Genomic DNA, 57,671 nt, shown 5'->3' with positions numbered 1-57,671 from the left:
CAGGCAAGAAAATCCTGCTCGCTGAGCCCCGTGGCTACTGTGCGGGCGTCGATCGCGCTGTCGAGACAGTGGAGAAAGCGCTCGAAAAGCACGGCGCCCCGGTGTATGTGCGTAAGGAGATCGTCCACAACCGGCATGTGGTGGAGACACTGACAGACCGCGGCGCGGTCTTCGTTGACGAGACCGACGAGGTGCCCGAGGGTGCTCTCGTGGTGTTCTCGGCGCACGGGGTTTCGCCTGCGGTCCACGAATCGGCGGCCGACCGCAACCTGCGCACCATCGATGCCACGTGCCCGCTGGTGACCAAGGTCCACCAGGAAGCCAAGCGCTTCGCCCGCGACGACTACGACATCCTGCTGATCGGTCACGAAGGTCACGAAGAGGTCGAGGGCACCGCCGGTGAGGCACCCGAACATGTGCAGCTCGTCGACGGGCCGGACAGCGTCGATCGCGTCACCGTCCGCGACGAGTCCAAGGTGATCTGGCTGTCGCAGACCACATTGTCGGTCGACGAGACCATGCAGACCGTGTCGCGGTTGCGGGAGAAATTCCCGCTTCTCAACGATCCGCCGAGCGACGACATCTGTTACGCCACCCAGAACCGGCAGGTTGCCGTCAAGGCCATGGCCCCCCGCTGTGACCTGGTGATCGTGGTCGGTTCACAGAACTCATCGAACTCGGTTCGCCTCGTCGAGGTGGCTCTCCAGGCAGGCGCGAGCGCGTCGTACCTGGTCGACTACGCGCGCGACATCGACCCGGCATGGCTCGAAGGTGTGCAGACCGTCGGCATCACCTCCGGTGCCTCGGTCCCCGAGATCCTGGTCACCGGCGTGATGGATCTCCTCAAAGAGCACGGCTTCGGCGATGTGGAATCGGTGACGACCGCGCAGGAGACCCTGACCTTCGCGTTGCCGCGCGAGCTCCGTCCCGCCCGCGCACCGTAGGGCGTCCCGCCCGCGCAAAATAACGACATAACGCCCGGCGCGCCCGGTTCGGGAAGAACCGGCGCCCCGGGCATTGTTGTGATGTTCATGACATCTACGACAGTGCAACTGACAGAGCGCCAACGTGACCGCCTGAACGCCGAGCACGTCATCTGGTTGACCACCGTGAAGCCCTCCGGAACACCGGTGCCGACCCCTGTGTGGTTCTTGTGGTCGTCGGACGAATTCCTGATATTCAGCGAGCCGGACAAGCCCAAGCTGGCCAACATCTCCGCGAACTCCTCGGTGGCACTGAACTTCAACAGCTCCACCGAGGGCGGCGATGTCGCGGTGTTCACCGCGCAGGCGTCCGTGGACGACACCGGACCGACCCCCGCCGAATGGGATGCGTATGTCTCCAAATACGGCGCGTCGATCCAGGGTCTGGAGATGACCCTCGACGCGTTCCGGGCCGACTATTCGGTACTCATCCGCGTCACACCGCAGCGGGTCCGCGGCTGGTGATCGGTTCCGGCCGATCCGGAGGCGGTATATCAGTACTCGTCGGGTTCCAGCTTGCGCAACCGGCGCGCCGGCATCGAGACCGCCCAGCCGGCGATCAGGACCAGTGCGCACAGGCCGATTCCGATGAGTGCCGCCGTGCGAGCCCCGGTATCGGCAGGGGGATCCTGAATCGGTGCTGAGATCGCCTGCGGCACAGCCCAATTCGTCTTGACATCCGGGATCTCGAACGTAAGCGCGGCAACCGGGTCGATCACGCCGTGGCCGACGGTGTTGTCGTGGCCGGTTCCGGGCGCGTGGGCGGTCCGGGTGATCCGCTCCATCACCGAGGCGGCGTCGAGTTCCGGAAACTTTGCCCGGACGAGCGCCACCACGCCGGCAACATACGGTGCGGCGAAACTGGTGCCGTCGATACCGGTGAGCCCTTTGTCGCCGTCGTGGGCGTTGACCAGTTTGTTCGATCCGCGGACATTGTCCAGGCTCAATATGCCGGTGCCCGGCGCGGCGACACCCACCCAGGGGCCCGACAGGCTGAAGCCGGCCGGTGACCCGGATTCCGAGTCGACGGCGGCCACACTCAACACATACGGCGCGTACCAGGCCGGACTGGCGATGGTGGTGACCGTGTCCCAACCGTCGAGTTCGGGGTTGGCGGGGTTCGGTGATGGATTCTGGGTCGAGCACGCCGAGCCCTGGGTGAGATTGCCTGCCGCAGCCACCACGACCACGTTGCGGTCGAAGGCATACTTCACCGCCGCGCCCAATTGTTTGTCATGGAGGTCGGTGCCTGCCGAACCGCAGGCCACCTCGGAGATGTTGATGACCGTGGCACCGAGGTCGACGGCCCGGACCACTGCGTTGGCCAATGTCTGCACGGTGCCGAAACCGGATCCCACCGTCGGATCGGGGGATGTGTTCTGGCGCCGGTCCTTGGCTTCGAAGGCGCCACTCGACTGCCGGATCGCGATGATGGAGGCCTCGGGTGCGACGCCGGCGAACGCGTCGGTCAACGACGGCTGTGCGGCAATGATTCCGGCGACCAGGGTGCCATGCCCGTCGCAGTCGTCGGTACCGTCGGTGCGCGAAACGTAGTCTCCGCCTGCCTGGACTCGGGGCAAACGCGGATGCCGGGTGACCCCGGTGTCGATCACTGCCACCCGCTGGCCCGAACCCCGGCTGAATCGCCAGGCCTCGGGCAGGCGCATCATCGTCTGCGCAGCCGACGGGACGGCGATGTCCGTGCCGGGTGACAGAACCGGCTTGGCGCACAACATCTTCTGTTCGGTGGCTTCCGGCGGCGTCACCGGTGCACCCCTCACCAGCGCTCCGGGCTCGATGACCGGCGGGGATATCGCCCCGGCGGTTGGCGCCGGAAACACAGTCAGCACCGCCAGGACTCCGGCCACTGCGGCAAGGCGGACGGTTCGGTTGCGGAGCTTCGGTGGGTGCGTATTCCGGGTGCCGACCGGATCGATCACAGGTCGCGCACCGCGGCGTAGAGGTTCATGATCCAGAACATCAGTGGCACGATCATGGCGATCAACAGGTATTCGGCGATCTCGACCATGCGGCGCATCACCGGCGAGAACGACGACTGAGGGGCCACGACCCCGCAGAGCAGGGCCGCGGTCGCGACCGCGGCGATGGCGGTCATGGCCACGGCAGCGTGATCGTCCGGACCGAAGACCACCAGGGCTGCGGTCACGCCGAATCCGATGGCACCGGCGGCGATGAGGATCGATGCCTGTGCGAGGTCGGCGTAGGAACGTCCACGCAGGCACAGCAGAGTGGCGATGATCAACGCGTACACCGTGCAACGCCAACTGAAATCATCGACGGGGTAAGCCACCATCGCGATGCCGGCCACCGCGGCCACCGAGGTACCGGCGATGATGCCGGTGAGGTACCGCGCTGCCGTCCTGGCCCGGAGTTCGAGTGCTGCGGCCGACGGTAGTGCCATGGCGCCGATCGCCCCGATGCCCTCGATGGCGGGGCGGGGGGCCGAGTCGACGGGATCGATGGCCGCGCCTGCAGTCGGTACCGGGGGTAGCGGCAACCTCGCGAGCAGGATCGTGATGCGCGGGGCCATCGAGATCGCCAGGATCGCGACAGCGCACAGTCCCGCGCCGAGTTTGACGGCGCCTGGTGAGAAGGCAAGCTGCACAAGCGATGTGAAGGTCCCGAAGATCGCGGCAGTGCCGACGGCCGAATGGATAAGCGGACCCGCAGTGGATATGCGATAGGACAGGGCGGCCAACACCGTGACCATCGCACAACCGAGTGTGAGGTGCGCTGCCCCAAAAGATCCCGGTGGCAACATCATTCCGGTGGCACACGCCGGCGCCATCGAGCACAACGATGCGAAGGCCGCCGTGGCCGGATCGTCGTAGTAGCGGCCGACAACCGCGCCTGTCACCACGAACGCGAGACAGACGATCGCGGCGATGAGTATCGGCCACAGCAGATCACGGTCACCGCGCTCGTGGAGCAGCGAGAGCGACAACAACGTCGAGGCTCCCACCGCGACCGCATATCCCATCACCCGGGCTGCGGTGGCATTCCAACTGGAGAACTGCGCTTCGCCGAGGCGGGCGACCGCATCGATGACGTCGTCGAAGAGCACCGCACTCTCGCGGGCAGGCACTGCCCGCAGGATCAGCAGGTCACCGTCGCGGACCCCCGCCTCGCTCAGGCTGCGGTTGGGCGCGATGGGGCCGTGGCCGACGCGGGACAGCGTCCAGTGATCGCGGATCGGCCCGGGTCGGGACTCGTTCTCGTCGTCGTCGACGGGGGCTCGGGTGCTGATCAGCGCGACCAGGTCGGGGATCAGCGCGGCCACCGCAACAGCGGCGGGCAGGCCCACGTCGAACTGCGTCGTCCCACCGATCACCGATACCCGTGCCAGCGCCGGTTCTGCACCGGCCGCGGCATCCAGCTCCGCCAAAAGGTCAGCAGCGGTCATGATTCCCCCCAAGAGATCCCCACCAAGTACCGATGACCATAGCGAACAGCTGCGACATCTGACGCCCGGCACCGGGGTTCGATGTGGATGAATTGGGCCCTTCGTGGTGCCGCCGGGACCGGCATGGGGAATGATGTGCGGCCAGGGGAGCAAGTTTGATGTTCAGGGGTGGGGTTTTGAAATCCATGATGTCGCGATGACTGCGGGCACAACCGAGGGTTTTGTCCGTCGAGCGCGGGTGCCGGCACCGCGGACGCCGGGCGGTGAGGTCAATCTTCAGGTGCCGCCGGATGTACCGCGGGTGGTGCCGGGCAATCTCCTGATGAAGATGATGCCCGTGGTGATGGTGTTCGCCGTGGTGGGCATGATCGCGATGATGTTCGTGACCGGCGGGCGCAACATGTTGTCGAACCCGCTCTTCATGATGTTCCCGATGATGATGCTGATGTCGATGTTCGGCATGTACGCAGGTGGGGGCAACCGCGGCGGCAAACGGGCTGCTGAACTCAACGAAGAGCGCAAAGACTACTTCCGGTACCTGTGCCAGGTCCGCGACGAGGTCCACGAGACCGGCGCCGCGCAACGCGACGCACTCGAATGGAGTCATCCCGAACCCGCGGCCCTGCTCGGTGTTGTCGGCGGCAGGCGAATGTGGGAACGCCGCCGCGGCGACAACGATTTCGGCCACGTGCGGGTCGGCGTCGGATCGCAGCGCCTCGCGACCCGCCTGATGCCGCCCGAGACCGGACCCCTCGAAGACGTCGAGCCGGTGTCGGCGGTGGCCCTGCGGCGCTTCGTTCGCACGCATTCCGTGGTGCACGGCCTGCCGACCGCCGTCTCGCTGCGCGGATTCCCGGCCATCAACATCGAAGGGGCCAGACAGGAGACCCGGCAGCTGGCTCGGTCGATGATGCTGGAACTGTGCGCTTTCCACGGTCCCGACCAGCTCATGGTCGCGGTGGTCACCGCCGACCCGGCCGCCGAGTCGTGGGATTGGTGCAAGTGGCTGCCGCACGTCCAGCATCCGTACGAACGTGACGGTGTCGGTTCGGTACGGATGATCTACCGGTCTCTGGCAGATCTCGAGGACGACCTCGCCACGGATCTCCTCGAACGTGGCCGATTCTCACGGTCGGCGCCACCGGCCGCGGGCCGGGCCCAACTCGTCGTGATCATCGACGACGGTCATGTGACCGGCGACGAACGGATCGTCGGGGACGCCGGCATGGAGGCGGTCTCGGTCCTCGACCTGTCCGCGCCACCGGACGGCCTGGCGGTACGCCGCGGTCTGCAGTTGGTGGTCCGGGACGGAAAAGTGGGTGCGCGCAGTGCATTCGGTGTCGAAGAGTTCGCCGACATGGACTCGTTGAGCGTCCCGGAGGCAGAGGCCTTCGCCCGCACGATGGCCCGCTACCGCCTGGCCACCGCCGCGCAGATGGTCAGCCTGGAGCAGGAGGTGTCGCCGACCGATCCCGGACTGATGAACCTGCTCGGCATCGGTGATGCGACCCGCCTTGACCTGCGCAGTGTGTGGGCACCGCGCACCGCCCGCAGTCGCCTGCGGGTTCCGATCGGCTACTCGGTCAACGGGACACCGGTCGAGATCGACATCAAAGAGGCAGCCGAGGGCGGCATGGGCCCACACGGGCTGTGCATCGGTGCCACCGGTTCGGGCAAATCGGAATTCTTGCGCACGCTGGTCCTGTCGATGGTGGCCTCGCATTCACCCGAGGCGCTCAACCTCGTTCTGGTCGACTTCAAAGGCGGCGCAACATTTTTGGGTCTCGACGCCGCCCCCCACGTGGCGGCGGTGATCACGAACCTCGAAGAAGAACTGTCGATGGTCGACCGGATGCGCGATGCACTCTCCGGTGAGATGAATCGGCGCCAGGAGCTCTTGCGATCGGCGGGCAACTTCGCGAATGTCGGTGACTACGAACGGGCCCGGGCCGCAGGCGCCGCCCTGGAGCCGATGCCCGCACTGTTCATCGTGGTGGACGAGTTCTCCGAACTGCTGGCGCAAAAACCGGACTTCGCCGACCTGTTCGTCGCGATCGGTCGGTTGGGCCGTTCGCTGCACATCCATCTCCTGTTGGCGTCGCAGCGGCTCGAAGAGGGCAAGATGCGGGGCCTGGACAGTCACCTGTCGTACCGAATCGGTTTGAAAACGTTCTCTGCCAACGAATCACGATCAGTACTGGGTGTACCCGATGCCTACCACCTGCCGAATGTGCCGGGTTCGGGATATCTGAAATGCGATTCGGCCGAACCGATCCGCTTCAACACCTGCTATGTCTCGGGTCCGTACACGCCGCCGGTGTCGGCGATCGATGCGGTGTATTCACCGACCTCGGGCGGTAGTGGCCGGCTCAAGATGTTCACCGCAGGCCGGGTTCCGCTCGACCCGGTGACAGTGCCCGAACCGGTTCTGCCGGAGGAGGTTCCAGAACCCGTGAGCGCCGCACCGAAGCGGACGTTGCTGGAGACCGTGGTCGGTCAGATCGAGGGGCAAGGCCTGGCCGCGCACGAGGTGTGGCTGCCGCCGCTGGATGAGTCACCGACGATGGACGCGCTCGCCCCGCACTGGCAGACGCCACAGACCGGCAGGCTCGAGTTCCCGTTGGGCATCGTCGACCGTCCCTATGATCAGCGTCGCGATGTCCTGACCATCGACGTCTCGGGTTCGCGCGGCAACGTGGCGATCGTCGGTGGTCCGCAGTCGGGCAAGTCGAATGCGGTGCGCGCCTTGATCCTTGCCGCTGCCGTCACCCACAGTCCCGAACAGGTGCAGTTCTACTGCCTGGACTTCGGTGGCGGATCGCTGGCCGGGATCGCCGGGTTGCCGCACGTGGGTTCGGTGGCCGGACGTGCCGACATGGACGCGGTCCGCCGGACGGTCGCCGAGGTCGCAGCCCTGGTCCGGCAACGCGAACTGCGGTTCGCGGCGCTCGGGATCGAGTCGATGCGGGACTTCCGGAACCGGCGCAACGCCGGAGATCAGTCGCTGTCCGAGGACGTCTTCGGTGATGTGTTCCTCGTCGTCGACGGCTATGCCGTGATCCGCGGGGAGTTCGATTTCCTGGAAGAGCAGATCAACAGCATCGTTGCGCAGGGTTTGTCCTATGGCGTCCATGTGATCGTGACCGCGGCCCGGTGGGCCGAGGTCCGGCCCGCCATCAAAGACCTGATCGGCAGCCGCCTCGAACTCCGCCTCGGCGACCCACTCGATTCGGAGATGGGACGCAAGGTCGCCGGGCTCGTCCCCGAGGGCAGGCCCGGGCGTGGCCTGACACCGGAACAGCTGCACATGTTGGTCGCGTTGCCTCGCACCGACTCCGAGACCGGCATCGAGTCGCTCAGCGGTGCACTGGCCGACACCGTCGCGAAACTGTGTGCGGTCTATCCCGGCCGCAAGGCCATGGTGGTCCGCAAGCTCGCATCTCACCTCGATCGGGCGGACATGCTCGAGCGTGTGCGTGAGCGCGGGATCACGCTGACGCCGAAACAGGTCGCCATCGGTGTCGGTGAGGCCGAATTGGCCCCGGTCATCCTCGATTTCGGTGCGCAGCCACATTTCATGGCGTTTGCAGACGTCGAGCACGGGAAGACGACGTTGCTGCGGAACATCGTTGCCGGTCTCGTCGAAAACGGCACCGCGGAGGAGACCAAGATCGTCCTCGTCGACTACCGGCGGACCATGCTCGGTGTCATCGAGTCGGATCACCTGGCCGGATATGCGAGTTCCGCGCAGACCCTGGCACCGATGGTGAACGAGTTGGTGGCCTTCTTCACCGCCCGGATACCCGGTGAGGACGTGACGCAACAGCAGCTGCGCGAGGGCAACTGGTGGTCCGGCCCGGATGTCTACATCGTGGTCGACGACTACGACATGGTGGCGACAGGGAGCGGGAACCCGTTGATGCCGTTGGTTGACCTTCTGTCCTCTGCCCGCGACATCGGATTGCATCTGATCGTCACCCGCCGGTCGGGCGGTGCGGGGCGGGCTCTGTTCGACACGATCATCGGGCGCCTCAAAGATCTGTCGACCGACGGTTTGCTGATGAGTGGTGACCGGGATGAGGGGTACCTGCTTGGCCGGGTCCGACTGCAGAAGTTGGTACCCGGTCGCGGCGAACTCGTCTCGCGGTCGCGTCCGCAGGAAATGATCCAAGTCGCCTATCTGCCACCGCTGTGAACGAGGACGTGGTGAACAGGAACCTCGGAGATACCGGCGTCGGTATCCGGGCGACCGTGGCCGACATCGCCTACGACGAGTTCGCGGTCGGTACGGGCGGCAGCGCCACCCCCATCGCTTCGATGGTCGCCGGCATCGACGGCGCGGGTGTCACGATCGAGGGTCGGCGGGTGCACACCACCGAGGCGTGGTCGCGGTTGTTCGCCGAGTTGGACGGGATCGGGCCGGTGACGCTGACGTACCCGAGCACGTGGGGCCACCGGCGAACCGAGATCCTGCGCAACGCGGCACTCGCGCACTGCAGTCAATTGGAACTCGTACCGCGCGCGGTGGCGATCGTCCGTTCCCATCTCGACTCGGCGGCCCAGTGTGTGGTGGTGATCGAGGTCCACGGGCGCAACGGGTCCGGGAGGCGGATCGATGTTCATGAGCTGTGGTCGTCGGCGGCCGGGCCGCAGATCTCATCGACCCGGGTACTCACCGATCCCGATGGACTACCCGAACTGCTGGCCGATGTCGTTGACAACCGCGTCGAGGCGATTCTGGTCGACGGCCGCGAGCAGGCTGCGGTGGCCGCGGTCTGTCGTAGCGCCGAAGCATCGACCATCGTCGGCAGGGTTCTGACGGTCGACCGGTCACTGTTGCGCCGATTCGGTGGCGCCGAACTGCCTCCCGCACCCATCGACGACGGCCCGCCACCGGTCAGAGCGCGGAGCCGGCGCCGCGTCGTCGCCGCCGTCGTGGCCCTGCTGGTGGTTGTGGCGGCGGCCGTTGGCGTCGGTATCGCGGTGATGAGGGACGGTGCGTCGGCGGCGCCGGTGGCCGAGGCCGATCACACGGTCCAGCTCGGTCGCGTGAGTCTGACGGTTCCTGGTGGGTGGCGGAGCAGCAGTGAACCGCCGGTCGAAGGCGTTCTCTCGCGGACGACATTCGCCGCGGCGGAGAACGACAGCCGTCTGATCGTCCTGCAGAACACGGTGCGCGACACCTCTACACTGGCCTCGGTCGCGGTGAGCCTGCGCAACCGCATCGATCAGCGCGGTGACGCGGTGGTGCAGGAATTCTCCGCGAGCACGCAGTTCGCAGGCCGCGAGGTGATCGGTTATCGCGAGGTCCCGGTATCGGGTGGGGCCATCCGCTGGTATCTGACGGTGGAACGGGGACTGCAGGTCAGCATCGGTTGTCAGACCGGATCGGCGGGCGAATCCATCGACGCGCAGTGCCGCACGGCGGTCGGATCGGTACGGATCGCGCCACGCTGAGCCGAACCGGACTCGACCGCTGGTCGGAGGCGTTTTGACCATGATGACGCCCGAGCGGTACTGTTGTTCGTTGGTGCGCGGCCGCCTGGTTTACCGGGCGAGTCGAGGCCTGGGTCCCCACTGGTCGCCAGGGCAACCTCTGCAACGCACCTGACCAGCTCCATTTCACCGAAACGACAGGACTTTCTGTGCCTACGTACACCCCGAAGGCGAGTGACATCACGCATGCGTGGCTTGTCATCGACGCCACCGACGTGGTGCTCGGTCGCCTTGCCGTGCAGAGCGCCAATCTGCTCCGCGGCAAGCACAAGCCGACCTACGCCCCCCACATGGATGGTGGCGACTTCGTCATCATCATCAACGCCGAGAAGGTTGCCATCAGCGGCAACAAGCTCGACGACAAACTGCTCTACCGCCACTCGGGTCACCCGGGCGGCCTGAAGTCCCGCACCGTCGGTGAGACCCTGGCCACCCGTCCAGAGCGCCTCGTCGAAAAGGCGATCATCGGGATGCTCCCGAAGACCAAGCTCGGTAACGCCATGGCTTCCAAGCTGAAGGTGTACGCCGGACCCAACCATCCCCACGCGGCTCAGCAGCCCGTGCCCTTCGAGATCACCCAGGTTGCCCAGTGACGGCGCCGGAGGAGCAAAACGTGTCCGATCAGACCGAAGCCGAAGTTGTGGCTGCTGAAGTCGTCGAGGCCGAGGTCGGCGCCGATGACTACACCGTGGACGAGGCTGTTGCCGAAGAGGTCGTCGCCGCCCGTGCGCCGATCGAGTTCGATCGCCCGGTCCAGACCGTTGGTCGCCGTAAGGAAGCTGTCGTTCGCGTCCGCATGAGCCCCGGCACCGGCGAGTTCAAGCTCAACGGCCGCAGCCTGGAGGAGTACTTCCCCAACAAGGTGCACCAGCAGCTGATCAAGGCCCCGTTTGTCACCGTGGAGCGCAACGATGCATTCGACATCTTCGCGAACCTGCATGGTGGCGGCCCGTCGGGACAGGCAGGCGCGCTGCGTCTGGCCATCGCCCGCGCACTGATCGAGGTCACTCCGGACGATCGCCCGGCCCTGAAAAAGGCCGGCTTCCTCACCCGTGACCCGCGTGCAGTGGAGCGCAAGAAGTACGGCCTGAAGAAGGCCCGTAAGGCTTCGCAGTACAGCAAGCGCTGATCTCTTTTCAGTCGCGAGAATTATCGAGCTCGTCTTGACCACAGGCAGGCGTTCAGAAATCTCTGGACGCCTGCCTGTGTGCATGGAACCAAAGGAACGTAATGGGGCACCTGTTCGGCACGGATGGTGTTCGGGGACTGGCCAACGCCGACCTGACTCCGGAACTGGCACTGTCGCTGGCACAAGCCGGAGCGCGAGTACTCGCGAATGGATCCACATCGACCGGACGCCCGGTTGCGATTGTCGGCCGTGACACCCGGGCATCGGGAGAGATGCTCGAGGCAGCGGTGTGTGCCGGGTTGACCGCAGCAGGTGTTGATGCCCTGCGCGTCGGTGTCGTGCCCACACCGGCCGTTGCATACCTCACCGATCACTACGACGCCGCATTCGGCGTCATGATCTCGGCTTCCCACAATCCGATGCCCGACAACGGGATCAAGTTCTTCGGCCCTGGTGGCCACAAGCTGGCCGATGCGGCCGAGGACGCCATCGAAACAGCGCTCGACGCTGCCGTGCCGCGTCCGACAGGGGTGGATGTTGGGCGTGTTCGCGACGCCGACGACGCCCTGGATGTCTACCTACGGCACCTTTCCGGGATGGTCGAGTCGAACCTGAAGCCGGTGACAGTGGTGGTCGATTGCGCTCACGGTGCCGCGTATCTGGCCGCCCCGCGCGCGTACCGCGCCGCCGGTGCCACGGTGATCGCGATCAGTGCCGATCCAGACGGTAACAACATCAATGATGGTTGCGGTTCAACGCATCTGGACCAGGTTCAGGCAGCGGTCCGCGAATACGGTGCCGATCTCGGACTGGCTCACGACGGCGACGCCGATCGGTGCCTGGCAGTGGACGCCGCCGGTGAGATCGTCGACGGCGATGCCATCATGGCGGTGCTCGCGACATCCATGAAGGACGCAGGCACCCTCAAGGACAACACTCTCGTCGCGACCGTGATGAGCAACCTCGGGTTGCACCAGGCCATGACGGCGGCCGGAATCGCAGTGCGCACCACCGGTGTTGGTGACCGATACGTACTCGAAGAACTCCGCGCCGGTGGGTATTCCCTCGGTGGCGAACAGTCCGGCCACGTGGTGATCCCTTCGCACGGCACCACCGGTGACGGCATCTTGACCGGTCTGGCGCTGATGGACCGCATGGCGTCCACCGGCAAGTCGCTGGCAGAGCTGGCGTCGATCATGCACGCGCTGCCGCAGGTGCTGATCAATGTCCGCGTGGCCGACAAGAACGTTGTGGCACAGGCCGCGTCGGTGAAACAAGCTGTTGCACTGGCCGAAGGCGAACTCGGGACCACCGGACGCGTGCTCCTACGTCCGTCAGGGACGGAGCAGCTGGTTCGGGTGATGGTCGAGGCCGCCACCGCCGAGCAGGCCCGGTCTGTTGCCGAGCGGATCGCCGCGGCGGTCGGGGCGGCCTGATCGTCCGAAGCCTTCGGTGCTGGCTCGATGCGGTGCACATGCAACTGCTCGACGCGCCCGCAGGCATCTGACAACAGGTGTGACTTGAATCACTGTTTTTTGAATCGCGCTACTTGTCTAATCCCCATGTGAATTCTTTGAGAAGTATTTCTGGCGTCGCGGGGTATTAGTCGAATCAATGTGGTTGGGCGCCTCTGTTCATGCTGGTAGTTGGCATGGAATGGAATTGGCGGCCCCAGTACTGGGGTCACGGTAGTGGGGTCTCCTGGCGTCGGGATCTGTTTTGGGCATTTGGGATATTTGCCAATGTGAAATTTCTTTAAACATTCGATTGGCATCATTTATGCCTCTGACCTGCGTAGATACACCCGATAGCACTTGCGCAAGAAATTTTTGGGTGAACAGAACTTTATCCTGGGGTTGGTCGTCGCCGGCGTTGTCACCGAGGTTTTCGTTATGACAGACATGCCCGACTGTGGAATGCTGTTAGCGGGAAATGTTTGAGAAGAAATGCTTTTCCCGAATCGTCAGGTCGCGCAGGTGGCCGTGCTGTCACTTCTACGAAGGGATTCAATATGGGATCGTCTATCGACATTGATGTGCTGGAGATCTTTCAGTTCCTGATCGACAACGCAGCGTTTCTTGGTGTCTTCTTCGGCTCTTGAGCTGAGGTAGGGCAAGAGCCTGCCGTGATGTCCGCGCCCCGTGTATTCGGGGCGCGGACATCGCTGTTTCTGTGGGATGGACCCGGCGCAGCAATCGGCAGTCGATCAGGGAACCTCACCGCAGGACGGCACGTCCAACCTGGTGGGAGGTCAGCATGGCAAAACAGACCTGGATCGATCCGTCTGAGGTCCGGCGAGTCGGTGGCATCTTCGCCGACACCGCGCGATCAGTGGATGTCGCGTGCACCGGGTTGGGGGATTGCGACTTCGGTGCCCAGTTGGGCCGCCGCTACGCCCATCACGAATTGGCCTACTCCGCAGGTCTGTTGGCGTTGGCGCAGAGCCTGAGAATGCTGGCGCAATCGGCGCGGCAGTTCGGCGACGGCCTGGTTGGTGCGGCCGACACCTTGGACAGACAAGACACGAACAATGCCGATTCCTTCGGCGATGGGGAATCCCGGTATGGGTAGGGGACCGGGCGCCGGTATGAGCCTGCAGTCCGAACTCGCTGCGGCGCGCGAGGCGGCCGAATCCGCTCTGGAGTTCTTTTCGCATGTCGCACCATTGGCGCAGCGGCTGGGGATGACCGACTTCCCCGAGTTCTCGGTGTTCGAAGGGCGCTTCTGCCAGAACGACGACCTGCACACGGCCCAACTGCGCGCCGATGGTGTTGTGGTGCAACAACTGCACACAACCGTGGCCTCTGCGGTGGAGGTCCAGAAGCAACAAGAGGGTGTTCTGGCCGACGTGTGGCCGGATGGGTCCGGGATCGTTGCGCAAGAGCAACTCCGATCAATGCTTCCCCGTGCCGAGGCCGATCTCGTGGGGATCGCCGGGATCGGCGCGGGCATGTTGGTCGCGGCCGATTGCATCGATGTCGCACGCTTCACCCAATACAGCTGTATCGCCGTGATCGACCCGGACCGTCTCCTCGGTGTTCCGATTGCCTTGTGGCTGAAGATGAAGACATCGTGTTTTGCGCACCACACCGAACTTCGGGCGGCGATCACCGCCGCCGTCGAGCTGTTCGGGACGGCTGTGAGCACCTGCGACGACGCCATCGAAGCGATTCTGTCGGGTTTGTGTAGCGCCATGGCAGCGGTCGGCGGCGCCGACCATCCCGCCGAGATCTCCGGCACCGGCGGCGAACTCAAATGTGAGGGCGGGACCGCAGATCGGGGCGGTGACGGTGATGGGCCTGCTGCAGGGGCCGCAGAGTCGAACCGAGGCGGGGTACAGACGGTCGCGGGTCAGGGCGAGGGAGGCGCGGCAACGGCCGGCTCAGCCCTCACCTGGCCGGCGGCCTCGGGGGCGCTGGTCTCGGGGGCGGCCCCGGTTTCGACCTCCACCTTTTCCGGCGGTGAGAGCGTTCTCCCAGCTGTTGCCGGCACACCAGATGTGTCCGGTGCTCCGGCGCCCGGCGTCTCGGCGTTCTCGGGGGAGGCCGCAGCCGAACTGCTGGGTCCGCTGGTCGGCGTCGTCGGCACAATTGCCGCCGCCGCGGTCACCGGTCTGGCCGAAGCGATCAGCACAGTGCTCGCTCAGGAGGGTGGGCTGTCAAACGCCGTGCCGGTCGATCCGGGGCCCGCGGAAGAATCGGCCGAATCCGACGGTCGGACCGGATCCGGCAGCGCTGCCGCCTCGATCACGCTGGGCGACAAAATCATCGAGATCAAGGCGGGTCCCGATGGTGCGTCGGTGAGCCTGACGGTGACCGGCGCCGGCGGCGATACCGACAGCCATGTGCTCGAAGTGCGCCCCGATGGTTCGATCGCAGCGCCGGAGTCGACGCCAGGCCTGGCAGGTGTCGGGGATCGGGAAGGCGGGGATCAGGGCAGCGCCACCGCAGACGAAACGGCCACCGCAGAAGAAACGGCCACAACAGGAGACGCGGCCATCGAACCTGTCGATCCGACGTTGCAGTCGTCTCCGGATACCGCCATCATGCCGCCTGCTGTGGCGCAAACCCCGTGCCCGCCCGCCGAGTCGGGATCGCAGACCTCGGTTCCGCAGGCGACACCTCAGGCCGTGCCCCGTCCGGTGCCGGACGTCGGACGGACCACGCCCGGAGTCGGTGACATCTCGCCGAACGGGGGCACGCCGGTGTCGCCGCAATCGTCACAACAGGACGACGGGTTTCCACCTGCCGAGGACGGTCAGTTGGCGTTGGCGGGTGACCAGTGAGCGTTGCAGACCTGTTCGATGAGATCGTTTCCGAGGCAAGGCGTAAGACCGCCTCCGCGACAAAGAATTACGAGCGGCACGTGGCCGTGCTCGGTGAACGGGTACGGGTGCAGGCCGCCGACGATCGGCATCGCCGGGGTGTGACGCGCGAGTCGGTCACGCAGGGCGGGGCGATACTCCTGCCCGCCGACGACATCGACCTCAGTCCGCACAGCCCCATCCCTGCTGCTGCGTCATCGATGACCGCAGGGCTTCATGAAGGTGCTGACGACAAGGTCAGTGACGACCGGGCCGCATCCGGAGACGGTCCGGTCGACACCGGCGTCGGCTCCTCGTTCGAGAACGGTTGGCTGACCGACCGCTGACCGAACTGCTCGCCCGTCGGCTTACTTACGGAGCAGCCGCTTACTTACGGAGCAGCCGCGTGAGTGGATCGATCACATCTTCGGTGCCCGGCGGCAGTGATTCGGGATCGACCGTGAGGAGCTTGCCCAGTGCGGCCTCGGGATCGCTGAATGCCGAGTAGGTGTTGTCCGAGGTCAGCTGATGGAGCAGGAAACCGGTGAGGACGCCGCGGGTGGCTCGCTGGGTGGCTCTGCTGTTCCCGCCGGCACCGAGTACCCCACGCATGCTGAATCCCTCGGCCAGGCCGCGGTTGTCGGCCTTCGGCACCATCCGCAGAACGGCTTGGCTCTCGGCAGGCAGAGCGCGGCGCAACGCCAACGCATTCGAGGTCATCGACTCGAGCTCACCCGGCGCGGTCAAGATCATCGTCGGGATCTTGATCGCCTCTGCAGCCGGGAGCACCGCCTTGCTGGTCGGTGCCGGATACAACGCGGCCAGCGCCTTTGCGCGCTCACTCCGGGAGGCGGCGAGCGTGGCCGCGCCCGCGCCGAAACCGTGGCCGACAAATCCGAGGCGATGCTTGTTCACGGTGATGTCGCCGGTACCGAGGCGGACCTCGCTGATCACACCCAACGCTGTTTCGAGATCGGCGGCCAGTCCCTCGTCGGAGCCGAGCACGCCCTTCTCGGTGGACGGCGCGGCCGCCACGATGCCCCAGGACGCCAGATGTGCGAGCGTCTTGTAGTACTGCCTGGCACCGGTCAGCCAGCCGTGCCCGAACGCGATGCCGGCGAGGTCTTTGCCCTGGGCTGGTGTGTAGATGGTTCCGGGGAGCCCGATGATCGCCATGTCGCCGCGCAGGACCTTGTGCGGTCCCGTTCTGGACAGCTGCGAGAGAAGCTTCTTGGGATTGGCCACGATCTGACTCTAGGTGATCGCGGCGACCAACGGCAGTAGGCCGCCGCCTAAAGAAAGCAAGTTGTGCCCAGAGTGTCGATTCAGCGCGCATTTGGATCGGGATATTGGGAGAGTTATCGAATGGATGCCAACAAAATCCGCAGTGCCTACCTGTCTTTGATGCAGGAAAAGGGCCATGCCCTGATCCCGCGGTCTCCACTGGTACCGCAGGACGACCCCACCACATTGTTCACCGGCAGCGGTATGCAACCACTGTTGAAGTATCTGCTCGGCGAGGAGCACCCGGAAGGCAAACGCCTGGCCGATTCGCAGACCTGTTTGCGCTCGCAAGACATCGAGGAGGTCGGCGACAACCGGCACACCACGTTTTTCGAGATGCTGGGCAATTGGAGTCTTGGTGACTACTTCAAATCCGAACAGATACCCCAGTTCTGGCATTTCCTGACCGATGTCGTCGGTCTCGACCCGAGCCGCATCTACGTCACGGTGTTCGCAGGCGACCCGGAGAACGGCATCCCGCGCGACGACGAGAGTGCCGACATCTGGACCGAGTTGTTCACCGAGGCCGGGGTTTCGGCGGATCGGGTGGTACTGCTCACCGAGGAACAGGGCAACGAACAGGGCAACCAGGGCGCACGGATCGCCTACTACAGCGACAAGAATTGGTGGTCGCGTTCAGGTGGTCCGGAGACGATGCCGGTGGGTGACCCCGGTGGTCCCGACAGCGAGGTTTTCTACTATTTCCCGCAGGTCGAGCACGACACCGCATTCGGAAAGTACCCGCACCAGAACTCCGACGGCGGGCAGTACATGGAAATCGGTAACTCGGTCTTCATGCAATATGCGAAGACCGAAGACGGCTTTGCCCAATTGCCCAAGCGGAACGTCGATTACGGCGGTGGTCTGGAACGGATCGCGGCCGCGGCGATCGACAGCCCCGACGTATATCGGATCAGCCTGCTATGGCCGATCATCGAGAAGATCGAAGAGCTCACCGCGAAGTCGTACGAGGACAATACTGTTGCGATGCGCGTGATCGCCGACCATATCCGCGGTGCGGTTTTTCTCGCTGTCGACGGCGTGGTCCCGTCGAACAAGGAGCAGGGGTACGTGATGCGGCGTCTGCTGCGTCGTGCGATCCGGTTCGCCCATCAGCTCGGGGTAGAACAGAACCTGCTCACCCAACTCGTCCCGGTGGTGGCCGACCTCTATACGGAGGCCTACCCCGAGGTGGCGGATCGACGCGACGTGGTGATTGCGGTTCTGGAGAAGGAAGAGCGGTCGTTCCGCCGGACGCTGGGCAAGGGCCTGCGAGAACTGAAGCGGTTGGGCAAGACCGGCGAAACCGTCACCGGCGACGACCTCTTCAAGCTCTCGGACACTTTCGGATTCCCCGTTGAGTTGTCGGCGGAGGAAGCCGTGACCCGTGGACTGCCGCTGACCGAAAACTGGCGCGTGGAGTTCGACGACGCCATCGAGGCGCAGCGCGCTCGTTCGCAGGCCTCGACCAAGCTCGGTGCCGGGACCGCATAGGGCTGTTGCGAGGATCGTGGATCGGTGGCCAGTGCCCGCTTCTGGTGGGCCTGGCCACCCGATTCCGGGCCGAGGCCGGCTTCGTCCGGCGCCACCGCACCCCCGTCGGGGATGCGGCGGCCGAACCGACTACTCCCTGTTCGTCGCCAACCTGAGCATCTGACCAGGGGTGGCGTTGGGGAGATACGCGCGCGTCAACGCGATTCCGATACGGGGCAGGTCGCCCTCGTCGCGGAAGCACATGTAGACCGGCTCGTACCGGGGCTGGAACTTCATCTTGAACGCGTGCAGGGAGCGGAATCCGTAGAACGGTTCCATCGCCGCACCCAAGGTGTCGAGGAGACGGTCCATGGCCTCGGCATCGCCTGATTCGTTCTCCGCCCGCGCCAATGGGGCACCCGAGAGCGAGAGGATCTGTGCACCTTCGGCTTTGAACGCCAGCGCGGAGCTGGCGATGAGGAACTCGATGCAGGGACGGAAGCCGTCGTCGCGGCGGCGCATCACGTCGAGCGTCCACCCGCGCATGGTGCCGTCGGGTCCGAAGACCGGCAGCCAGGAGAGCACACCGTGTATCGATCCGCTCTCATCGGTGGCCAGCGCGATGCGGACCTCGGGGTCGAGGGCTTCCTCCACGCTGCCAAGGGTGAACCCCATCTCGGGGAGATCCTTGTCGCCGACCCATTCTTCGGAGATCGCACGGACCTGCGCGAGCACCGCAAAGGGTTCGTCCTTCAAGGTGGTCAGTTTGAAGGTGATGCCTTCCTTCTTCGCCCGGTTGATGGCAGACCGGATGTCCTGCCACGGTTTGCCTTTGAAGGCCAGCGTCGGCAGGTCGATGATGGTGTCTTCGGCGATCTGCAGTGTGCGCCAGCCCATGTCGCGGGCGACGGTGGCGGTGTTCTCACTGACGGAGAACCAGAAGGGGATCCGGCCGCTGTTCTCGGCGAGGTCGGTGAACTCGCGGACCGTCTCGGTGAGTTTGTCCGGTGCGCAGACCGGGTCGGCGAGTGCAACGAGGGTTCCGGCGGGACGCTGGTATCCGATGACGCCCGTGCCGTCTTTCGTGAAGGCGTAGCGGTTGTTCTCCCAGGTGATCATCCAGCTCATCGTGCTGCCGCCGTGTTCTTTCAACAGCGTCCGGACCTGCTGCGACGGATCCGGTCCACCGTTCCCGGCCATCACCTTTCGGCTGTTGAACGGGACGGTGAAGGCGTAGCGGCCATTGAACAGCAGGATCAATTCCACGATCCAGAGCAGGCCGGTTCCCACGGTGACCGCACCCTGGCCGACATACGACGAGGTGATGAGGGCAACGATGACAAAGATGAGCGCGGCAACGTACAACACGCCGTAGACCACGGTGATCCACCACGCCCACCGACGCCCGCGACGTAACTGATCGGCGATGAGCAGCACGACCAGCATGGTGACGATCGATCCCCAGCTCAGCTTGTCGGTCGAGTCGGTGGGACCAAACGGTCCGTCTCCCGGGAACAGTGCAACCGCGATGTTCACGACACCGATCAGCACCAGGCCGAGGAAGCTGATCATCCTGATCTCTTGCCGGGTGCGCGGCATCACGCCCGATTCGTCACGGCTGAAGAGCTTTTCGCCGACGATCAGCATGACAGTGACGGCGATCAGGTGTGAGACGTCCGCGAGGGTCCCTTCGAAGAGGAACGAAATGGCCACGTAGGCAAGGAGGATCGCTCGGGCCCGCAAGCGCCACGGGGATCTCAGGCAGGCGGTTGCCGCGGCCACGGATGCGACGACCGCGGTGCTCACACCGACGTCGCGGACCTCGGACAGGCCATCGACCCAACGCCAGGATGCCGGCAGGAAGATTGCGATGAAAGCAATCGCACCCAGGATTCCGACGAGTTGGCCGACAACCGCGACAACTGCCACCCGCAGTGTGCCCAGCAGCCATTCGGACCAGCCGACGAAGATCGCAAGCAGCAGGACGATGCTGAGGTATCGCAGTGGGTGCAGTCCGAAGAGTGTGCCCGACAGGGGCGTCCACCATTTGCCCTCGGTCAGCGGCTGATAACCGTACGCGACGTCGGCGAACCAGCTCTTGTCCTCGACCGTCTCCCACAGTGCCCCCGTGGCGATGCCCAGCACGAGAATGACCGAGATGAGCGCAACGGTGAACGGGACCCTGCGGATCGTCTGTCCGACCACCCCGACAGCCTTGACGACTGCCGACGGTGCCGCAGGTTCAACCGGGAGCTGCGGGGCAGCCGGTTGTGGCGCAACTACCGTCTGTGCGGCGGTGGTAGCGGTGGTGGCGTTGGTCGCCGCCGGCTCGGTGGTGGCTGCCGCCGGCTCGGCCGGTGGTACCTCGTCGCTGGGGGTCTCGGGCGTGCTCATCGGCACCTTTCGTTTCGTGTCACCGGACGCGTCCGGTGGGTGGCGGGCCTCAACGGAACATCCGGCGAGATATGCCGTCCATCGCGTTTTGGAATGATTGTCGTATGTCTCACGGCAGACCGAGCCGCTTTCCGAGCCAGGGCATTTCCTGCTTCAGACCCGCTGACCACACTGCAAACGAGTGACCGCCCGGCACGGTGCTGAAATGCACGTCCATCCCGGCGGCCTTCGCGGCTTCGTAGACCTGCATCAGTCCGGGCCGGTATTCGGCGTCGTCTTTGCCCACCACAAACGCGCCTGCCACGCCGGGGTACTGCTTGGTTTTCATCAGGTCCATGGGGTTGACGGCAACAAACTTGGCTTCATCTCCGCCGAAGGCGGCGTCGACGGTCTGTTTCCGGTTGCCCAGTGTCGGTTCCAACTGGCCGGACAGGTCGATGAACGTCGGGTAGATCTCCGGATAGTTGGTGGTCATCTGGAGCGAGCAGGTACCGCCGTATGAGAGTCCGCCGATGGCCCAGGCCTTCGCGTCCTCGTCGACCTGGAGGTTCTGTTTGATCCAGTTCGGGACATCCTGCGAGAGATAGGTCGCGACATTGCCCAGTTTGGAGTCCATGCACAGCGGGTTGGCCAACGCACTGCCAGTGGCGTCGGCCACAACCACGATCGGCGCGAGCCCGTTGTTCTGCTTCGCGTAGTTGTCCATGGTCTCGGGCAGTCGGCCGCCGACGAGCCAGTCTTCGGGCGATCCCGGTTGTCCGGCCATCAGGACCAGAACAGGAAGCAGCGGGCGCGGGTGGGAGAAATAGGCCGGCGGCAGATAGATCTTGGCCGGACGCGCAGTGAAACTCGATGCCGTGGGAGGAATTGATGCGGTGCTGATTCTGCCTTCGGTGGGCAGATCGTGAGGGTTCTTCCATTCCTTCGGATCAACGGTTTTGAGATCGTTTTGGCCTGCTTCTTCAAGAGAAATCGTCTTGAAGTGATTGATGCCGAAAACCGATCCGACCGTGGGGTATTCGCTGAAATGTTCGTTGATTGCAGACAGCGGCATAACAATCGCGAATATGGCCGCCAGGACTGTGATGACTCTGCCGACGCGACCGCTTCCCATGACCAGTCTGGGGATGAAGACCAGTGCCGCGAACACAGCCACACCGCCCCAGATGTAGCAATTCGTGGGCACCGCGTCGGAAAAGAGGGTCCAGACATCCTCGATCAGCCACTTGGACAGGAGTACCAGCGCGACCGCGATCGCGGCGGCCACCGGCACCACCACCAGCAGGTATTTCTTCTTGAAGAACAGGATCAGCCAGGCAAGTCCGGCGAATCCGGCGATGTCGATGATCCATGGCAGCGCGCCATCGAGAACCGATAGGTCCCAGAGCCAGTTCATGCTTGTTCCTTCAAATGCTGGTGATCGCCGACGCGGGGGAGGTCACCGCTTATGGAAAGGTACCCGCAAAAATGCCCGAATAGGGTGTTTGAGAAGGGAATTGGAGCAAATATCAGCTCATCATTCGCGGAAACAGAGCGTTGCCGAAGAATCGTTGATTCCGGTGAGGAAAGGGATTGCAATCGGAGATATCAAGATTGATATCCAACGACGTCGAGGGTGCCAATAGAATTGGCGACCAGTGGTGGAGGACATACGAATCGAACGTATCGAGGGCGTCCCAACCGACGCATCCCCCTTGACTCTCCCGGCGCTTTCGCTCCGTGATCTCCAAGAGTTCGTTTACTGTAGCCCGGAATGTCGTTTCCTGTCACGCCGAAGCGGAGTTTTGGTTTCGCAAATCTGGTTCTGCTTGCGGCAATTCACTCCTGCCGCAGGCGGCAAGTACCCTGTAGCACTATGTGTGGAATCGTCGGATACGTGGGAAGACGCGATGCTCTCGAGGTTGTTGTCGAGGCGCTGCGGCGGATGGAGTACCGCGGTTATGACTCGGCCGGAGTCGCGATTCTGGACGGCGCGGGCAACGCGGCAGTCGAGAAGAAGGCCGGTCGCCTGGAGAACCTCGACAAGGAACTGGCCTCCATCGGGCGCGAGTCGTTCACCGGTACGACCGGCATCGGGCACACCCGGTGGGCCACCCACGGTCGGCCCACCGACCGCAACGCACACCCGCATACAAGCATCGACGGCAAGATCGCGGTGGTCCACAACGGGATCATCGAGAACTTCGCGGCTCTGCGTGGCGAGGTGGAGCAGGCCGGTATCGAGTTCAGTTCCGATACCGACACCGAGACCGCTGTGCACATGATGTACCTGCAGTACTCGTCAGGACCCACCGCCGGCGACTTCGTGGCCAGCGCTTATGCGGTCCTCGCGCGGCTCGAAGGCGCATTCACGCTCGTATTCACCCACGCTGATCACCCCGACACGATCGTGGCCGCACGCCGGTCGACTCCGCTGGTCGTGGGTGTCGGGCAGGGCGAGATGTTCGTGGGTTCCGATGTGGCGGCATTCATCGAGCACACCCGCGACGCCGTCGAACTCGGTCAGGACCAGGTGGTGGTCATCACGGCCGACAGCTACCTGATCACCGACTTCGAGGGGAACGTCTCGCCCGGTAAACCGTTCCATATCGACTGGGACCTCGCCGCCGCGGAAAAGGGTGGCTACGACTACTTCATGCTCAAGGAGATCGCCGAGCAGCCGCAGGCGCTCGCCGACACCCTGCTCGGTCACTTCGAGAACGGGCGCATCGTCCTGGACGAGCAACGACTGACCGATGACGACCTGCGTGACATCGACAAGGTCTTCGTGGTGGCCTGCGGTACCGCCTACCACGCCGGATTGCTGTCGAAGTACGCGATCGAGCACTGGACCCGGCTGCCGGTCGAGGTCGAACTGGCCAGTGAGTTCCGGTACCGGGATCCGGTGCTGGACCGCTCGACGCTCGTGGTGGCCATCTCGCAGTCGGGGGAGACGGCCGACACCCTCGAGGCGGTGCGGCACGCCAAGGATCAGAAGGCCAAGGTGCTGGCGATCTGCAACACCAACGGCGCCCAGATCCCTCGCGAATCCGATGCCGTCCTCTACACCCACGCCGGCCCCGAGATCGGCGTCGCATCGACCAAGTGTTTCCTCGCGCAGATCACCGCGACCTACCTGGTCGGACTGGCGCTGGCACAGGCCCGCGGTACCAAGTACCCCGACGAGGTGGCCCGTGAGTTCGCCGCACTCGAAGCGATGCCCGCCGCGGTCAGCAAGGTGCTCGACTCCATGGAACCGGTTCGCGACCTCGCCCGCGATCTCGCCCACTGCGGCACTGTGTTGTTCCTGGGCAGGCACGTCGGCTACCCGGTGGCGCTCGAGGGCGCACTCAAGCTCAAGGAACTCGCGTACATCCATGCCGAAGGGTTTGCCGCCGGCGAACTCAAGCACGGCCCGATCGCGCTGATCGAAGACGAGCTCCCGGTGATCATCGTGATGCCGTCCCCGACCGGGCGCGCGGTGCTGCATTCGAAGATGATCAGCAACATCCGTGAGATCCAGGCACGTGGGGCGACCACCATCGTCATCGCCGAAGAGGGCGACGAATCTGTGGTGGATGTCGCCGATCACCTCATCCGGATCCCACAGACACCGACCCTGCTCCAGCCGTTGGTTTCGACTGTGCCACTTCAGGTATTTGCGGCCGCGGTCGCGCAGGCCAGGGGATATGACGTCGACAAGCCACGCAACCTGGCCAAGTCTGTCACCGTCGAGTAGTTCGGGGGTTCTGCGGCCATGATCAACTACTTCAGCGCCGAACAGATCCGGGTGGCCGAGGCGGCCACCGGCGATCTGCTGTCCGGTGGTGTGTTGATGGGCCGGGCTGCGCACGCGGTCGCCGGAGTAGTCGCCGCCGAACTGAAATCCCGGGTCGGTGGATGCTATGGCCGTGTGGTCGGGGTTGTCGCCGGCTCTGGTGACAACGGCGGCGACGCGCTCTATGCCGCTGCCGAGCTCCGTCGTCGCGGCGTGCAGGCGCAGGCGGTACTGCTCGGGGGCGATCGCACCCATGTCGGCGGATTGGCCGCGTTTGTCACGGCCGGTGGTGTGGTTGTCGAAAAGTTCTCCGACACAGTCGATCTGATCATCGACGGAATCGTTGGCCTCAGCGGAACCGGACCATTGCGTCCGGCGGCCGCGGAAGTTCTGGCCGCCTCGGATGCGCCCGTCATCTCGGTGGACATCCCATCAGGGGTCGAGGCCGACACCGGGTTCGTCAACAGTCCTGCCGTCAAGGCGGCGGTCACGGTGACCTTCGGGGCAGCGCGGATCGCGCACGTGATGGCGGCAGCGCAGTGCGGCCGAGTCGTGGTGGCGGACATCGGTATCGACGCCACCGGGTCAACGGTCGGTCAGCTCACGGACGACGACGTGGCGGCGCTGTGGCCGATTCCCGGGCCCGCGGACGACAAATACAGTCAGGGTGTGGTCGGGATCGTCGCCGGATCTGCCCGCTATCCGGGTGCCGGAGTGCTGTGCACCGGGGCCGCGGTGTCGGCGACGTCGGGCATGGTCAGATACGCCGGAGGCGCCGGTCCGAACGTGTTGGCGCGGTATCCCGAAACCGTGGTCTCCGATGAACCGGAGAACGCCGGGACCGTGCAGGCCTGGGTGGTGGGTCCCGGCGCCGGCACAGACGACGTCGGGCGCCGGCGGCTGGAGTACGTCCTGGCGACCGATCTGCCGGTCCTGATCGACGCCGACGGACTGACGTTGGTCGCTGCGCACCGCGATCTGGTCACCGGCCGCGATGCACCGACCCTGTTGACCCCGCATGCCGGGGAATTCGCCCGTTTGACCGGAGCTGCGCCCGGGCCGGACCGGATCGCGGCAGTGCGTGAACTGGCCGCCGACCTGGGGGCGACGGTACTTCTCAAAGGTCGTGCCACGGTGATCACCGGGGCCGACGGCCTGGCCCTGGTCAACGACGCGCGGTCGTCGTGGGCGGCGACCGCGGGTGCCGGAGACGTATTGTCCGGTATCGCGGGCAGCCTGCTCGCGGCCGGAATCGATGCATCGCTCGCGGGCGCCGCCGCGGCCCGGGTACACGCGTTGGCTGCGATCACCGCATCGGGCAACAGGGCTCCAATCGGGGCATCTTCCCTGGTCGAGGCCCTGTCGCCGACCTTGCGTGAGTTACTCGGTGGCCGCAGGTGAAAGAATGGGACGTGATGAACACTCCGGCACTAGAAGCGTGGATCGATCTTTCGGCGGTCTCGCACAACATCGGCATCCTGCGGGCGCACACCAGCGCCCAGATCATCGCGGTGGTGAAAGCTGACGGATACGGCCACGGCGCCGTCGAGATCGGTCGGGCCGCGCTCGCCGCAGGCGCCGCAGAGTTGGGCGTGACAACGATCGATGAGGCGCTCGAACTGCGCCGCGCGGGGATCACCGCCCCGGTGCTCGCCTGGTTGCATGGTCGCAATGCGGACTTCGTCTCGGCCATCGAGGCGGACGTCCAAGTCGGGATCTCTTCATCTCGTGAGCTCGAGGCGGTGGTGGCCGCGGCACGCACCGCAGGACGCACCGCATCGGTGACCGTCAAGGTCGACACGGGCCTGGCCCGCAACGGGGTCCACATCACGGAGTGGGACGACACCCGAGACGCTCTGGCGAAAGCCGTTGCCGAGCAGGTGATCACCATGCGCGGCGCAATGAGTCACCTCGTGCGCGGCGACGAGCCGGATCATCCGCTCAATGATCTGCAGGCGCAGCGTCTGGACGAGGCAGCCGACGATCTCGCCCGGGTGGGTGCGCCGGTCGAGGTGCGGCACATCGCCAATTCGGCGGCCACCCTGATGCGGCCCGATCTTGCGCGCGATCTGGTCCGTCCGGGCATTGCGATCTACGGGCGCTCACCGATTCCCGATCGCGGTGACTTCGGTCTGATACCGGTGATGACCTTGTCGGCCGAGGTGCTCTCGGTGAAGAAGATTCCTGCGGGACAAGGTGTTTCATACAGCCACAGCTGGGTGGCCCCGCACGACACGACCGTCGCGCTGCTTCCGGCCGGATACGCTGACGGTGTGCCCCGGCTGTTGTCGAACACGCTGAGTGTGCAGATCAACGGTCGCCGGTACCCCAACGTGGGGCGGGTCTGCATGGATCAGATGGTCGTCGACGTCGGCCCCGACGGCGGTGGGGTGGTCGCCGGAGATCGCGCAGTCCTGTTCGGGACCGGTGCCGACGGTGGTCCGACCGCGCTCGAATGGGCAGAAGCGATCGGCACCATCGACTACGAGATCATCTCGGGTATCCGTGGCCGCGCGGTCCGGACCTATGTCACCGCACCCGGTCGCGGTGAGGTGGTCTGATGGAGCGATCCGGACGGCTCGAGATCCTGGCAGGCACAGCCGGTGTCGCGACGCTGGGTGCGTTGGCGCTCGGTGCCGCGGCCCGCTCCCTGACCCGCAGGCAACCGGCAACCCCCGATCCGAACTCGATCGAGGATTTCGGCCTGATCTACACCGATCACGCGAGCATCGTCGTCGCCGACGATGGTGTGCCACTTGCCGTTCGGGAGGTCGGGCCGCCCGATGCACCGCTGACGGTGGTGTTCATTCACGGGTTCTGCCTGCGAATGTCGACGTGGCATTTCCAGCGTCGTGATCTCGAAAAGCGCTGGGGCGGAGACGTTCGGATGATCTTCTTCGACCATCGCGGGCACGGCGAGTCCGGGCAGGCGTCGGCCGGGTCGTGCACCATCACCCAGATGGCCGCGGATCTCGAAACCGTCCTGCGAACGGTGGTCCCGACCGGACCGGTTGTCCTGGTGGGTCATTCGATGGGTGGGATGGCGATCATGGCATTGGCGAGCCGGCGACCCGAACTGTTCGGGACAAGGGTTCTCGGTGTGGGGCTGGTGGCCTCGGCTGCGCACGGCATCGCGGAGGTGGGTCTGGGACGGGGTTTGCAGAATCCGTTGGTCGACGCCTTCCGGTTGTCTGTCCGGCAGGCTCCGCGCGCGGTGGAGGCCGGACGCGGACTGACCCGGATGCTGATGGCCCCGGTCCTGACGGCCGGGAGTTTCGGATCCACATTCCATTCACCGGCGGTCAGCGAGTTCGTCGAGTCGGTCATCCAGCGAACCCGGATAGACACCGTGGTCAACTTTCTGCGGTCACTCGAGGAGCATGACGAAACAGCCGGACTGGCAGTTCTTTCGGCGATCCCGACGCTGGTCGCGTGCGGATACGAAGACAAGGTCACCCCGCTGCCGAACTCGGTGGAACTGCACAACCGGCTGGGCTCGCGATGCGAGCTGGTCGGCGTACCGGATTGCGGTCACATGGTGATGCTCGAGAACCCGGACGCCATCACCGACGCCGTCGAGTCCTTGGTCGAGCGGGCCTGGCAGTCATGAGCCCGGTGCTGCCACATCAGTGCACCCTGCCGGACGTCGCCGACACCGAGGCCTTCGGCCGCAAACTCGCCGCCGAACTCAACGCAGGCGACGTGGTGATCCTCGACGGACCGCTCGGAGCGGGCAAAACCGCGCTGGCCCGCGGTATCGGAGCCGGACTCGGCGTGACCGGCCGGGTGAGCTCGCCCACATTCATCATCGCTCGCCAGCACCGGGCGGGTACCGAGGGCCGTCCGGGCATGATCCACGTCGACGCGTACCGACTCGGCGGCCTCGACGAACTCGATGCACTCGATCTCGACACCGACCTCGACGATTCGGTGGTGGTGGTCGAATGGGGCGAGGGTGTGGCCGAGCGGCTGGCCAGGCGGCACCTGCTGGTACGCCTCTCGCGCGACATCGACACCGACGAACGCACCGCCTCCTACGGCTGGATCACCGACTGACCCAGGCACCCCCCCCGCGTGCCCCGATGATGTGGGGTTCTGGCGAACAAAAGCCCAGGTGACCTGCGCCAAAACGGCACATCATCGGGGGACGGGTACGCTGGCTCATCGTGCTTGTGCTCGCCATCGATACCGCCACTCCCGAAGTAGTCACCGGGATCGTTGAAGTGACCCCGGAAACAGGTCAGGTGGCCATCCGCGCTCAACGCAGCGAGGTGACCACCCGCGGTCACGCCGAGATCCTCACCACTCGAATTCTCGAGTGCCTCGACGAGGCCGGTCTGGCGCGGTCCGATCTCGATGCCGTCGTTGTCGGGCAGGGTCCCGGACCGTTCACGGGATTGCGGGTCGGGCTGGCCACCGGTGCTGCGTTCGGTGATGCACTGGGCCTTCCGGTGCACGGGGTGTGTTCACTCGACGGCATTGCCGCGCAGGCAACTGATGTCGCTTCGCTGCTGGTGGTCACCGATGCCCGCCGTCGTGAGGTCTACTGGGCGCGTTACTCCTCCGGTGTCCGGACCCACGGACCCGACGTGATGGCCCCTGCCGAACTCGGCTCCAAGCTGGCCGGTGAGAAGATCGATGCCAGTGCCGGATCGCCGAGTCACACAAGTCTTTACGACTACCCGATCCTGACCCCGACCGCACCGACCGCGGTCGGCCTGGTGACTGTGGCTTTACCCGACCTGCGCGCCGGTGTGGCGCCCGAGCCGCTGATCCCGCTGTATCTTCGTCGGCCCGACGCGGTCGAACTCAAGGATCGAAAGAAATGATCGGACCGCTGCTGGCGCGGGATTCGGCACGATGTGCCCGGATCGAAGCGAAGCTGTTCAGCGAGGACTCGCCGTGGCCTGCCGAGGCGTTTCGGTCGGAAATCCTTGTACCCCACAATCATTACTTCGCCATGCGCGATGGCGAGACGTTGATCGGCTATGCCGGGATCTCGGTGCTCGGCCCCGCCGATGACCCCGAGTGCGAAATCCACACCATCGCCGTCGATCCCGAGTACCAGGGGCAGGGGCACGGCCGGGAATTGCTCGCGACACTGCTCGAGATTGCCGACAGCCGAAATGCGCAGGTGTTCCTCGAGGTCCGGACCGACAACGAGACCGCGATCAACCTGTACCGCCGCAACGGATTCGAACAGCTGGGTGTGCGTCGGGGCTACTACCAGCCCAGCGGAGCCGACGCCTACACCATGCGACGCCGGGCGATCGGTGAGCAGTCACAACCGGGAGATTCACAATGATCGTCATGGGTATCGAGAGTTCCTGCGATGAAACCGGCGTCGGCATCGTCCGGTGGAATCCGGATCAGACCACCACGCTGCTGGCCGACGAGGTGGCCTCCAGCGTCGAAGAGCATGCCCGCTACGGCGGTGTGGTTCCGGAAGTGGCGTCGCGCGCGCACCTCGAGGCGATCGTGCCGACCATGCGACGGGCGCTGAGCGCTGCCGACATCAAGGTGCCGGACGCCATCGCGGTGACGATCGGCCCCGGCCTGGCCGGCGCGTTGCTGGTCGGGGTTGCTGCCGCAAAGGCCTACGCCGCGGCCTGGGATGTTCCGCTCTACGCGGTCAACCATCTCGGCGGACACGTCGCGGTCGACACGCTCGAGCACGGACCGATGCCACCCTGTGTGGCACTGCTGGTATCGGGCGGGCACACGCATCTGCTGCACGTCACCGATCTGGGTGCGCCGATCACCGAACTGGGTACCACGGTCGATGATGCGGCGGGGGAGGCCTTCGACAAGGTCGCCCGGTTGCTCGGCCTGGGTTTTCCCGGCGGACCGGCGCTCGATGCGGCTGCCGCACACGGGGATCGGAACGCGATCAAGTTCCCGCGGGGAATGACCGGACCCCGCGATGCCCGCCATGATTTCTCGTTCAGTGGTCTCAAGACCGCGGTCGCCAGGCATGTGGAGAAGTGCCGCCGTGACGGTGTGGAACCGCCGGTCGCCGACATCGCCGCGTCGTTTCAGGAAGCCGTCGCCGATGTGCTGACGATGAAGGCGATTCGGGCTTGTGGCGACGTCGGTGTCGACACCCTGGTGCTCGGCGGTGGTGCGACCGCGAACTCGCGGATCCGGTCCATGGCCCGGGAGCGGTGCGATGCCGCAGGCATCACACTTCGTATTCCGAAGCCGCGCCTGTGCACCGACAACGGGGTCATGATCGCCACGTTGGGGGCGCATGTCATCGCCGGTGGGGCATCCCCGTCCGCGTTGACCGTGGCGACAGATCCGGGACTGTCGGTTCAGGTCAGCACCTACTGACCGGCAGTGGTGTGTCACGAGCGGACATCATCGCGCGAGAATCCGTGACAACCACCCACATTGAGCGCATCCTCGTGGTAACCCCTGATGGGAGGTCACGATGGGTGAGCAGGAGAACAACGATCCGTTACGCAATCAGTTGCACGCGATGTGGAACTCGGTGGCCGACGGCTGGGCTGCGCAGATCGATTACATCGAGGCGCGCGGGCACGCGGTCACCGAGGTGATGCTCGACGGGCTCGCTCTGACGCCCGGAGATCGTGTCCTGGAACTCGCGTGCGGAACCGGAGCGGCCGGAATCGATGCAGCGCGCCGTGTCGGTGCGGCCGGGATGGTGACGATGTCGGACGTGGCGCCGGACATGGTCGAGGTGGCCACCCACCGGGTGAAGCAGCTGGGATTCGCCAACATCGCCACGGCGGTACTGGATATCGAGCAGATCGAGATGCCGGCCGATGCCTTCGACGCGGTGCTCTGCCGGGAAGGCCTGATGTTCGCGGTCGAACCCGCACGTGGTCTCACCGAGATGCATCGCGTGCTCAAACCCGGTGGACGGGTTTCGGTTGCGGTGTGGGCCGCCCGAGCGCGGAATCCGTGGCTCGGAGTGTTGTTCGACGGGGTGACCGCGGAGCTGGGTTTCGAGGTCCCGCCGCCAGGTGTCCCCGGCCCGTTCTCGCTTACCGACAGATCCACGCTCACCGCGTTGATCGATGCGGCGGGGTTTGTCGATGTGACGATCCAGGAGGTTGACACCCCCTGTGTCGCAGCAGATTTCGATCAATGGTGGGAGAGGGTGTCGGCGATGTCGGGGCCGCTTGCCGCGATCATCAAGAATCTTGCACCCGAAGTGCGGGACTCGCTGCGCAGCCGGTTGCGAAAATCGGTTGCCGAGTATCAAACCCGTGACGGCATCGAATTGCCTGGCGTGGCAATGGTTGCCGCGGCCAGACGCCCCTGATTCGACGTCAGGGATTTACCTCTTCTTGGTGTAATCCCGTTGCACCGCACAGGGACCCGGTGTTGTTGTCGTCGGCCTCGGCTCGCAGGATGGCGCGCTGGACCGGTTTGGCGGCCTCGTACCTGGCCCGCCCGGCGTCGGACAGTTCGGTGAACACCGACCGGCGGTCGGTGTCGCACATCGACCGCTCGACGAGGCCGTCCTTTTCCAGGCCGGATACCAGCCGCGACAACGCGCTTTGGCTCAGATGGACCTGGCCGGACAGTTCGTTCATCCGCATCTTGTGGTCGGCGGCAGTGGCGAGGAGTTCGAGCACCTCGAACTCGCTGCTCGAGATCTGTTGGCAGGCTTGCAGTTCGCGGTCGAGGTCGCACTGCAGTTTGTGATAGCGCACGGACAGCGCGTGCCAGGCCCGGGCCAGCTCGTCGTCGCTTCGGTGCGGGTGTGACATAGCCGCATATTAGCACATGCAAGGGCATTAAATGCAGGTACATTTTATGTAGACGAATAAGATGCAACTGCATATAGTTCGTCGCATGACAGTTGAGCTGAAACGAAACACTGCACAACCGCGGCGGACCGATTCCGGGCAGCCGCCCGACCATGTCACCGCAGCCGGTGGGTGGAGCCGAAAGACGTGGATCTTGCTTGTCGTCCTGGCCGGGGCGCTGTTCCTCGACGGACTCGACATCTCGATGGTGGGGGTTGCGTTGCCGTCCATGGGGGCCGACCTGGGCATGGACCAATCGCAACTGCAATGGATAGTCAGCGGCTACGTGTTGGGTTACGGCGGGTTGCTGCTGCTCGGTGGACGTGTCAGCGACCTGCTGGGCCGCCGGAAGGTGTTCCTGGCTGCCCTTGCGGTGTTCGGCGTCGCCTCGGTGATCAGTGCGGCGACCGAGATCGACAACCTGATCATCGCCCTGAGGTTCGTCAAGGGTGTGGCGGCCGCGTTCACGGTTCCGGCCGGACTGTCGATCATCACCACCACCTTTGCCGAGGGGCCCGCGCGGAACAAGGCGCTCTCGATCTACACGGTCGTCGGTGCCAGCGGCTTTTCACTTGGTCTGGTCTTCGGTGGATTGCTCACCGAATTGTCCTGGCGTGCAACGTTGATCTTCCCCGGACCGGTGGCGCTCCTGCTGCTCGTTGTCGGTGTCAGGGTGATCCCGCGGTCGGCGCGGACAAACTTCACCTGGGCCCAATTCGACGCAGCCGGTGCGATCACGTCGACCGGGGCATTGCTCAGCCTGGTCTATGCGGTGGTTCGAGCTCCCGACAGCGGATGGCTGGCACCGTCGACCATCACCCTGTTTGTTGTCTCTGCGCTGTTGGCTGTCGCATTCGTGGCCATCGAGATGCGCCATCGTCACCCCCTGCTGCGTTTGGGGATCCTGCGTTCGATCGCACTTGTCCATGCCAACTTCTCGGCGGCGGCGATGTTCGGTGGGTACGTCGCGTTCCAGTTCGTGGTGACGCTGTATCTCCAGGATTCGCTTGGCTGGTCACCTCTGGAGATGGCGCTGGGTTTCCTGCCCGCAGGGGTGTTGGTCGTGGCGAGTGCCGTATTCATGGATCGGGTGCTGGACCGCGTCGATACCAAACTCCTGATCTCCGGCGGATTCGTGGCCTTTCTGGTCGGCTACCTCTGGTTCCTGCGGGTCGAACCGGGGACGAGCTACGTGGTCTTCCTGCTGCCCACGGTCATATTCCTCGGTGCGGGCTTTGCCGCGACCTTCCCGTCGGTGAACTCGCAGGCCACCGCCGGTGTTGCCGACGAGGAGCAGGGACTTGCCTCGGGTCTGGTCAACACCAGCATCCAGATCGGTGGTGCCCTGATGATGGCCGTGGTCACCGCCATTCTGGGCAGTTCTGAGCCCGGAAGGCCGGGAGAACTCATCGGCGGAATGGTCCCGGCGATCACCGTGATCGCCGTACTCACGACGGTCGCGTTGGTGATAACCGTCGGCGTGATCGTCGCCCAGCGGCGCCGGGTGGCGGTCCCGGCTTGAGGACTTGCACCCTCGGACCTTGAGTGCTGGCACTCGCATGTATAGAGTGCTAGTCGGCGCCCAGTGAGGTTCCGGCACCCGCGACGACGGGACCGATCCAGGCGCCGAATACGTGTCAGACACAGCTACGGGTCCACCTCGGGCCCGAACTACCCCGAAAGTGGAGGGCTCACATCGTGGCGAGCGTGAACATCAAGCCGCTTGAGGACAAGATCCTCGTCCAGGCCAACGAAGCCGAAACGACGACTGCGTCCGGCCTGGTCATCCCGGAAACGGCGAAAGAAAAGCCGCAGGAAGGCACCGTTGTCGCCGTTGGCGAAGGACGCGTGAACGAGCAGGGCAACCGGATCCCGGTCGACGTCAAAGAAGGCGACACCGTCATCTACAGCAAGTACGGCGGCACCGAGATCAAGTACTCCGGCGAGGAGTACCTGATCCTGTCCGCGCGTGACGTGCTGGCAGTCATCTCCAAGTAAATTCTGGTCTCGAGCGATCGAACCTGAATTGGATCACCGCCCCGGCGTCCCCCAGCGGGGCTGCCGGGGCGGTTCTGCATCTGCGATCACCCAACTGACCAGACCACTCACTTTCTAGGAGCCACAACACCCATGGCCAAGCAGATCGAATACAACGACGAGGCCCGGCGCTCGCTCGAACGCGGCGTCAACCAGCTCGCCGACGCCGTCAAGGTGACACTGGGACCCCGCGGTCGGCATGTGGTGCTGGCCAAGGCATTCGGCGGACCCAGCGTCACCAATGACGGCGTCACCATCGCCCGTGAGATCGACCTCGAAGACCCGTTTGAGAACCTCGGCGCGCAGCTCGTCAAGTCCGTTGCCACCAAGACCAACGATGTCGCCGGTGACGGCACCACCACCGCAACCGTTCTTGCACAGGCCATCGTCAAGGCAGGCCTTCGCAACGTGGCCGCAGGCGCCAACCCGATCGAACTCGGATCGGGCATCAGCAAGGCTGCCGACGCGCTGTCCGAGGCCTTGATCGCTGCCGCGACCCCGGTCGAGGGCGCACAGGCCATCGCGCAGGTCGCCACGGTCTCTTCGCGCGACGAAGAGGTCGGCGAAATGGTCGGACGCGCGATGGAGCGGGTCGGTGTCGACGGTGTCGTCACCGTCGAGGAGAGCTCGGGTCTGATCACGGATCTGGAAGTCACCGAAGGCGTGCAGTTCGACAAGGGTTACCTGTCGCCGTACTTCGTCAATGACATCGACAGCCAGGAAGCCGTCCTCGAAGACGCGCTGGTACTCATCTACCGCGACAAGATCAGCTCATTGCCCGATTTCCTGCCGTTGCTGGAGAAGATCGCCGAGTCCGGTAAGCCGGTGCTGATCCTCGCCGAAGATGTCGAGGGCGAGCCGCTGTCGACCCTGGTTGTGAACTCGATCCGCAAGACGATCCGCGCGGTGGCCGTCAAGGCGCCGTACTTCGGTGATCGCCGCAAGGCATTCCTCGAGGATCTGGCCATCGTCACCGACGGCACCGTCATCACTTCGGACATCGGCATCACCCTCGCCGATGCCGGTCTCGACCTGCTCGGCAGCGCTCGCCGGATTGTTGTCACCAAGGATTCGACCACCATCGTCGACGGCGCCGGGACCACCGAGGCCATCGCCAACCGGGCTGATCAGCTTCGTCGCGAGATCGAGGCCAGTGATTCGGATTGGGATCGGGAGAAGCTCGCCGAGCGGCTGGCCAAGCTTGCCGGCGGCATCGCCGTCATCCGGGTCGGCGCAGCCACCGAGACCGCACTCAAGGAGCGCAAGCACCGGGTCGAGGACGCGGTCGCCGCGGCCAAGGCCGCTGTCGAGGAGGGCATCGTCCCCGGCGGTGGATCTGCCATCGTGCAGGCATCCGCAGCTGTTCTCGACGATCTCGCAGACAGCCTTTCCGGTGATGAGGCACTTGGTGTCCGGGTGGTCCAGAAGGCCGCTTCGGCGCCCCTGTTCTGGATTGCCACCAACGCCGGAGCCGACGGCGCCGTCGTGGCCTCCAAGGTCGCCGAGCTGCCTCGCGGCCACGGGTTCAACGCAGGCACGCTGACCTACGGTGATCTGCTCGCCGACGGAATCGTAGATCCGGTGAAGGTGACCCGTTCAGCGATTGTCAACGCTGCATCTGTGGCGCGAATGGTGCTCACCACTGAAGGCACGATCACCGAGAAGCCTGCCGACGAACCTGCCGGTGACGGACACGGGCATCACGGACATGCTCACTGATTCATGAACAAAGGGCCTCGAGCCCAGACAAACAACGGTGCCCCGGCTGGATTTCGCCGGGGCACCGTTGTTTTGTCAGCAGTTGGAAATCTCGTGATGGCCGAGATATCACGTCAGTGCCAATTGTCTTCACACTGATTTGAAGTGGCCGACATCAAGAAGTCGGCTTGGAAGTCACTCGTGGTCGATGGTGTGCGTTGCTCAGCTCGCGATGCGCCGGCCGACGCCGCGCTTCATCAAGATCCCACGCTCGGACTCGGACAGTCCGCCCCAGATGCCATACGGTTCTGCGACGGCCAACGCGTGCTCACGGCAGTGCGCCACGACCGGGCACTGGTGGCAGAGTTCTTTTGCCCGACGCTCACGTTGGGCGCGGGCCCGTCCACGCTCGCCGTCCGGGTGGAAGAACATCGATGAGTCGATTCCGCGGCACAAGCCCTTCATCTGCCAATCCCAGATGTCGGCGTTAGGTCCTGGGAGGTGGTTTGGTTGAGGCATCTGCTGCTCCTCTTTGACGTGCCTTTGCGGCTTAATTGTGAGCGTTATGAAACCGATTCGACGTTTTTCCATGTCGTCCTGCACACCGTATGCAAATGGGTGAAATGGAGTCAATAGCCCGATATTTAGGGCTACCGCGGAGAAAAGTTAGACCGGTGTTAACCATTCGTTTATTGACGCAGAGCCAACTGCCATGTGGCTGATGTGGTGCAAAGGGATCACGTTTGTGGACATCACCGCAGCTCAAAGCCCTGGATTGGGCGAACGTGGAGTAGTGGTGTCACGGATGTCGTTCGTTACGAAGGCACGCGGGCTCTGCGTCCGATTAACATGTCGGAAATCGCTTGGCCATCTATCGTCAACGTTCCGTCGACGTTTCGGCTGACGCAGGTACGTTAAATCTGCGCTAATTCGATTGTTACGAGCTCTGGAGAGCGATGCAGATCACATTACCCGCTATTGCGTTTGGCGGCAGCGCGAGCGCGCAAGAGATTCCACCGGCAGGCGGTGCGTGGTCGCGGTGGTTCCGGGCCGTCGCTCTCGGTGGCCAGGGCTTCTATGCCGCTGCCGCGACCGAGTTGCGCCGGATCGACGGTGACGGCGGTGGTCCGGCGCTGCGGTCGCTGGCTGCGAGTACTCGCGCCGCTCACCTGAGGCAAGGTGGCCGACACCATCGCGCGGCGGATCACGACGGCGCCGCTCTCCAGATCGCGGGCCTGCGAGACCTGGGCGACACCGAATTGACGACGGCAGCGTGTGATGCCCTGACCGGACTGGCCGCCGACGATCTCGGGCGAGGCATGTTCACGGCCGCGGAGCGACTTCTCGGACGTGTGGAGCAGATACTCGCTGATCGCCACACGGATCCCGGCGGTGATTCGGGGGACTGGATCTGGGGGCCTCGCCTGGAATTGCGGTTGCGCTGGGTGCGGGCTGAGCTGGCGATGTACACCGCGGACCCGGTGGCGGCGTCCGAACATGCCGCTGCCGCAGAGGTGATCGCTTTCGCGGGCCCGTCGTTGCGACATAGGATCAAGACCGATTTGATCTGCGCGGCTGCCGCAGCGGCGGCGGGGGACACTGCGGCCGCCGGTGATCGCGCGCTACGCGTTGCCGGTGCAGCAGCGGCGGCCCGTCAACTGCCGCTGGAGTGGGCGGCGGCGAAACTACTGGAGGGGATCGGGGCGGGGGAGCACTGGGCGGGACAGGCCGAGCGGCTGGGCTGTGTACTCGCGGGACGGGGTGGGGCGATGGGTTAGCGTCAACGGCGCGATGCCGGAGGCTGGCTAAGCTGACTATTCATATGAATCAACAAACAGGGGCCGTCTCCTGCGGTCATATGAGCGGGGGCGTTTCACTGGGGGTGATCCCCCTCGGGTCGTCGGGGGAAAGCTCCTCCATCGGTCCGCGGGGGGATGATCCTGGCATGGACACGGGACATTCGACGAAAAAGTAACGCGGAGACTTCAACGAGCGATGATTTTTACAGGTGACGAGTTGGACCGGGCGGTTACTGCGGCAACGCAGGGCGATCGGTCAGCTCTCTCCGACGTATTAGAGAGTGTCCGTCCCATGGTTGTGCGCTATTGCAGGGCCCGGGTCGGGGGTGGTGAGCGACATTCGCTCTCTGCCGACGACGTTGCGCAGGAGGTCTGTATGGCCGTCATGACCGCGCTGCCCAGGTATCAGGATCAGGGCAGGCCGTTCATGGCGTTTGTGTACGGCATCGCCGCGCACAAAGTCGCGGACGCCCATCGGGCGGCCGGCCGGAACAAGTCCGAACCGGTCGACGAATTACCTGAACAGATGGCAACGGACGGTGGCCCGGAACAGCGGGCCATCGATTCAGACGCGGGTCGGCGGATGAACGCACTGCTGACCAAGCTTCCGGAGAAGCAACGAGAAGTCCTGGTACTGCGAGTGGTCGTGGGGTTGTCTGCAGAAGAGACGGCCGCCGCCATCGGCAGTACCGCGGGCGCCGTGCGGGTGGCCCAACATCGGGCGCTCGCAAAGTTGAAGAAAGAGATCCTGAAAGGTGGTGAGGGTAGTGTCCAAAAAGCGTGATCGCCGAGCAGGCGGCAACGCCAACGGTTCCGGAGCCATGCCCTCGCCGGATGATGCCGTGCGCGGCGAAGACTCGATCCCGGTGGATCTCGGTGCTGTTCGCGCCGATGACGAGTTCATCGAGGCACTGCTGTCGAAGCCGATCGTTCCGACTCGGTCGCAGGTCGACTACGAACTGGCCGGGCTGCTCTCGACGTGGCGTGATGACGTCGTGGCCCAGCCGATCAGAGAGAAACCCACGCTTGAAGATGTCGAGGCCGGCATCGCCGCAGCCACGCGGCGCCACGCTACGCAGCGACGTTCGCTGCGTATCGCGCGTTATGCCGGGGGTGCGGTGGCCGCGGTCGCCCTCATCTTCGGCGGTGTGAGCGTGGTTGCCCACAACGCGACGCCCGGTGACCCGCTATGGGGTGTCAAAGAGGTCATGTTCGGTGCGGATGCGTCATCCACGCTGGCCATGGCAGACGTCGAGGCCAACATCGACCGTGCCGCGGAAGCGTTTGTGGCCGGCGACAAACCGGCCGCGAGAAAGTACCTCGACACCGCCGAATCGATGCTCGATGACGTGCGTGACGCCGGCGACCGAGCGTCCCTGGAGCGCAAGATCGACAAGATGCGCGGCCTGTTGGGCGATCCGACATCGAAGACGTCGACTGCGCGATCGGGATCGACCAGCTCGAGTACGCCCCAGGCGCCGTTGACCATCACACCGAGCGCACCCACAGAAACTGTGACGGTTCCGCAGGAAACAGTGACGGTCATACCTTCGGAGACCGCCGTGAGCGAACCCGTGCCGTCGTCGTCGGAGACGGAACCGCCGCCCACGATCGTCAGTGAGCCGTCGACCTCAGAGCCGCCACCGCCGCCGCCGTCGAGCGCTCCGAACAGTGAAGTCCCGGTGGTTCCCCCGGGCTGATGCCGACCGGACTGCTGGTGATCGGTCGAGAGATCACCAGCAGTTTTCAGTGCGCGTCAGGATCTTCAGTGCACGGCAGGATTGGTCGCTTCACGCGGACCGGTGGCGTCGCGCAGTTTCAGTCGTCTTCGCGGACGTGCATCATCGCGTCGGCGTATCCACGGCAGTAGTCCCACGTGACATATGCCTCTGGCGACGGATCGACGGCAGGCTCGTGCGGTCGCACGGTTCCCTCGACGAGGAGCTGCAGCAGATTTGCGCGCAGCATGTCCCAGTCGTGGTAGTGGTCGAGCTGGCAGTCGTCGCAGATCACAACGAGGCCGCGGACACCACGGCGATTGAGTAATGCCTCGTAAACGGCGAGGTCGGCGAGGTCTTCCTCGATCGCCATCCGCTCACCCGCGTCCAAGGGCTCTCCGGGAGGGGCCGCATCGAGCGCTGCCGATGGGTCCCCTCGGGGATCGTCGGCAAAAGGATCCGGTGGCAGGCCCGGTGGCAAATGGTCTCGCACCCTGACCACGGTAGTCAGCCGCACCCCACCAGCGCCACTCTGCGCACGGGGTGGCGAAAAGTTTCCGTTGCGCAGATGACACTGCGACGGCGATATCGCGGTGTGATGGGCGGCTCCGCTGCCGTGGCAGGGGTTGCACTTTCGAGCAGATAGGATAGGGGCATTCAAACGACTGTGCTGTCTCACGACGATGGCCCGACCGGAATGAGCGTGCCCGGAATGAACAATCAGATAGCCGGCCCAGCCCACGTGTGGACCGGTGGTGACGATCCGAACAAGGTGGCCATGCTCGGCCTCACCTTCGACGACGTTCTGCTGCTTCCTGCCGCCTCTGATGTCATTCCGAGTGACGTCGACACGTCCACGAAGCTGACAAGGGAGATCACCCTGCGGGTGCCGCTGGTGAGCTCCGCGATGGACACCGTGACCGAATCCCGGATGGCGATCGCGATGGCCCGTGCCGGTGGCATGGGCGTGCTGCACCGCAACCTGTCGATCGAGGCGCAGGCAGGACAGGTCGAGACCGTCAAGCGGTCCGAGGCCGGCATGGTCACCAATCCGGTCACCTGCAGTCCCACCGCCACGCTGGCGGAGGTCGACGCGATGTGTGCCCGGTACCGGATCTCCGGTCTGCCGGTCACCGACGAGGCCGGTGAACTGGTCGGCATCATCACCAACCGGGACATGCGGTTCGAGGTCGACCAGAATCGTCCGGTCGCCGAGGTCATGACCAAGGCGCCGTTGATCACCGCGCAAGAAGGTGTCTCGGCAGAGGCCGCGCTCGGACTCCTGCGTCGGCACAAGATCGAGAAGCTTCCCATCGTCGACGGACATGGCCGGCTCACCGGCCTGATCACCGTCAAAGACTTCGTGAAGACCGATCAGCATCCCCTCGCCACCAAGGATGCCGATGGTCGGCTGCTCGTCGGTGCGGCCGTCGGTACCGGCGGCGATCAGTGGAGCCGCGCGATGGCCTTGGCCGACGCAGGCGTCGACGTGATCATCGTGGACACCGCCCACGCGCACAATCGGCTGGTGCTGGAGATGGTCAGCAAGCTCAAGGCCGAGGTGGGATCCAAGGTCCAGATCGTCGGCGGCAACGTGGCGACCCGCGCGGCTGCTGCCGCACTCGTGGAGGCCGGTGCCGACGCGGTCAAGGTCGGTGTCGGACCCGGATCGATCTGCACGACCCGCGTTGTTGCCGGAGTCGGTGCACCCCAGATCACCGCGGTCATGGAGGCCGTCGCGGTCTGTAAGCCGGCCGGGGTCCCGGTGATCGCCGACGGCGGTCTGCAGTTCTCGGGTGACATCGCCAAGGCGCTGGCCGCCGGTGCATCAACCGCGATGCTGGGATCGCTCCTGGCGGGGACCGCAGAGTCTCCCGGCGAGCTGATCCTGGTGGGCGGCAAGCAGTTCAAGAGCTACCGGGGCATGGGCTCGCTCGGTGCGATGCAGGGTCGGGGTCAGGCCAAGTCGTACTCGAAGGACCGCTACTTCCAGGACGACGTGCTGTCGGAAGAGAAGCTGGTCCCCGAGGGCATCGAAGGCCGGGTTCCGTTCCGCGGACCGTTGTCCCAGGTGATCCACCAGCTCGGTGGCGGACTCCGGGCAGCCATGGGCTACACGGGCTCGAGCTCGATCTCCGACCTGCAGAATGCGCAGTTCGTGCAGATCACGGCAGCCGGTCTCAAAGAAAGCCATCCGCACGACATCACCATGACCGTCGAGGCACCCAACTACACTTCCCGATGAAAACCTGGTCGGCGGCGAGCCGACCGTCCGGGGAGCGGTCAAATCAGCTGGTCGGCATCACCACTGTGTGATGCGCAGCGGCAACGAAAGGCACAACACGTGCGCGATCATGTGGACATCGGCATGGGCAGGACTGCCCGGCGGACATTCGAACTCAGTGACATCAACATCGTTCCGTCCCGCCGGACACGTTCGTCCAAAGAGGTGTCGACCGCCTGGCATCTCGACGCATACCGGTTCGACACGCCGATCCTGAGTCATCCGACAGACGCGCTGGTCTCGCCGCAGGTCGCCATCGAGCTGGGTCGGCTCGGCGGACTCGGTGTGCTCAACGGTGAAGGTCTGTGGGCGCGGCACCGCGACGTCGAAGACAAGATCGCCCAGGTCGTGGAGATCGCGGAGAACGAGATCGATCCGTCGGCCGCGGTTCGCAAGCTGCAGGAACTGCATGCCGCGCCGATCGACCGGGATCTGCTGGGTCAGGCCGTCAAGACGATCCGCGATGCCGGTGTGACCACCGCGGTCCGGGTCAGTCCGCAGAATGCGGCCGAATTGACCCCGGTGCTGGTGGCAGCAGGAGTCGAATTGCTGGTGATCCATGGCACGATCATCTCCGCCGAACATGTCTCGCAAGAGGATTCGGAACCGCTGAACCTGAAGACGTTCATCGCCGAGCTCGATGTCCCGGTGATTGCAGGTGGTGTGCACGACCACCGCACCGCGTTGCACCTGATGCGGACCGGAGCGGCTGCGGTCATCGTCGGATATGGATCGACCATGGGATCGACCACGACCAGTGAAGTGCTGGGCATGGGTGTGCCGATGGCGACGGCGATCGCGGACGCCGCTGCGGCACGACGCGAGTACCTGGACGAAACCGGCGGGCGCTACGTCCACGTCATCGCCGATGGCGACATCAACACTTCCGGTGAGCTCGCGAAGGCGATCGCCTGTGGCGCCGATGCTGCGGTACTGGGCAGTCCGTTGGCCGCCGCGGCGCAGGCGCCCGGTCGTGGCTACTACTGGCCGGCCGCGGCAGCGCATCCGTCGATGCCGCGTGGCGCGCTCCTGCCGGTGGCTTCCGACGAGGGACGTCCATCCCTCGAGACCGTCCTGCACGGTCCGACGGACGATCCGTTCGGTCATCTGAACATCGTTGGCGCACTTCGTCGTTCCATGGCAAAGTCCGGCTACTCAACTCTCAAGGAGTTCCAGAAGGTCGGGCTTTCGGTCTGCGACTGAGAGCGGGGTCGACCGAAGGTCGAGTCGCCGCGACAGCGCTATGTGACAAGGTACGATGTCACGATGTCTGTATCGCGCGGTAACGGTAACTCGCAGCCCGAGAAGCCTGACGCCCGCCGCGACCACGATTTTGATGTGCTCATCATCGGATCGGGGTTCGGCGGGAGCGTCAGTGCGTTGCGGTTGGTCGAAAAGGGTTACAAGGTCGGTGTTGTCGAGGCCGGCCGTCGGTTTTCCGACGAGCAGTTCGCCAAGACGAGTTGGCGGCTGCACAAATGGTTGTGGGCTCCCAAGCTCGGGATGTTCGGGATCCAGCGGATCCACCTGCTCAAAGACGTGATGATCCTGGCTGGCGCCGGTGTGGGCGGCGGGTCGTTGAACTACGCGAACACCCTCTACAAACCGCCGTCACCGTTCTTCGCCGATCCGCAGTGGGCGCACATCACCGACTGGGAGAGTGAACTCTCGCCCTATTACGAGCAGGCCCGCCGCATGCTCGGTGTGGTGACCACTCCGATCGAGACCCATGCCGACCGGGTGATGCGTAAGGTCGCCGAGGATATGGGTGTGGCCGATACGTTCGGCCCCACGCCCGTCGGGGTGTTCTTCGGTGAAAAGTCCGGGGGCACAGGACGTCCCGGTGAAGACGTGGCAGACCCCTACTTCGGTGGTGTCGGTCCGGACCGCACGGTGTGCACCGAATGTGGCGCCTGTATGACCGGATGCCGGGTGGGTGCGAAGAACACCTTGCTCAAGAATTATCTGGGTCTGGCCGAATCCCGCGGGGCGAAGATCATCGACCGCACCACGGTGACCGGACTCTCGCAGCGGTCGGATGGTGGCTGGGATGTGCAGACCGGCCGGTCGGCCGCATGGGGCCGGTTGGGCGCGCGCCGCCGGACGCTGACCGCAGGTCAGGTCATCGTTGCCGCCGGCACGTTCAACACGCAGAAGATCATGCACCTGAGCAAGAACAGCGGTGCGTTGCCGGACGTGTCGGATGCGCTCGGACTGCTGACCCGGACCAACTCCGAATCGATCCTGGGTGCGATGCGTCGCACATACGATCCGGCACAGGACTTCTCCGAGGGCATCGCGATCACCTCGTCCTTCCATCCGGCGCCGGACACGCATATCGAACCGGTGCGGTATGGCAAGGGTTCCAACGCGATTGCGCTGTTGCAGACCATGCTGACCGACGGCGAACCGGGTCGTTCGCGGCGCCTCAAACTGCTCGACAAGGTGCGTGAGGAGGGGCTGGGCAGTCTGATCCAGTTGTTCAAGCTGCGGCACTGGAGTCAGCGCACGGTCATCCTGCTGGTGATGCAGAACCGGAACAACTCGTTGACCACATTTGTGCAGAAGTTCGGACCGTGGCGCTTCGTCAACAGCAAGCAGGGCCACGGAGAACCCAACCCGACGTGGATCCCGGCGGGTAACGAGGCGACGGAACGGGCGGCGGCGCAGTTCGAGGGCGGCCTGGCAGGCGGAACCTGGGGTGATGTGTTCAACATGCCGCTGACCGCCCACTATCTGGGTGGATGTGTCATCTCGGACACTCCCGAGAACGGTGTTGTCGATCCGTATCACCGGGTCTGGAACTATCCGACGCTGCACATCACCGACGGTGCGGCCATCTCGGCGAACCTGGGTGTGAACCCGTCGTTGTCGATCTGCGCGCAGGCCGAACGGGCTGTCGCGTTGTGGCCGAACAAGGGTGAGGTGGACTTCCGGCCCGAGCAGGGTCAGCCCTATGTCCGGATTGTGCCGACCCAGCCCAACTCGCCGGTGGTGCCAGAAGGGGCACCCGGTGCGCTGCGGCTTCCGCTGACCGTTGTGACGAAGCCCATGCAGGCAGGAGCCTAGGATCGTCTCCCCACGGTCGGAACACAACTGCGACGCGTTTAGACTGGTCCGGTGGCAAACAGCGTAGATACAGGTGTGCAAGCAGCGGCTCCGCGACCGGTACTGGTGGTCGATTTCGGCGCCCAGTACGCGCAGTTGATCGCTCGGCGGGTCCGTGAGGCCCGGATCTATTCGGAGGTGATCCCGCATACGGCGAGCATCGAAGAGATCAAAGCGAAAGACCCTGTTGCACTGGTTCTTTCTGGTGGTCCGGCGTCGGTGTACGCCGAAGGCGCGCCGGGGATCGATGTCGGCCTGTTCGAGCTCGGTATCCCTGTGCTCGGTATCTGCTACGGATATCAGGCGATGGCCAACGCACTGGGTGGCGTGGTCGCCAACACCGGTGGCCGTGAGTTCGGTCGCACGACGATGACCACTGCCGGCGGTGTCCTCCATGGGGGAACCCCCGATGAGCAGCCGGTCTGGATGAGTCACAACGACGCCGTGCAGGAGCCGCCGCCCGGGTTTGTGGTCACCGCATCGACGCCAGGTGCACCGGTTGCCGCCTTCGAATGTGTGGAGCGCCAGATGGCAGGCGTCCAGTACCACCCCGAGGTCATGCACACCCCGCACGGCCAGCATGTGCTCACCCGGTTCCTGTACGAGGTCGCCGGGCTGGAGCCGACATGGACCGCATCGAACATCGCCGATTCCCTGGTGGAACAGGTCCGCAAGCAGATCGGTGGCGGTCTGGCGATCTGCGGCCTCTCCGGTGGCGTCGACTCGGCTGTGGCCGCGGCATTGGTCCAGCGGGCCGTCGGTGACCGATTGACCTGTGTCTTCGTCGACCATGGGCTGCTGCGCGCCGGTGAGCGTGAACAGGTTCAGCACGACTTCGTCGCCGCCACGGGCGCCCGTCTGGTCACCGTCGATGCCGAAGAGACCTTCCTGCGCGAACTCGCCGACGTCAGCGATCCGGAGACCAAGCGCAAGATCATCGGACGCGAGTTCATCCGGTCGTTCGAGGGAGCGGTCAGCGATGTCCTCGGTGACCGTGCCGCCGAGGGCGACAAGGTCGAGTTCCTCGTACAGGGGACGCTGTACCCAGATGTCGTCGAATCCGGTGGTGGCAGCGGTACCGCGAACATCAAGAGCCATCACAACGTCGGTGGGCTCCCGGAGGACCTCGAGTTCAGTCTTGTCGAGCCGCTTCGCCTGCTGTTCAAGGACGAGGTCCGTGCGGTCGGACGCGAGCTGGGTCTTCCCGAAGAGATCGTTGCGCGCCAACCCTTCCCGGGACCGGGACTGGCCATCCGCATCGTCGGTGCCGTCAACGCCGAGCGGCTCGAATTGCTGCGCAAGGCCGATCTCATCGCCCGTGAGGAATTGACAACGGCCGGCCTGGACAACCAGATCTGGCAGTGCCCGGTCGTATTGCTCGCCGATGTCCGCAGCGTGGGTGTGCAGGGCGACGGCCGTACCTACGGTCATCCGATCGTGCTGCGCCCGGTGTCGAGTGAAGACGCGATGACCGCCGACTGGACCCGGGTTCCCTACGAGGTCCTCGAACTCATCTCGACCCGCATCACCAACGAGGTACCAGAGGTGAACCGGGTGGTTCTCGACGTGACGAGCAAGCCGCCGGGCACCATCGAGTGGGAGTGATCGCCGGACCTCGTTTCTGAGGTCTGGCCACCGAGCGGTTGTCCGGCTGCGGTCACTCCGCCGGTTCGGTGTCCTTGTTGTCGTGTTGTCCGTTCTTGTCCGGCTGTCCGCCACTGAAGATCAGTGCGAATCCGACCAGGACGGCGACGGCAAGCGTGCTCCACAGTGCGATACCCGAATTGGTGATGTCCGGGCCGCCGAGAAGCCCCCAGATCGCCACCAGGAGAGCTCCGATACCGCTCAGGGCGAGTGTTGGAGAGAACTTATCCACGGGTGACCTCCACGTTTCCGAGTGATGCGCTCAGGTCGAGGGTCAGGACGGGGCCTTCCGTGCCGTCTTTTCCACCGTCCAGGCCGTCGGGGCACTTGACCTCGCCGATCGCGACGTCGCAGTCGGCGCGGATGTTCATGTCGTGAGGAGCGATGACCGTGAGCTCTCCGGCACCGACCTCGGCCGTCACTGTCTTGTCCCCGGTGAGTTCGATGTTCGTCAGATCGAGGGTTCCGTTGCCCATGGACAGGGAGTAATTGTCCTGCAGGTCTGCGGTGGTCAGCGGCTTCCACTCGCGGTCACCGACGCCGCCGGACGGGAATCCGATGCCGTTGATCAACGATGCGACCACAACGAAACCGGCGACCGGGATGGCAACGGTGATCAGTCCGAATCCGCGTCGGCGGAATGCGCCGATCAGCATTCCGGCGGCCAGCACCAGCAACCCCACCGAAGCGACCTTGGCCGGGCTGAGCCAGTCGACGGAACTGGAGATGCCTGCGGTCACTGCGGTCGCGATGATCGCTATGCCGAGCACGATCGGGGTGTATCGCGAGGGCGACTTCTTCTCGTGCACCGGCGGCGCGGGCTCGGGGAGATCCCAGGCAAAAGGCGCAACGCCCAACGGATCCCACGCCGGCGGAGACGGCAATGGGGCATCGGCCACGACCGCATCGTCGTTCACCGGGTCGGTGCTGCCTTCCGAGGGGGCCGGTGGCTCGTCTTTGAGCCAGGCCCGCGGGGTCCAGCGCTGGAACTGGTCCGCCGGGTCGGTGACGCTGCCGGAACCGACACCGCTGTGCCACCACGAGCCGGTGGCAGCGGCAGGTTGACCATCGGGTTGCGCACTGCCGGACCCCCGCCCGAGGGTGTCGACGCTGGTGCCCGGCTCAGGCACCGGAGTCCGCTGATAGAGGAGCCACCAGCCGAGCAACATGAGTGCCGTACCGGCCAGGCCGCCTCCGCTCCAGGCGAGGTTGGGTTGCAGGACAAGGACAACGATCACCAGGACGACGATCGCGGCGACGGTGGGTGGATGCGATGACGAGTGCCCGAAACCATGCCACCGGCGCCCGTGTTGCTGGGCGGTCGGCGGTGTGGTCGACGAACCCTCGGGCAATACGATCCACGCGACGATGTAGAGCACCAGCCCGGACCCGCCGAACAGGGCTGCAACGATGAACGCGACCTTCACCAGGGTCGGATCGACCTTGTAGCGGGCACCGATGCCTGCGCACACACCGCCGATCGTGGAACCATCGGTGGCCCGGGCGGGCCGGGTCTGCCACATCTTCCGAATTTGCTGCTGCAAGTCGTCGGTACTCGGCGTGGTGGTACTCATGGTTCTATTCTGCGGAGGCCGAGGTCCACGCACCATCGGGATTCACCCTGATTTGCACCCTGTCTTCACATCTGGGGAATGTCCCCGATGTGGCGGATGGTCATGGCATGTCAGTATCGACTGATGTCCACTGTTGTCCCACGTGTCCGCCGCCGTGATGGGGGCCGTGTCATCGGTGGAGTTGCCGGAGGCGTGGCCGATCATCTCGGTGTCGACGCATTTCGGGTACGGGTCGTGTTCGTGGTGCTCAGTGCGTTGGCAGGTGCCGGGATCTGCGCATACGGCCTGCTCTGGTTCATGTGCCCGCCGGGTACCGACACCGTGCCACCCACGAAGGCCGAACGCAGACAAGGGATCGGGCTCGCGATCATCGGTGTTGTGGCGGTGGTGCTGGTCGGGTTCGTCGCCTCCGGCACCCCGGCACAGTTCCTGATCCCGCTGGTGGTGGTTGCCGTCGGCGCATCACTGGTCTGGCGCGAACTCGACTCGAGCTGGCGACCCCGGTCGGCGTCGGCGCGGGCACTGACGTGGACCCGGATCGCCGGTGGCGCAACGCTGGTGGTGATCGGACTGGTGGTGGTCGTGCTGGCCAGCAACAACATGATCGGCGGCTGGAGCACCATCCTGCTGGCGGTCGCGGCCACGGTCATGGGCGTGCTGCTGTTGACCATCCCGCTGTGGTTGCGGATGGCGCGCATGCTCGGGATGGAACGTGCAGCTCGGATCCGCAACATCGAACGCGAGGAAATCGCAGCGCACCTACATGATTCGGTGTTGCAGACGCTGGCATTGATCCAGAAGCGTTCGTCCCACGCCGACGAGGTGCAGCGGCTGGCCCGGAGCCAGGAGAGGGAGCTGCGCAGCTATCTTTTCGGAGAGGTTGACAGACATGGTGATTCGCTGACCGCAGCCATCAAGTCCGTTGTCGCCGAGGTGGAGGACCACTACGGGGTGGAGGTCGAGGTGGTGACTGTCGGCGACGTCACCGCAGATGATCCGGAATGGAGTACCGACACGCGCCGGTGGGCCGCGCTGATCGCGGCCACCCGGGAGGCTGTGGTGAACGCCGCCAAGCATTCCGGGCAACGATCGGTTGATGTGTACGCGGAGGTAGACGCCGGGCAGATCGTGGTCTACGTCCGCGATCGTGGTGTGGGCTTCGATCCCGACGAGGTGCCCGAAGATCGTCGCGGAGTGTCGGGTTCGATCAAGGGCCGTGTGATCCGGCACGGCGGTAGCGTTGACATCAAGTCGGTGCCGGGCAAAGGCGTCGACGTTCGGATGGCGATGCCGCGTGCTGAGCGCGGCGGTGAGCCGCAGGTGGACAACGGTGGACAGACGCCGGGGGATGGAGACCAGGAGCGATGACCGGGCGTAGCGGACCGTACCGCGTGTTCTTGGTGGACGATCACGGTGTCTTTCGCTCCGGTGTCCGGGCCGAACTCGCGTCCGAGGCGGATGTTCAGGTGGTCGGGGAGGCGGGATCCGTGCCGGACGCGATTTCCGGGATCCTGCAGTCGGCGCCAGATGTGGTGCTGCTCGACGTCCACATGCCGGCGGGCGGTGGGATCGCGGTGCTCCGGGGTGTCGCCGACGCTGCCCCGCAAAATCCGCCGGTGTTCTTGGCGCTCAGCGTTTCCGACGCCGCCGAAGACGTGATCGCCACCATCCGCGCGGGTGCCCGCGGGTATGTCACCAAGACCATCGACGGCGCCGAGCTGGCCGAGTCGGTGCGGCGGGTCGCCGATGGTGATGCGGTGTTCAGTCCGCGTCTTGCCGGGTTCGTGCTCGATTCGTTCACCGGTCGTTCGCCGGTACCGGAACCGCAACTCGATCCCGAGCTCGATTCGCTGACACCACGTGAGATGGAGGTGCTGCGGCTGTTGGCCCGCGGTTTCACCTATCGCGAGATCGCCGAGGACCTGGTGATCTCGATCAAGACCGTGGAAACGCATGCCTCGAACGTGCTGCGCAAAACCCAGCAGTCCAATCGCAACGCGCTCACCCGTTGGGCCGTGAACCGGCACATCCACTGACGTCAGCACACCAGGGCTTGGGGCTCGAGGGCTTCAGCGCACCAGGGCGATGATGGTGATCGCGATGGCGGCCAGCAGTACGAACACCAGGAACACGGCAGCAGCGAGTCCGAGGTGGCGCTGCGGTGGTTGTGGATTCTGCGGTTGCGCAGCAGCCCAGGACACCGGATAGGCCGAGCCGGAGATCTGGGTGGCCTGCGACGGATCGGCACCGGCCGGTGGCGGTGTCTGCTCGGATGTGGGTTGAGGGTTCGGTCGCGGCGGGGTGTTGGTCTGTGGAGCGGGGCCCGGAACACCGGTGGCAGCCGGAAGGCCCGATTCGGTGGTGGTGGGTATCCGCCGGGTGGGGACGCGAGGTGGGGTTGCCGGTTTGCGCTCGAGCGGGGTGGTGAGGATCAGTGCGGTGTTGCTGTTGTCGCCGGCTGCGATCTGGGCGAGGCGGTCGCGGATCTGTGCCATCGTCGGGCGCCGCGCCGGGCTGGGTTCGAGCATCGCCAGCAGAGCGCCTTCCAGGGCGCCGGATCGTTTCGGCGGGATGATCTCGCCACGGGCGACGCGGTGTAACAACACGAGCGAATTCTCATCGACGCCAAAGGGCGGTTGGCCCTCGACGGACGTATAGAGGGTGGACCCCAGGGAGTAGACGTCGGAGGCCTCGCTGGGATCCTCGCCCCTGGCGACCTCAGGGGCGAAGTACGCAGGCGTTCCGGTGACGACCCCGGTCTGGGTCAGTGCGGCGTCGTCCTTCGACCGGGAGATCCCGAAGTCGGTGAGTTTGACCAGGCCGGCGTTGCGCCCTTCGGCGATCAGGATGTTGCCGGGCTTGATGTCGCGGTGCAGGATGCCCGCGGCGTGCGCCTCGACCATGGCGTCGGCGATCTGGGCGCCGATCTGTGCCACCTGGTCGACCGGCAGGGTGCCGGACTGGTGCAGGATCTCGGCCACGCTGCGCGAGGGGAGGTATTCCATGACCAGCCACGGCTCACCGGAGTCGACGGCGACGTCGTGCATGGCGATGGCGTTGCGGTGGCTCAGACGGGCGGCGATCCGGCCTTCCCGCATCGCCCGCTGCCGCATCTCGGCTGCCGAATCCTCGGTCATCCCGGCGACCGAGAGCACCTGTTTGACGGCGACCTGGCGGTCGAGGAGGGTGTCGTGCGCCAGCCAGACCGCGCCCATCCCGCCGCCACCGATCCTCGAACGCAGGCGGTATCGCCCGGCGACGAGGTAGTCGGGACCGGGAACGCGATAAGAGGGGGCGCTCACGGCATTGACCTTAGTGGACACCGGGGCGCGTGCGGTTGCTGTATCGCTGTGTGGCGACTCGCCCCGGCATTTCGGGGCCGACTCGCCGTCCGTGTTGACGCTTGTCGGAGGGCTGACCTACGCTCGTAGATATCGAAAACATGTTCGATTGTTCATGTTGGTTCTGACGGTGGCCCACCTTCCCTGTGCCGCTTCCTCGCCTTCGGGTGAGGAGTGATGTGGAGGTGTGATGCGGGCAATGGAAACGGCACCGGCAATGGTGACGGACATGGCAACGGGCGCGGTGCCGAGTAGGGCGCAGAAGCTGGAGATGTTGCGGCAGACCCTGGCTGCTGCCACCACTCGGTCACGACCGGAATCCGTTGTGCCGCAGCATCAGATGGCCGCCGTGCGGACCGTCGATGAAAAGTATTCTGAGCGGGATCGGTTGCCGGTGCCGCCGGCGTTCGAACGGGTGTTGCCGCCATCTGGGCTGGCTCGGGGCACGGTGTTGGTGCTGGAAGGAGCGCGATCACCGTTGCTGTCGTTGATAGCCCAGGTGAGTGCTGACGGGGGCCACGTGGCGGTGATCGGGCAGCCGCAGTTGGGATTGTTGGCGGCGGTGGAGATGGGTGCGGACCTGTCCCGCATCGCCGTCATCCCCGACCCGGGTCCTGACCCGGTGGAGATCGCGGCGGTGCTGCTGGACGGGCTTGATCTGGTGGTGGTCGGGCTCGGTGGGATCAGTGTGCCGCCCTCCCGTAGCCGGGTGGTGATGGCTCGGGCCCGCAGTAAAGGCGCGGTCTTGGTGGTCACCGACGGTCAGTGGTCGGGGGCGCATGTGAAAGTGCAGTCCCGGGTGTGTGACTACCGGCATCAACCGTCGGGGTTCGGGCAGTCCGCGCTCCGGCGCGGGCACGGTCGGCTCGGTGGGGTGTCGCTGATGGTGCGTTCGCGGGGCCGAGGGTTCGCCGGTGCCACCACCAGGCTGGACGTGATGCACCGCGACAACCGTGTTCAGTTGGTGGATTCGCACACCGATATCGACGGTGTGTCGGATAGTGCAGTGGCACAGGATGTTTTCGAATCCGGACCACTCAAGGTGGCGCTGTAGATGAGTGGGCGGAGCTTTGGTGTCTGGTGCCCGGATTGGCCGGCGGTGGCTGCGGCGGCGGAGGTCGACATCTCACCGGAGCGACCGGTCGCGGTGTTGCAGTCGGGGCGGGTTGTGGCCTGTTCGGCCTCGGCGCGCGGCGCCGGGGTGCGACGGGAGATGCGCAAGCGTGATGCGCAGGCCCGTTGTCCGCAGTTGATGATCGCCGATGCGGATACCGGACGTGATGCGCGCCTGTTCGAGCCGGTGGTTGCGGCGGTTGCCGAGTTGATCCCGGTGGTCGAGGTGTTGCGGCCGGGATTGATGGTGTTGCCTGCCCGTGGGGTGGCCCGGTATTTCGGGAGTGAGGAGATCGCCGCCGAGAAGCTGACGGATGTGGTGTCGGCCTGCGGTGTCGAGTCGCAGGTCGGGGTGGCCGATGAACTGTTCACCGCGGTCATCGCCGCCCGTCGTGGGCTGGTGATTCCGCCCGGGCAGGGTGCGCAGTTCCTGGCGCCGCTGCGTATCTCGGAGCTGGCTGTGGAGCCGAGTATGTGCGCTGATGATCGGGTTGCCCTTGTTGATCTGTTGTGGCGGATGGGTTTACGCACCATCGGTGACTTTGCGGCATTGTCGGCGACCGACGTGGCAACCCGGTTCGCTGCCGATGCGATCTACGCCCACCGCACCGCGCGGGCCCTACCCCAACGTCCTGCCTCAGGGCAGGCGCCACCGCCGGACCTGGTCGTCGAGCACCAGTGCGATCCGCCGATCGACCGGGTGGATGCGGCCGCCTTCGTCGGGCGCAGGCTCTCTGCCCAGCTCCACGATCTGTTGGCGGCGGCGTCGGTGGCCTGTACCCGGCTGACCGTCCAGGCGGTCACCGACAGTGGTCGGGAGTATTCGCGTACCTGGCGGTGTGCGCAGCCGCTGACACCGGATGCCACGGCCGACCGGATCCGCTGGCAGGTGGAGGGATGGCTCTCCGGGCGCAGTGCCGCCGACCGTCCGGACGGTCCGGTGGTGCTGATCCGGTTGGATCCGGTGGAGGTGATCGGCGCGGGGGCAATGCAATTGGGATTCACCGGTGGTGGTCTGACCGGAGGCGATGGCGAGGTGGCCGAGCGGGTGCGCCGGGCGCTGGTCCGGGTGCAGGGTCTGCTCGGTGGTGAACGGGTCAAGGTTCCGGTGCGCAGTGGTGGTCGGGGACCGGGGCAGCAGATCACGCTGGTGCCGCTGGGTGATGAATTGGTGGCGGCATCGGATCCGTCGGCGCCGTGGCCGGGCCGACTGCCGGGGCCCTCTCCGGCGATCCTGCCGATGGCCCCGGTCCGGGTGCTGGACGCAGAAGATCAACCTGTCGAGGTCACGGCCCGCGGCAGTTTCAGTGCCGAACCGGCCAGCCTGTGCTGGGGTCGCCGGACCTGGTCGCTGAGTTGGTGGGCCGGGCCGTGGGCGGTCGACGAACGGTGGTGGTCCGCTGCCGACGACGGATCGCATGTCGGGTCGTATGCGAGAGCTCAAGTGTTACTGGAAGATTCGCGAGCGTTGCTACTGCTCTATCAGCAGGGCAAGTGGGTGGTCGAGGGGGTCTATGAATAGGAGACGATACGCGGGCCGCCGGTGCGGTGCGGTGTTTGGTTCACCCTGAAGACAATGCTTGGAGGATCGGCCGGCGGGCACTGTCATGGGATGACACACCCGAGACTGTCATGGGATGACACACCCGAGATTGAGGACCCCACACCATGAGCCGTGAGTTGCACCTGGGCGGATTTCTGATCGCCTCACCCGTCACCCACTCGCACGCCGCGTGGCGGCATCCCGGATCCACCACCGAGTTCTTCTCGCCCGAGCACTACCACCGGGTCGGACGGATCCTCGAGCGCGGCAAGTTCGACTTCGCATTCTTTGCGGATCTGCTGGCGGCGCCCTTACGTTTCGGTGATGACCAGTCCGAACCGTTACGGCGTGGCACGCAAGCCGCAGCCGCCCTCGATCCGTCGGTGGTGGCGGCCAGTATCGCGGCCGTGACCACGCACCTGGGTATTGCGATCACCAAGTCCACCACGTACTTCCACCCTTACGAATTGGCCCGTGTCTTCGGCTCGCTCGATCACATCTCGCGCGGCCGGGTGGCCTGGAACATCGTCACCTCCCTGACCCAGGCCGAGGCGTTCAACTTCGGACTCGACGAGCATCTCGGCCATGACGAGCGGTACCTCCGGGCCGAGGAGTTCGTTCAGGCCGCCATCAAGTTGTGGTCGGCCTGGGACGAGGACGCGGTGATCGCCGACAAGGCGGCCGGCGTGTGGGCTGATCCAGACAAGGTTCGCACGGTTGATCACAACGGTGAGTACTACCGGACCCGTGGCCCGCTGAACCAGCCGCGATCACCGCAGCACCGGCCCGTGTTGATCCAGGCCGGATCGTCCTCCACCGGTAAGGATTTCGCGGCGCGCTGGGCGGAGGCCATCTTTGAGATCGACCCAACACCCGAGGGTCGCCGTGCCTACTACGACGACGTCAAGTCCCGGGTGGTGAATGTGGGTCGCAACCCCGATCACGTCAAGATCCTGCCCTCGTTCATCCCGTTCATCGGTGAGACCGAGTCCATCGCCCGCGAAAAGCAGGCGTTCCACAACGAATTGGCCGATCCCATCTCAGGTTTGATCACGTTGTCGGTCCACACCGACCACGACTTCTCCCAATACGACCTCGATGCACCGCTCGAAGACATCACGGTCACCGGAACCCAGGGATTGTTCGATGTGGCCCGCAGGCTCAGTCAGCGGGACAAGTTGACGTTGCGCGACATCGGAAAGCTGTACGCACAGGGCGTGCTGTTGCCTCAGTTCGTCGGTACGGCCTCCGACGTGGCCGATCAGATCGAAGCGGGTTTCACCGGTGGGGAAGCGGACGGCTACATCGTGTCGACCGCCCAGACCCCGGGCACTTTCAACGACTTCGTCGACTACGTGGTCCCGGAACTGCAGCGGCGCGGTCTGTTCCGCACCGAGTACACCGGTGACACCCTGCGCGATCATCTGGGCCTGGGCCACCCGAACGACAATCTGCCCCTCGATATTCGTGAGCAGGGACTCGCCGCGATCAGCTGACCGAAGGAGGCGTCCACTGTTCCTCGGTGCCGGTCAACCCTGACCGGGACGGTTGACCACACCGAGGAACAGTGGCAAACCGGTTGAGGTGTCGACGATCTGAAAGACGAATGGCCGGTCGGCGACAAAGGTCTCCGCCGGGTTGTCCGGCTGTGCGGAGGTGACACCGACATCGATTTGGGTGGCCGATGCGGCAACCGTGCCCTTCTCTCCGACGGTGATCGAGGTGTTCTGTGCGGCGGCGGTTACCACCAGCTGCCTGCTGATCGCGGTGAGGTCTGCGGCATCGGTGAACAGATCCTTGACGCCGAGTCCTTCGAGTGTGGCCTTGAGATCAACCTGGCCGGCGATGTCCCAGCGGGGCAGACTCACCGCCACCGACGACTCGGGTCCGGCCCGCAGCGCAGTGTTCGCATCGGTCAGGGCGGTTGTGCCCAATAGACTTTCCGGTGTGGATCCGTTGTCCGGCAACAAGACCTGCATGGCCAGGTTCTGTGAGTACGGCAGCGAGATCGCGGTCCATCCGGGACCGCGACGCAGCGGTACGGTCAAGGTCTTGTTCATCGTGGCGACCTTGGACACCGAACCGCCGGTGGCGGTGAACTCGGCAGGGGTCGTGGAGTCCGGTGAAAACGGTTGTTGCCACGCGCCGGCGAGGAAGACCGTGGACAGCAGACTGATCACGGTTTCGGTGCTGTACTCGGTGGGGGTTTGTGAGATCTCTCCACCGGTGTTGACCGAAACCCACTGGTTGAGTGCTGATTCGGTCTGCGGCACCGAGAAGTTGACCGGGTAGACGCCGGTACCGAAGCTGCGTCCGAGCACTTCGAGGTAGTCGGCACCGACCTCGAGGGAGTCGTCGATGAAGATCCCCGATGCCTGGTGGAACACCGGGGGCGACGGTGGGTTCTTCCGATCGACGCTGCCGGGATCACCCGAAACCTGATCGAGCTGACCGATCAGTGCTGCCACGGTGTCGGTATCGGTGACATCGAGTACGGAATCGAGTTCGACAGCGGTGTTGCCGCCGGCTCCGGCCCGCACCATCTGCAGCGTGACCATGGCTCCCCAGGGAGACACCACCGCATTGGCGGCCTGCTGATCGGCCGCTGACTGGGCGCTGCGGATCATGTCGACCCCCAGTTCGCTGGTGGAGGAGACCAATTCGGTTGCTGTGTCGCGGACCTCATCGATGCCGATCTGGTCGAACTCGATGTCGGGGGCTGCGGTCAATTCCAGTGTCACCTCGGGTTGTTCGTCCGGAGCGCACGCGGACACGGCCAGTGTCAGGGCTGCCAGAGCCACGGTTCCGAGTCGCTTCACGTGTTGGCTCCACGGGCGGTGACGGGCCAGTGCGTCACCACGTCATCCGCGCCGACCACGACCAGCTCATCGGCGAGATTGACGGCAGTGCACACATGATTGGGGGCGATCCGGACCCGCATCCCCGGTGCCGGGGTGCGCGAGGTGTTCGAGAAATCAATGGTTGCGTGATGCTCGGAGAGTGCGGTGACGCGCGCCTCGGGTTCGTCGGGAAGCCGTCCACCACCGCTGATCCAGGCCGGCTGGTCTGCCCCGAGGACTTTGCTGCCCACGTCGACGATGGCCTTTGCTCCGTTGCTGTGCACCACGGTGCCGATTGCCGTCAATGCCACATCGGCCATGGTAGCGATCCCGAGTTCGACCTGCTGCGCGTCGTTGAACACGTAGACACCCGGCCGGATCTCGGTGAGGACCGTGGGATCGGCATCAGATACCGAAGGCGTGGAACCGCCGCTGCGGATCACCGGGTCGATCTGGCGGCTGCGCAGTGATTCGGCGGCCACTGCCAGGGCGCGCGATTCCTCCCCGGCGGCATCGGACGGGCCACCGGGTCGGTAGCTGTGTCCGGGAAAGGTGAAGCTCCCGAGCACCTGCAATCCCGCTTCGACCGCGCCTGCTCCCACATCGCCGACGACCTCAGGGGCGACACCGGTACGGTGATGTCCCGAATCGACCTCGACCAGTACCGAAGCCCCGGGGAGGTGCGCTGCGAGTTGCTGTGCGCCGGCAACCGAATCGACCGCGAGCAGCACCCGCGCCCGCTCCATCACCGCACGCAGTCGTACGGCCTTGTTCTCGGTCAGCCACAGTGGATAGGCGATGAAGAGGTCCGAGAAACCCCCGGCAGCAAAGGATTCCGCTTCTGCGATGGTGGCAACCGTCAGGCCTGTTGCGCCGCCGTCCAATTGGCGTTGTCCCAGGATGAGTGATTTGTGCGTCTTCGCGTGGGGACGCAACCGGAGGCCGGCC

The 57,671-nt window shown here is 65.0% G+C and carries 48 protein-coding genes (2 of these 48 only partly in view); 35 read left to right on the top strand and 13 right to left on the bottom strand.

What is annotated here, in order from left to right:
- Both AC1D75_RS24480 and AC1D75_RS24475 read left to right on the top strand, forming a co-directional pair.
- Window positions 1–944, top strand: partial view of a 4-hydroxy-3-methylbut-2-enyl diphosphate reductase gene (locus tag AC1D75_RS24480; protein WP_495517936.1) — the 3' portion only. It extends 25 nt beyond the left edge of the window; 944 of the gene's 969 nt are visible here — the last part of the coding sequence; its start codon lies beyond the left edge, outside the window; the stop codon is at window positions 942–944.
- An 87-nt stretch (window positions 945–1,031) separates the two neighbouring features.
- On the top strand, window positions 1,032–1,448 hold the full coding sequence (locus tag AC1D75_RS24475) for a TIGR03667 family PPOX class F420-dependent oxidoreductase (RefSeq protein WP_495517935.1): 417 nt from the start codon (window positions 1,032–1,034) through the stop codon (window positions 1,446–1,448).
- A 29-nt stretch (window positions 1,449–1,477) separates the two neighbouring features.
- Here AC1D75_RS24475 and mycP read toward each other — a convergent pair whose 3' ends face one another.
- Window positions 1,478–2,920: a type VII secretion-associated serine protease mycosin gene (gene mycP, locus AC1D75_RS24470; RefSeq protein ID WP_495518401.1), complete on the bottom strand. Its 1,443-nt coding sequence runs from the start codon at window positions 2,918–2,920 to the stop codon at window positions 1,478–1,480.
- Complete coding sequence (eccD, locus tag AC1D75_RS24465; RefSeq protein ID WP_495517934.1) at window positions 2,920–4,407, bottom strand: type VII secretion integral membrane protein EccD; 1,488 nt, start codon at window positions 4,405–4,407, stop codon at window positions 2,920–2,922. Before eccD ends, mycP begins: the two co-directional genes overlap by 1 nt.
- A gap of 196 nt (window positions 4,408–4,603) precedes the next feature.
- Here eccD and eccCa point away from each other — a divergent pair, with 196 nt between their 5' ends.
- From eccCa to AC1D75_RS24425, 8 genes are all read left to right on the top strand, one after another.
- The gene (eccCa, locus tag AC1D75_RS24460) at window positions 4,604–8,602 is read left to right on the top strand and encodes a type VII secretion protein EccCa (protein ID WP_495517933.1); all 3,999 of its coding nucleotides are present in this window, start codon (window positions 4,604–4,606) and stop codon (window positions 8,600–8,602) included.
- 11 nt (window positions 8,603–8,613) lie between these two features.
- Window positions 8,614–9,864 carry a type VII secretion-associated protein gene (locus tag AC1D75_RS24455; protein WP_495517932.1) on the top strand — a complete coding sequence of 417 codons (1,251 nt, stop codon included), beginning with the start codon at window positions 8,614–8,616 and terminating at the stop codon, window positions 9,862–9,864.
- A 188-nt stretch (window positions 9,865–10,052) separates the two neighbouring features.
- The gene (rplM, locus tag AC1D75_RS24450; protein ID WP_482138295.1) at window positions 10,053–10,496 is read left to right on the top strand and encodes a 50S ribosomal protein L13; all 444 of its coding nucleotides are present in this window, start codon (window positions 10,053–10,055) and stop codon (window positions 10,494–10,496) included.
- A complete protein-coding gene (gene rpsI, locus AC1D75_RS24445) occupies window positions 10,493–11,032 on the top strand; it encodes a 30S ribosomal protein S9 (protein WP_495517931.1) in 540 nt (179 codons plus the stop codon). The genes rplM and rpsI overlap by 4 nt, the downstream gene beginning before the upstream one ends.
- Before the next feature lie 101 nt (window positions 11,033–11,133).
- Entirely contained in the window at window positions 11,134–12,468 is a 1,335-nt protein-coding gene (gene glmM, locus AC1D75_RS24440; RefSeq protein ID WP_495517930.1) for a phosphoglucosamine mutase, read from the top strand.
- An 820-nt stretch (window positions 12,469–13,288) separates the two neighbouring features.
- Complete coding sequence (locus AC1D75_RS24435; protein ID WP_495517929.1) at window positions 13,289–13,603, top strand: hypothetical protein; 315 nt, start codon at window positions 13,289–13,291, stop codon at window positions 13,601–13,603.
- Window positions 13,596–15,317, top strand: a complete 1,722-nt coding sequence (locus AC1D75_RS24430; protein WP_495517928.1) for a hypothetical protein — start codon at window positions 13,596–13,598, stop codon at window positions 15,315–15,317. The genes AC1D75_RS24435 and AC1D75_RS24430 overlap by 8 nt, the downstream gene beginning before the upstream one ends.
- The gene (locus AC1D75_RS24425) at window positions 15,314–15,682 is read left to right on the top strand and encodes a hypothetical protein (protein WP_495517927.1); all 369 of its coding nucleotides are present in this window, start codon (window positions 15,314–15,316) and stop codon (window positions 15,680–15,682) included. The genes AC1D75_RS24430 and AC1D75_RS24425 overlap by 4 nt, the downstream gene beginning before the upstream one ends.
- Window positions 15,683–15,722: 40 nt before the next feature.
- Here the strand turns inward: AC1D75_RS24425 and AC1D75_RS24420 are convergent, their stop codons facing one another.
- Window positions 15,723–16,580 carry a dienelactone hydrolase family protein gene (locus tag AC1D75_RS24420; RefSeq protein WP_495517926.1) on the bottom strand — a complete coding sequence of 286 codons (858 nt, stop codon included), beginning with the start codon at window positions 16,578–16,580 and terminating at the stop codon, window positions 15,723–15,725.
- 120 nt (window positions 16,581–16,700) lie between these two features.
- Between AC1D75_RS24420 and AC1D75_RS24415 the strand changes: the two genes are divergently transcribed.
- On the top strand, window positions 16,701–18,113 hold the full coding sequence (locus AC1D75_RS24415) for an alanine--tRNA ligase-related protein (RefSeq protein WP_495517925.1): 1,413 nt from the start codon (window positions 16,701–16,703) through the stop codon (window positions 18,111–18,113).
- A gap of 129 nt (window positions 18,114–18,242) precedes the next feature.
- Here AC1D75_RS24415 and AC1D75_RS24410 read toward each other — a convergent pair whose 3' ends face one another.
- The gene (locus AC1D75_RS24410; protein WP_495517924.1) at window positions 18,243–20,486 is read right to left on the bottom strand and encodes a bifunctional lysylphosphatidylglycerol flippase/synthetase MprF; all 2,244 of its coding nucleotides are present in this window, start codon (window positions 20,484–20,486) and stop codon (window positions 18,243–18,245) included.
- A 109-nt stretch (window positions 20,487–20,595) separates the two neighbouring features.
- Window positions 20,596–21,882: an alpha/beta hydrolase gene (locus tag AC1D75_RS24405; protein ID WP_495517923.1), complete on the bottom strand. Its 1,287-nt coding sequence runs from the start codon at window positions 21,880–21,882 to the stop codon at window positions 20,596–20,598.
- 459 nt (window positions 21,883–22,341) lie between these two features.
- Between AC1D75_RS24405 and glmS the strand changes: the two genes are divergently transcribed.
- The 9 genes from glmS (at window position 22,342) to AC1D75_RS24360 (ending at window position 31,534) form a co-directional block, all read left to right on the top strand.
- Window positions 22,342–24,204, top strand: a complete 1,863-nt coding sequence (gene glmS / locus AC1D75_RS24400) for a glutamine--fructose-6-phosphate transaminase (isomerizing) (protein ID WP_495517922.1) — start codon at window positions 22,342–22,344, stop codon at window positions 24,202–24,204.
- A gap of 18 nt (window positions 24,205–24,222) precedes the next feature.
- Window positions 24,223–25,644 (top strand): NAD(P)H-hydrate dehydratase, encoded by a 1,422-nt coding sequence (locus AC1D75_RS24395; RefSeq protein ID WP_495517921.1) that lies wholly within the window; start codon window positions 24,223–24,225, stop codon window positions 25,642–25,644.
- A gap of 14 nt (window positions 25,645–25,658) precedes the next feature.
- Complete coding sequence (gene alr / locus AC1D75_RS24390) at window positions 25,659–26,804, top strand: alanine racemase (RefSeq protein ID WP_495517920.1); 1,146 nt, start codon at window positions 25,659–25,661, stop codon at window positions 26,802–26,804.
- A complete protein-coding gene (locus AC1D75_RS24385; RefSeq protein ID WP_495517919.1) occupies window positions 26,804–27,853 on the top strand; it encodes an alpha/beta fold hydrolase in 1,050 nt (349 codons plus the stop codon). Before alr ends, AC1D75_RS24385 begins: the two co-directional genes overlap by 1 nt.
- On the top strand, window positions 27,850–28,299 hold the full coding sequence (gene tsaE / locus AC1D75_RS24380; RefSeq protein WP_495517918.1) for a tRNA (adenosine(37)-N6)-threonylcarbamoyltransferase complex ATPase subunit type 1 TsaE: 450 nt from the start codon (window positions 27,850–27,852) through the stop codon (window positions 28,297–28,299). The genes AC1D75_RS24385 and tsaE overlap by 4 nt, the downstream gene beginning before the upstream one ends.
- Window positions 28,300–28,409: 110 nt before the next feature.
- Window positions 28,410–29,072 carry a tRNA (adenosine(37)-N6)-threonylcarbamoyltransferase complex dimerization subunit type 1 TsaB gene (tsaB, locus tag AC1D75_RS24375; RefSeq protein WP_495517917.1) on the top strand — a complete coding sequence of 221 codons (663 nt, stop codon included), beginning with the start codon at window positions 28,410–28,412 and terminating at the stop codon, window positions 29,070–29,072.
- On the top strand, window positions 29,069–29,548 hold the full coding sequence (rimI, locus tag AC1D75_RS24370; RefSeq protein ID WP_495517916.1) for a ribosomal protein S18-alanine N-acetyltransferase: 480 nt from the start codon (window positions 29,069–29,071) through the stop codon (window positions 29,546–29,548). Before tsaB ends, rimI begins: the two co-directional genes overlap by 4 nt.
- The gene (gene tsaD, locus AC1D75_RS24365) at window positions 29,545–30,576 is read left to right on the top strand and encodes a tRNA (adenosine(37)-N6)-threonylcarbamoyltransferase complex transferase subunit TsaD (RefSeq protein WP_495517915.1); all 1,032 of its coding nucleotides are present in this window, start codon (window positions 29,545–29,547) and stop codon (window positions 30,574–30,576) included. Before rimI ends, tsaD begins: the two co-directional genes overlap by 4 nt.
- Window positions 30,577–30,676: 100 nt before the next feature.
- Window positions 30,677–31,534, top strand: coding sequence for a class I SAM-dependent methyltransferase (locus AC1D75_RS24360; RefSeq protein ID WP_495517914.1), 858 nt, complete (start codon window positions 30,677–30,679; stop codon window positions 31,532–31,534).
- Between the two features lie 7 nt (window positions 31,535–31,541).
- On the opposite strand, the gene AC1D75_RS24355 is transcribed toward AC1D75_RS24360, so the two are convergent.
- The gene (locus tag AC1D75_RS24355; protein WP_495517913.1) at window positions 31,542–31,985 is read right to left on the bottom strand and encodes a MarR family winged helix-turn-helix transcriptional regulator; all 444 of its coding nucleotides are present in this window, start codon (window positions 31,983–31,985) and stop codon (window positions 31,542–31,544) included.
- 85 nt (window positions 31,986–32,070) lie between these two features.
- Here AC1D75_RS24355 and AC1D75_RS24350 point away from each other — a divergent pair, with 85 nt between their 5' ends.
- The 3 genes from AC1D75_RS24350 to groL all read left to right on the top strand — a co-directional run bounded on the left by AC1D75_RS24350 (window position 32,071) and on the right by groL (window position 35,780).
- Complete coding sequence (locus tag AC1D75_RS24350) at window positions 32,071–33,546, top strand: MFS transporter (protein WP_495517912.1); 1,476 nt, start codon at window positions 32,071–32,073, stop codon at window positions 33,544–33,546.
- A 176-nt stretch (window positions 33,547–33,722) separates the two neighbouring features.
- Window positions 33,723–34,022 carry a co-chaperone GroES gene (gene groES / locus AC1D75_RS24345; RefSeq protein WP_482138334.1) on the top strand — a complete coding sequence of 100 codons (300 nt, stop codon included), beginning with the start codon at window positions 33,723–33,725 and terminating at the stop codon, window positions 34,020–34,022.
- Window positions 34,023–34,154: 132 nt separating this feature from the next.
- Window positions 34,155–35,780, top strand: coding sequence for a chaperonin GroEL (gene groL / locus AC1D75_RS24340; protein WP_495517911.1), 1,626 nt, complete (start codon window positions 34,155–34,157; stop codon window positions 35,778–35,780).
- A 201-nt stretch (window positions 35,781–35,981) separates the two neighbouring features.
- On the opposite strand, the gene AC1D75_RS24335 is transcribed toward groL, so the two are convergent.
- Window positions 35,982–36,278 carry a WhiB family transcriptional regulator gene (locus tag AC1D75_RS24335; RefSeq protein ID WP_331884365.1) on the bottom strand — a complete coding sequence of 99 codons (297 nt, stop codon included), beginning with the start codon at window positions 36,276–36,278 and terminating at the stop codon, window positions 35,982–35,984.
- Window positions 36,279–36,715: 437 nt separating this feature from the next.
- Between AC1D75_RS24335 and AC1D75_RS24330 the strand changes: the two genes are divergently transcribed.
- The 3 genes from AC1D75_RS24330 (at window position 36,716) to AC1D75_RS24320 (ending at window position 39,258) form a co-directional block, all read left to right on the top strand.
- Window positions 36,716–37,537: a hypothetical protein gene (locus AC1D75_RS24330; protein WP_495517910.1), complete on the top strand. Its 822-nt coding sequence runs from the start codon at window positions 36,716–36,718 to the stop codon at window positions 37,535–37,537.
- A 217-nt stretch (window positions 37,538–37,754) separates the two neighbouring features.
- Window positions 37,755–38,342, top strand: a complete 588-nt coding sequence (locus AC1D75_RS24325) for a sigma-70 family RNA polymerase sigma factor (RefSeq protein ID WP_495517909.1) — start codon at window positions 37,755–37,757, stop codon at window positions 38,340–38,342.
- Window positions 38,326–39,258, top strand: coding sequence for an anti-sigma-D factor RsdA (locus tag AC1D75_RS24320; protein WP_495517908.1), 933 nt, complete (start codon window positions 38,326–38,328; stop codon window positions 39,256–39,258). Before AC1D75_RS24325 ends, AC1D75_RS24320 begins: the two co-directional genes overlap by 17 nt.
- A gap of 118 nt (window positions 39,259–39,376) precedes the next feature.
- Here the strand turns inward: AC1D75_RS24320 and AC1D75_RS24315 are convergent, their stop codons facing one another.
- Window positions 39,377–39,769, bottom strand: a complete 393-nt coding sequence (locus tag AC1D75_RS24315; RefSeq protein WP_482138344.1) for a DUF5319 family protein — start codon at window positions 39,767–39,769, stop codon at window positions 39,377–39,379.
- A 219-nt stretch (window positions 39,770–39,988) separates the two neighbouring features.
- Between AC1D75_RS24315 and guaB the strand changes: the two genes are divergently transcribed.
- From guaB to guaA, 4 genes are all read left to right on the top strand, one after another.
- On the top strand, window positions 39,989–41,521 hold the full coding sequence (gene guaB / locus AC1D75_RS24310; protein ID WP_495517907.1) for an IMP dehydrogenase: 1,533 nt from the start codon (window positions 39,989–39,991) through the stop codon (window positions 41,519–41,521).
- 99 nt (window positions 41,522–41,620) lie between these two features.
- Complete coding sequence (locus AC1D75_RS24305) at window positions 41,621–42,763, top strand: GuaB3 family IMP dehydrogenase-related protein (protein WP_495517906.1); 1,143 nt, start codon at window positions 41,621–41,623, stop codon at window positions 42,761–42,763.
- Window positions 42,764–42,826: 63 nt separating this feature from the next.
- Entirely contained in the window at window positions 42,827–44,629 is a 1,803-nt protein-coding gene (locus AC1D75_RS24300) for a GMC family oxidoreductase N-terminal domain-containing protein (RefSeq protein ID WP_495517905.1), read from the top strand.
- A 51-nt stretch (window positions 44,630–44,680) separates the two neighbouring features.
- Window positions 44,681–46,273 carry a glutamine-hydrolyzing GMP synthase gene (gene guaA, locus AC1D75_RS24295; protein WP_495517904.1) on the top strand — a complete coding sequence of 531 codons (1,593 nt, stop codon included), beginning with the start codon at window positions 44,681–44,683 and terminating at the stop codon, window positions 46,271–46,273.
- 52 nt (window positions 46,274–46,325) lie between these two features.
- Here guaA and AC1D75_RS24290 read toward each other — a convergent pair whose 3' ends face one another.
- Window positions 46,326–46,544 (bottom strand): hypothetical protein, encoded by a 219-nt coding sequence (locus AC1D75_RS24290; RefSeq protein ID WP_495517903.1) that lies wholly within the window; start codon window positions 46,542–46,544, stop codon window positions 46,326–46,328.
- Window positions 46,537–47,886: a PspC domain-containing protein gene (locus tag AC1D75_RS24285; protein WP_495517902.1), complete on the bottom strand. Its 1,350-nt coding sequence runs from the start codon at window positions 47,884–47,886 to the stop codon at window positions 46,537–46,539. Before AC1D75_RS24285 ends, AC1D75_RS24290 begins: the two co-directional genes overlap by 8 nt.
- Window positions 47,887–48,009: 123 nt before the next feature.
- Here AC1D75_RS24285 and AC1D75_RS24280 point away from each other — a divergent pair, with 123 nt between their 5' ends.
- Together AC1D75_RS24280 and AC1D75_RS24275 are read left to right on the top strand one after the other, a co-directional pair.
- Window positions 48,010–49,254 carry an ATP-binding protein gene (locus AC1D75_RS24280; protein WP_495517901.1) on the top strand — a complete coding sequence of 415 codons (1,245 nt, stop codon included), beginning with the start codon at window positions 48,010–48,012 and terminating at the stop codon, window positions 49,252–49,254.
- The gene (locus AC1D75_RS24275; RefSeq protein WP_495517900.1) at window positions 49,251–49,922 is read left to right on the top strand and encodes a response regulator; all 672 of its coding nucleotides are present in this window, start codon (window positions 49,251–49,253) and stop codon (window positions 49,920–49,922) included. The genes AC1D75_RS24280 and AC1D75_RS24275 overlap by 4 nt, the downstream gene beginning before the upstream one ends.
- 33 nt (window positions 49,923–49,955) lie before the next feature.
- Here the strand turns inward: AC1D75_RS24275 and AC1D75_RS24270 are convergent, their stop codons facing one another.
- Window positions 49,956–51,188: a serine/threonine-protein kinase gene (locus AC1D75_RS24270; protein ID WP_495517899.1), complete on the bottom strand. Its 1,233-nt coding sequence runs from the start codon at window positions 51,186–51,188 to the stop codon at window positions 49,956–49,958.
- Window positions 51,189–51,426: 238 nt separating this feature from the next.
- Here AC1D75_RS24270 and imuA' point away from each other — a divergent pair, with 238 nt between their 5' ends.
- The 3 genes from imuA' to AC1D75_RS24255 all read left to right on the top strand — a co-directional run bounded on the left by imuA' (window position 51,427) and on the right by AC1D75_RS24255 (window position 55,379).
- The gene (imuA', locus tag AC1D75_RS24265) at window positions 51,427–52,281 is read left to right on the top strand and encodes a DnaE2-dependent mutagenesis accessory factor ImuA' (RefSeq protein ID WP_495517898.1); all 855 of its coding nucleotides are present in this window, start codon (window positions 51,427–51,429) and stop codon (window positions 52,279–52,281) included.
- Window positions 52,282–53,862 carry a DNA polymerase Y family protein gene (locus AC1D75_RS24260; protein ID WP_495517897.1) on the top strand — a complete coding sequence of 527 codons (1,581 nt, stop codon included), beginning with the start codon at window positions 52,282–52,284 and terminating at the stop codon, window positions 53,860–53,862.
- A 146-nt stretch (window positions 53,863–54,008) separates the two neighbouring features.
- Window positions 54,009–55,379, top strand: a complete 1,371-nt coding sequence (locus AC1D75_RS24255) for an LLM class flavin-dependent oxidoreductase (RefSeq protein ID WP_495517896.1) — start codon at window positions 54,009–54,011, stop codon at window positions 55,377–55,379.
- Between the two features lie 33 nt (window positions 55,380–55,412).
- Here AC1D75_RS24255 and AC1D75_RS24250 read toward each other — a convergent pair whose 3' ends face one another.
- Both AC1D75_RS24250 and AC1D75_RS24245 read right to left on the bottom strand, forming a co-directional pair.
- Entirely contained in the window at window positions 55,413–56,702 is a 1,290-nt protein-coding gene (locus AC1D75_RS24250; protein WP_495517895.1) for a serpin family protein, read from the bottom strand.
- A protein-coding gene (locus tag AC1D75_RS24245) for an alanine racemase (RefSeq protein WP_495517894.1) crosses the window boundary here: on the bottom strand, window positions 56,699–57,671 show its 3' portion. 149 nt of this gene lie beyond the right edge of the window; 973 of the gene's 1,122 nt are visible here — the last part of the coding sequence; its start codon lies off the right edge, out of view — the gene reads right to left on this strand; it ends in the stop codon at window positions 56,699–56,701. The genes AC1D75_RS24250 and AC1D75_RS24245 overlap by 4 nt, the downstream gene beginning before the upstream one ends.

Source organism: Williamsia sp. Y712, assembly GCF_059445525.1.
The sequence above is the reverse complement of the archived record's forward strand: the minus strand, read 5'-3'. Positions and strand labels throughout refer to the sequence as shown.

Excerpts from the sequence above, each read along its gene's own strand:
- AC1D75_RS24475 (WP_495517935.1), top strand. The coding sequence starts at position 1,032 with ATGACATCTACGACAGTGCAACTGACAGAGCGCCAACGTGACCGCCTG.
- eccD (WP_495517934.1), bottom strand. The coding sequence starts at position 4,407 with ATGACCGCTGCTGACCTTTTGGCGGAGCTGGATGCCGCGGCCGGTGCA.
- eccCa (WP_495517933.1), top strand. The coding sequence starts at position 4,604 with ATGACTGCGGGCACAACCGAGGGTTTTGTCCGTCGAGCGCGGGTGCCG.
- glmM (WP_495517930.1), top strand. The coding sequence starts at position 11,134 with ATGGGGCACCTGTTCGGCACGGATGGTGTTCGGGGACTGGCCAACGCC.
- AC1D75_RS24435 (WP_495517929.1), top strand. The coding sequence starts at position 13,289 with ATGGCAAAACAGACCTGGATCGATCCGTCTGAGGTCCGGCGAGTCGGT.
- AC1D75_RS24430 (WP_495517928.1), top strand. The coding sequence starts at position 13,596 with ATGGGTAGGGGACCGGGCGCCGGTATGAGCCTGCAGTCCGAACTCGCT.
- AC1D75_RS24415 (WP_495517925.1), top strand. The coding sequence starts at position 16,701 with ATGGATGCCAACAAAATCCGCAGTGCCTACCTGTCTTTGATGCAGGAA.
- AC1D75_RS24410 (WP_495517924.1), bottom strand. The coding sequence starts at position 20,486 with ATGAGCACGCCCGAGACCCCCAGCGACGAGGTACCACCGGCCGAGCCG.
- AC1D75_RS24405 (WP_495517923.1), bottom strand. The coding sequence starts at position 21,882 with ATGAACTGGCTCTGGGACCTATCGGTTCTCGATGGCGCGCTGCCATGG.
- glmS (WP_495517922.1), top strand. The coding sequence starts at position 22,342 with ATGTGTGGAATCGTCGGATACGTGGGAAGACGCGATGCTCTCGAGGTT.
- AC1D75_RS24395 (WP_495517921.1), top strand. The coding sequence starts at position 24,223 with ATGATCAACTACTTCAGCGCCGAACAGATCCGGGTGGCCGAGGCGGCC.
- alr (WP_495517920.1), top strand. The coding sequence starts at position 25,659 with ATGAACACTCCGGCACTAGAAGCGTGGATCGATCTTTCGGCGGTCTCG.
- AC1D75_RS24385 (WP_495517919.1), top strand. The coding sequence starts at position 26,804 with ATGGAGCGATCCGGACGGCTCGAGATCCTGGCAGGCACAGCCGGTGTC.
- tsaE (WP_495517918.1), top strand. The coding sequence starts at position 27,850 with ATGAGCCCGGTGCTGCCACATCAGTGCACCCTGCCGGACGTCGCCGAC.
- rimI (WP_495517916.1), top strand. The coding sequence starts at position 29,069 with ATGATCGGACCGCTGCTGGCGCGGGATTCGGCACGATGTGCCCGGATC.
- tsaD (WP_495517915.1), top strand. The coding sequence starts at position 29,545 with ATGATCGTCATGGGTATCGAGAGTTCCTGCGATGAAACCGGCGTCGGC.
- AC1D75_RS24360 (WP_495517914.1), top strand. The coding sequence starts at position 30,677 with ATGGGTGAGCAGGAGAACAACGATCCGTTACGCAATCAGTTGCACGCG.
- AC1D75_RS24355 (WP_495517913.1), bottom strand. The coding sequence starts at position 31,985 with ATGTCACACCCGCACCGAAGCGACGACGAGCTGGCCCGGGCCTGGCAC.
- AC1D75_RS24350 (WP_495517912.1), top strand. The coding sequence starts at position 32,071 with ATGACAGTTGAGCTGAAACGAAACACTGCACAACCGCGGCGGACCGAT.
- groL (WP_495517911.1), top strand. The coding sequence starts at position 34,155 with ATGGCCAAGCAGATCGAATACAACGACGAGGCCCGGCGCTCGCTCGAA.
- AC1D75_RS24335 (WP_331884365.1), bottom strand. The coding sequence starts at position 36,278 with ATGCCTCAACCAAACCACCTCCCAGGACCTAACGCCGACATCTGGGAT.
- AC1D75_RS24330 (WP_495517910.1), top strand. The coding sequence starts at position 36,716 with ATGCAGATCACATTACCCGCTATTGCGTTTGGCGGCAGCGCGAGCGCG.
- AC1D75_RS24325 (WP_495517909.1), top strand. The coding sequence starts at position 37,755 with ATGATTTTTACAGGTGACGAGTTGGACCGGGCGGTTACTGCGGCAACG.
- guaB (WP_495517907.1), top strand. The coding sequence starts at position 39,989 with ATGAACAATCAGATAGCCGGCCCAGCCCACGTGTGGACCGGTGGTGAC.
- AC1D75_RS24300 (WP_495517905.1), top strand. The coding sequence starts at position 42,827 with ATGTCTGTATCGCGCGGTAACGGTAACTCGCAGCCCGAGAAGCCTGAC.
- AC1D75_RS24285 (WP_495517902.1), bottom strand. The coding sequence starts at position 47,886 with ATGAGTACCACCACGCCGAGTACCGACGACTTGCAGCAGCAAATTCGG.
- AC1D75_RS24280 (WP_495517901.1), top strand. The coding sequence starts at position 48,010 with ATGTCCACTGTTGTCCCACGTGTCCGCCGCCGTGATGGGGGCCGTGTC.
- AC1D75_RS24275 (WP_495517900.1), top strand. The coding sequence starts at position 49,251 with ATGACCGGGCGTAGCGGACCGTACCGCGTGTTCTTGGTGGACGATCAC.
- imuA' (WP_495517898.1), top strand. The coding sequence starts at position 51,427 with ATGGAAACGGCACCGGCAATGGTGACGGACATGGCAACGGGCGCGGTG.
- AC1D75_RS24260 (WP_495517897.1), top strand. The coding sequence starts at position 52,282 with ATGAGTGGGCGGAGCTTTGGTGTCTGGTGCCCGGATTGGCCGGCGGTG.
- AC1D75_RS24255 (WP_495517896.1), top strand. The coding sequence starts at position 54,009 with ATGAGCCGTGAGTTGCACCTGGGCGGATTTCTGATCGCCTCACCCGTC.